Raw genomic sequence first — 56954 nt, 5'->3', positions numbered from 1 at the left:
GAGGGGTTCAAGGGGGTCAACGACCTGGTCTTCGCCCCCAACGGCGATCTGTACTTCACCGATCAGGGTCAGACGGGCCTGCAGGACGCCAGCGGGCGCATATACAAACTTGACCGCCAGGGCAATTTGAGCTGTTTGCTCAATACCGTTCCCAGCCCCAACGGCATCGTCTACGACCCGAACCTCAACCACCTGCTGGTGGCCGTGACACGCGCCCAGCAGATCTGGCGAATTCCCCTGGGCAACGGCTCCATCGTCGGCAAGGTGGGCGTGTTCGCCCAGTTGCACGGTGGGCTGGGCGGGCCTGACGGCCTGGCGCTGGATGAACAGAGCAACCTGTACATCGCCCATACCGGCTTCGGCTCGGTGTGGAAGCTGTCCAAGGTGGCCGAGCCTCTGGAGCGGATTGTCTCCTGCGCCGGCATCAGCAATACCAACCTGGCCTTCGGCGGCGCCGATGGCAAAACCCTGTTCATTACCGAGTCCGAAAGCGCAAGCATCCTGCAGGTGCGCACCGCCACGGCGGGACTGCCAATGTATTCACATCGCTGAGATCAGCTCGCTAGGCCACTCACAACAATCACAAAAGAGTGAACACATGACTTACCAAACCTCCCAAGCCCAGGCGCCGCTCACCGACGCCGAGGGCGAACGCTTGATGCGCCGGGTGCTGTGGCGCCTGGTGCCGTTCATTTTCGCCTGCTACGTAATCAGCTACCTCGATCGGACCAACGTGGGTTTCGCTGCGATCAGCATGAACCAGGACCTTGGACTGACAGCAACGATGTTCGGCTGGGCAGCGGGCCTATTCTTCTTCGGCTATTTCATGTTTGAGATTCCCAGCAACCTGCTGATGCAGCGCTTTGGTGCGCGCATCTGGATTGCACGAATCATGGTCACGTGGGGCTTGATCTCGATGGCAACCGCGTTCGCCACCGGGCCGATCAGTTTCAGCATCGCCCGCTTCCTCCTAGGACTGGCCGAGGCTGGATTCACGCCCGGGGTATACCTGTACTTCACTTACTGGTTCCCCGGCAAATGGCGGGCGAAGGCCACCGCTGCCTTCCTGCTGGGTATACCTGTGGCCAATATCATCGGCTCCCCGCTGTCGGGGTGGCTGCTCGAGCAGCACGGCGTCTGGGGACTGAAAAACTGGCAACTGCTGCTAGTGACCGAAGCCATGCCGGCCGTGTTACTCGGTATCGCCTGCCTGTTCGTCCTGGTGGACACGCCCGCCAAGGCCAAATGGCTCAACGCGCGAGAAAAAGCCTGGTTGACGCAGCGCCTGGCTCAGGAGCAACAGACCATCGGCGCCAGCCACGGCAACACGCTGCGCGCAGCCCTGACCAACTCTAAGGTGTTCACCCTGGCAGCCATCAACTTCTGCTGCATCGTCGGCTCGATCGGTATCGGCATGTGGCTGCCGCAGATCATCAAGGGGATGGGTCTAGCCAGTGGCGCGGTCGGTTTCGTCGTGGCGCTACCCTATCTGCTCGGCGCGCTCTCGATGACGTTGTGGGCGCGCATGGCCAATCGGAGTCGCCAACGTTTGCCTTACGTGGTGAGCGCTTTGGCCATGGCGGCATTGGCGTTGGTCAGCGCTGCATTGGTGAACGACAACCTGTTGAAAATCGTCAGCCTGTGCGTGGCAGTGGCGAGCATTCTGTCGTTCCAGGCGACGTTCTGGGCCATTCCATCGACCTTCCTGACCGGCCGCGCAGCGGCCGGCGGATTGGCCATGATCGTTTCGATTGGCAATCTCGGCGGTTTTACCGGGCCCTTCCTGATCGGGGTCATCAAGGATGCAACCCAGAGCTTTACCCTGCCCTTCTTCGCGGTGGCGTCGATTTTGCTGATCGGCACCTGCTTGATGCTCTGGTTGGGCGACCCAGCCAGTCCTCGCAATGCCCGCGCGCAGGGTCAGACCGCCTGATCAAGCAGGGGGCGACCGCCGCGCGCGACGGCGACGCATGAGGTGTACCACACCGAGCCCAGCCACCAATGCGCCCCCGGCCACGCCCAGCGTAGCCGGGGCACCGAATTGAGCGGCCAACACCCCGGCGATCATGCCGCCCAGCGCCTCGAAGCCAAAGCGCAAAGCGATATAGAACGCCACCACGCGCCCGCGCAAAGGCCCTGGCGCCTCGCTCTGCAATTGCATATTGGTACTGACGTTGCTCAGGGTGATGCCGAAACCGAGTATCGCCAAGGCGGCCAACGCCAGCGGTAGCACGTTGGCCAGGCACAGGCCGACCAGCGACACCGCGCACAGCAACGCGCCTGCGACCGTGAACCGACCCAGCCGATGCAACGCGCCGCCGACCGCCAACACCACGGTGGCGACGAATGCACCTGCCCCTGCAGCTCCCCACAGCCAGCCCAGGATGCGCGCATCGCCGGCGAACACCCCCTTGGCCAGAATGGGCAGCAGCGCTGCGTAGCAAGATGCCAGCAGGTTGACCAGCACCACATTGATCAGCAACTGGCGAACGCTGGCGGTGTGCCAGAGATAAGCCAGTCCTTCACGAAACACCTGCGCGGTCGAACCGCTGGCGCGCGGGCTATCACCGCCGCGCACCTTGAGCAGCCCTGCGAGCAAGGCGGTGAAACCGATCGCCGTCAGGGCGAAACAGGCCGCCTCGCCTGCCAGCGCGATCAAGCCACCGGCCAACGGCGGGCCGACGAAACGCGCGGCATTGATCAGCATGGCATTGAGCACCAGCGCATTGGGCAAGTCCGCAGGCTCATCGACGAAGCTGCCGATCAACGCTTGGCGCAGCGGGGTTTCCAGCGCGTTGAGCAGCCCAAGCAGCAGCGCCATGCCGGCGATGAAGGGGCCATCGACCCATTCACACCACGTGGCCAGGGCCAGCACGGCAGACTGCCCCACCAGGATCGACTGAACGATGATCAGCAGTCGCCGTTTGTCGTGACGATCGATCCAGGCACCGGCCAGTGGGCCGATGAGCAGTTGCGGTATGAGCGACAGAAATGTGATCAGACCGAGCAGCACCGCAGAACCGGTCAGGTGATAGGCCAGCCACGCCAGCGCCACCTGCTGCACCCACTTACCCAACGTGGAGATGCCCTGGCCGGCGAAATAGATCTGGAAGTTGCGATGTGCGAGCGCCCGAATGGCCGAAGGCCAGCGGGCGCGAGGGGATGACGACAGGTGGGGCAACGATGCGAATCCTCAGTGACGGACCCATCGCCAGCATCGCCCATCGCCTGCGACGCGCCCTGGACAAGGCGCGCCGTGGATAGGGTTCAGCCTGGCAGCAGGCAACCTTTCTTCTTCAAGGACTCCAGGACCCAGGAGCGGTCGTTGGTGCCTTGGGCAATGTGTTCCATTTGAGCCGTTTCCGCCTTGTGCTTGGCGGTAGCACGCGTGTAGACCTCAGCGACCTCATCATAAGGCACGCACAGCAGTCCATCGTCATCGCCGATCATCAGATCGCCGGGGTGGATCACCATACCGTCGAGGGCGATCGGCACGTTGATCTCGCCGGGCCCGTCCTTATAGGGACCGCGGTGCGAAACGCCGGCCGCAAACAGCGGGAATTGGCCCGCGCTAATGTTGGCCGCATCGCGAATGGCGCCATTGATGACGATACCGGCCACGCCACGCTTGACCGCATAGGCGACCATCATTTCGCCGATCAAGGCATTGGTCAGGTCGCCGCCGGCATCGACCACGATCACATCGCCCGGCTCGGCGATATCGATCGCGTAGTGCAGCATGAGGTTGTCACCTGGGCGGGCCTTGACGGTCAGCGCCGCGCCGCACAGCACGCCTTCGCGGTGCATGGGTCGCAGGCGGGCGCCGCCGGCTGTCATGCGATTCATCGAGTCGCTGACGTTCGCAACCGGTACCTCGCGGTAGCGAGCCACCCATTCGTCGCCCACTTTACGAGCGCGTTCAAGCACTTGGAAGCCAATGCTCATGTGACCTACCTCTATTGGAGTTATTCGATTTCATCGGCTCGGACCGACTAGGTTTTTAGAATGTCATTTCATTAGCGGATTATCAATGGATTTTTAGTGTCGATGCAAAGGCTTATTGGCAGTTAGCGCGCACATGGTTGCAACGCCATTTCATTATGATAGTGTTCACCCTTGCCGAACCTGTACGGCTATACCGTCCTCTACAAGAACAAGGTACCGATGATGTCCCGCACCATTCTGCTGACCGGCCCAGAGTTGGCCGAAGAGGCCATGCGCCTGGCCGCCGCCCAAGGCGTCCGAATCATCCCGACCACGCCCTATTTGCCGGCCGAGGAGCTGGAGGCGATCATTCGCGCCGAACAGCCCGACGCCATCGTCGTGCGCCAGGGCAGCCTGACCCGCGCCATGATCGATGCGTCAGCCAACCTCAAAGTGATCGCCAAGCACGGGGTGGGCTACAACTCCATCGACATCCAGGCTGCTGCCGAGCGCGGAATCCCGGTCTCCATCGCGGTGGGTGCCAATGCCCAATCGGTCGCCGAACACGCCTTCGCCCTGATGTTCAGCGTGGCCCGGCAGACCGCCCTGCTCGATGCGCGACTGCGCGACGGGCACTGGGACAAAGCCTCGGCCAATGGCATCGAGCTCAGCGGCAAGACGCTCGGCCTGATAGGCCTGGGTTCGATCGGCAGCATCCTCATGGACCTGGTGGCGCCGCTGCGCATGAAGGTCAAGGTTTACGACCCCTACCTCAAGCAGTTGCCGGCACGCGAGCATGTCGAGCGCGAAGAGGATTTCGATCGCCTGCTGGCCGACAGCGACGTAATCAGCCTGCATTGCCCGCTGACCGAGACCAACCACAACCTTATCGGCGCCGCGCAAATCGAGCGCATGCGTCCCGGCGCCATCCTGATCAACACGGCACGCGGTGAACTGGTCGACACGCCAGCGCTGGTCAGTGCCTTGAGCGAGCGACGCCTCGGCGGCGCAGGCCTGGATACCTTCAACCCTGAACCACCACCGGCCGACAGCCCGCTGTGGGGGCTGCCGACGTTGGTCGCCACGCCGCACGTGGGCGCCAATACCACCGAAGCCCGCGACCGTGTCGGTCTGGTGGCGCTCCAGCAGGTCCTCGACGTCTGGGAGGGCAAGGCACTGGAGCCACGTTGCGTCGTCAACCGGCACCTGTTCGACAGCTGATCATCCATCCCTGGCGCGCGACCGCCCGTGCGGGAGGCGCCAGGGCCAAGCCTCACTCCAGAAAAACAACAATTGGAGAGCACAATGATTTCAGTGACTTCACAGCCCAGTGAGCTCGAGCGCGAGACCATGCGCCGCGTTGCCTGGCGCTTGCTGCCGTTTCTCATCGTCTGCTACCTGATCGCGATCATCGACCGCGGCAACATCGGCATGGCTTCGCTGCAGATGAACCAGGACCTGGAACTGTCCGCCAAGGTCTTCGGTTTCGCCAGCAGCCTGTTCTTCTTCGCCTATTTCCTGGTCGAAGTACCCAGCAACCTGGCCATGCAGCGCTACGGCGCGCGGATCTGGATCGCCCGCATCATGATCACCTGGGGCCTGATCTCCGCCGGTACCGCCTTCGTCCAGGGCGCCAACTCGCTGTACGTGATGCGTTTCCTGCTCGGCGCCGCTGAAGCTGGCTTCTTCCCCGGCGTCCTGCTCTACCTCACCTACTGGTTGCCCTCGGCCTACCGTGCGCGAATGGTGGCGTTGTTCATGGTGGCCATTCCGGCCGCCAACTTCATCGGCTCGCCGCTCTCCGGCCTGCTGCTGAGCCTGGACGGCTGGATGGGCATGCGCGGCTGGCACTGGCTGTTCATTCTCGAAGGCATTCCCGCCGTGCTGCTGGGCATCGCTTGTCTGTTCGTGCTGACCGACCGCCCCGAGCAGGCCAAGTGGCTGAGCGACGAACAACGCGCCTGGCTGACCACACGCCTGGCCGAGGAAGCGGCGAAGAAAACCACCATTGGCCATATTTCGTTGTGGAAGCTGTTGCGCCACAAGGACATCTGGGTGCTGGCGCTGATCTACTCGGGCGCCTCTGCTGCGGGCAGCACCATGAGCGTCTGGGCCCCGCAACTGCTCAAGACCTTTGGCCTGACGTCGATGGAAATCGGCCTGGTCAACGCCATTCCCTACGGCATCGCCTCAGTGCTGATGATCGTCTGGGGTCGCAGCTCCGACCGCACGGGCGAACGTCGCTGGCACACGGCAATGACCATGTTGCTGATCGCGGCTGGCCTGCTGATGACCCTGTTCACCTCGTCGTTACCGGCCACCGTGGTGATGCTGACCATGGTGCTGGTGGGCGCCTACTCGATGAAAGGGCCGTTCTGGGCGCTGGTGTCCGGCTGGCTGTCCTCCTCCACCGCTGCCGCCGGCCTGGCGGCCGTGGGCGCGATGGCCAACCTCATCGGCGGTGGCCTGATGGTGAACGTCTACGGCGCCATCCATGACGCCACCAACAGCTACGCGCTGGCGCTGATGCCACTGGCGGCGCTGTGCACCCTGGCCGGCGTCATGGTGTTGGTGATCGGTCGCAAACGCCAGCTCGAGCAAGCCGAAGCGGCGGCGGCGCTCGGCGCCAAGTAATTCTGCACCGTACGCATCGACGCCCGCCTTCCGTCGAGGAACGTGGGCGTCGTCTTTTCACTACAACAATAAAACGAGGTTTGCGATGTCTCTTACTCGTCGCCATTTTCTGCAGGTGGCCGGCGCCCTTGGCGCTGCCGCTTCCACTGGGGTGTTGGCCAAGGTGCCGTTCAGCCAAGGCGAGGCGCCAGCTCGCCTGGTGCCACCTCAAGGCAGCATCGACTGCCATATGCATTTGTACGACAGCCGTATTCCCGCCGCCGCTGGCGCCACGTTGTTGCCGCCGGACGCTTCGCTGGAGGACTATCGCGAGCTTCAGCAGCGTCTCGGGCTACGTCGCATGGTGATCGTCACCCCTTCGACCTACGGCACGGACAACCGCGTCATGCTCGACGGACTGCTGCGCAGTCGCGGCGATGCGCGAGGGGTCGCGGTGGTGGCCAGCAGCATCACCGATGCCGAGCTTGAACACCTCCATCAGGCCGGCGTTCGCGGTATCCGCTTCAACCTCAGCGTCGGCACCCAGGCCCTGGATGGCATCGAAGCGCTGGCCGCCCGTGTGGACGAACTGGGCTGGAACGTCCAGGTCGCTACCGGGCCGCTGCTGCCGGAGGTGGCACCGCGCCTGGCTAAGCTGCCGAGCAAGCTGGTGATCGATCACCTGGGCCACGTACCGCAGCCAGAGGGCCTGAAATCCACGGCATTCGCCGCGCTCACAGGACTGCTCGACGCTGGGCGCACCTGGGTCAAGCTGTCGGCGCCCTACCTGCGCTCAGCCGTCGGTGCGCCGGGTTATCAGGATGTGGGCATAGTCGTCAGCACGCTGATCGCGCGCTATCCCCAGCACCTGGTGTGGGGCAGCGACTGGCCGCACCCGACGTTGGCGCCAGAGCAGAAGCCGGACGATGCAGCGCTGCTGGACCTGTTGCTGCAATGGGCACCGGATGACCGCGTGCGCACGATGATCCTGCGCGATACGCCCGTGAAGCTGTACGACTTCTAAGAAAGCGTGCCGGCCAACGAGGGCGGGCTGTCAGGGGCCTCTGTTCTTCGGCTCGACCTTGCACCTCACACATCGCCCTTCTGCTAACCCCCTCAGCTTCCGTTCGTTCAGCCTTCGTTCAGACTGCTTGAAGAAAACCTTGATGCGACCTCGCTAGGATCCCGGCGCTTCGAGGAACCAATGGGTTCCTTGCCTTCAAGTCGGCTACCGAGGTCTGCATGACCGAGCATTTTCTACCCTTTTCTCGTCCGAGCATTGGCGAGCAAGAGATTACCGCCGTTGCACAGGTGCTCCGATCAGGCTGGATCACCAGCGGGTCGAAAAATCTGGAGCTCGAACAGCGCTTTGCCGAGTACGTGGGCGGCAAACATGCAGTTGCACTGTCCAGTGCTACCGGCGCATTGCACGTCACGCTGCTGGCGTTGGGGATCGGCCCAGGAGATGAAGTCATCACGCCTTCGCTGACCTGGGTTTCGACAGCCAACATCATTTCACTGATCGGCGCCACGCCGGTGTTCGTGGACGTCGATCGGCACACCCTGATGTGCGATGCACAGCATGTACAGGCCGCCATCACCCCGCGAACGCGGGCAATCATACCCGTTCATTTCGCCGGAGCCGCACTGGACCTGCGACCTCTGCGAGCCCTTGCAGAACAGCACGGCATTGCGCTGATCGAAGACGCTGCCCATGCGGTGGGAACCGAGTATTGCGATGCTCGGATCGGCGCCAGCGGCACCGCCATCTTTTCATTCCACGCCATCAAGAACCTGACCTGCGCCGAAGGCGCCATGCTGGTCACCGACGACCACGCGTTGGCCGATCGCGTGCGGCGCCTGAAATTCCATGGACTGGAAGTTGACGCGTTTGACCGCTCGAGCCAAGGCCGGCGCCCCCAGGCGCAGGTCATCGAGCCAGGCTTCAAGTACAACCTGGCGGACATCAATGCGGCCATGGCGCTGGTTCAGTTGCGACGGTTGGAAGCACTCAATGCCAGGCGCCACGCGCTGGCCGAACAGTACACCGCTCGCCTGGCCGATCTGCCCGTCAAGCCGCTGGCTGTTCCGACCTACCCGATCCGCCACGTCTGGCACCTGTTCATCCTGCGCATCGATGAGCAGGCCTGTGGCCTGACTCGCGACGCGTTCATGGACGCCATGAAGCACCAGGGTATTGGCTGCGGCATCCACTTCATTCCTGCACACCTGCACCCCTACTACCGCCAGGCCTACCCGGATGTTCGACTGCCGGAGAGTGAATGGAATGCTTCGCGGCTGTGCTCGATTCCACTGTTCCCCGACATGCAGAGCCACGACGTTGAACGGGTTGTTTCAGCCATCGAACACTGCCTGGAGCGCCGAGGATGAAGCCGGCATCATTCAAACTCGTCTCGATCGTGATTCCGGTATTCAACGAAGAGGCAAGCCTTCCCCAGTTGTTGAGCAGGACGCTTGCCGCCTGCAGTCGTCTGTCGCAACCGTTCGAACTCATCCTGGTGGATGACGGCAGTCGCGATCGTTCCTCGACGATCATGCAGGAGGCAGCCTCGGTCGAGGGCAGCCCGGTGGTGGCCGTACTGCTGAACCGAAACTATGGCCAGCATGCGGCGATTTTTGCAGGCTTCGAGCAGTCCGCCGGGGATCTGATCATCACCCTGGATGCCGACCTGCAGAATCCACCTGAGGAAATTCCACGGCTGGTCGAGCAAGCCGCCTGTGGCTATGACGTGGTGGGCTCGGTCCGCGCGCGCCGCCAGGACTCAGCATGGCGACGCTGGCCCTCGCGGCTTGTCAATCGAGCGGTCAAGAGCGCCACCGGGGTGGCCATGCACGACTATGGCTGCATGCTGCGCGCCTACCGTCGCCCGATTGTCGACGCCATGCTCAAGTGCCAGGAACGCAGCACCTTCATTCCCGTGCTGGCCAACAGCTTCGCCCGCCACACCTGCGAAATCCGCGTCGCCCATGCCGAGCGTGAGCATGGCGAGTCAAAGTACAGCCCGATGGGCCTGCTCAACCTCATGTTCGATCTGCTCACCTGCATGACCAACATGCCCCTGCGCCTGTTGAGTCTGTGCGGTGCAGCCATGGCCAGTGCTGGCTTCGTGCTGGCCTGCGCGCTGGTGCTGCTGCGCCTGACATTTGGCGCGGCCTGGGCCGGTAACGGTCTGTTCGTGTTGTTCGCCGTGTTGTTCATGTTCAGCGGCGTCCAGTTGCTGGGCATGGGGCTGCTGGGCGAATACCTGGGCCGCCTGTACAGCGACGTCAGGGCGCGCCCGCGATTTCTGATCGAGCACGTTATCAGAGCCTGTCCTGCTTCGCGCCCGGTACCGCCGGAGCCTGCCAATCCGCTTCCTTCTGCCAGGGAATCCTGACGACATGAACGTCAAAACCGTTGTCTTTGCCTATCACGATATCGGTTGCACCGGCATCGAATCACTTCTCGAAGCCGGTTACGATATTTGCGCGGTCTTCACCCACATCGATCAGCCTCAGGAACGGATCTTCTTCGGCTCCGTAGCGCGTCTGTGCGCTGAGCGTGGCATCCCGGTTTACGCCCCCGAAGACGTCAATCATCCCCTGTGGGTGCAGCGCATTCGCGAGCTCGAGCCGGACTTCCTGTTTTCCTTCTATTACCGCCAGCTCTTGGGCGAGTGTATCCTCGCCTGCGCCAAGCGCGGCGCATTCAACCTGCACGGGTCCCTGCTGCCACGCTACCGAGGCAGAGCCCCAGCGAACTGGGCCATCATCAACGGCGAGACGCAGACCGGCGTCACCCTGCACCGAATGGTCGGACGCGCCGATGCCGGGCCGATCCTTGCTCAAGTTCCGGTAGCCATCGCCGAGACCGACACTGGTCTGAGGCTTCAACAGAAACTGCGCGCAGCAACCATTGGCTTGCTGCGCGAAAAGCTACCACTACTGGCGGCCGGTGGCCTTGCAGAGGTGCTGCAGGATGAAACCCAGGCCAGCTACTACGGCCGCCGTACGGCCGCCGATGGCCTGATCGACTGGCAGCACCCGGCCAAACGGCTGTACGACCTGATCCGTGCGCTGACCCATCCCTACCCTGGCGCCTATTGTCAGACCAGTGAGCACAAGTTGTTGATCTGGGACGCCGATGTCATCCCAGGCAACCTCGGTCAGCCGCCTGGCACGGTGCTGTGCGCCGATCCGTTGCGCATCGCCTGCGGGGAAGATTCGCTGGTGGTGCGCCATGCACAGCGCGGCGACCACGGTCTGTATCTCTGCGGTGCGGGCTTGGCCCGTGAGCTGGGCCTTGTGGAGGGAGCGTCGCTGAACGCGGCGCACCCGCCTGCAAAACGCCCGACGCGGGTGCTGATCCTCGGCGTCAATGGCTTCATCGGCAATCACCTGTCCGAGCGACTGTTGAGTGACGGCAACTACGAAATCCATGGCATGGACATTGGCTCGGATGCCATCGAACGGTTGAAGGACAATCCACAGTTCCACTTCGTCGAGGGCGACATCAGCATCCACAGCGAATGGATCGAATACCACGTCAAGAAATGCGACGTCGTACTGCCGCTGGTCGCCATCGCCACCCCCATCGAGTACACCCGCAACCCGTTGCGCGTCTTCGAACTGGACTTCGAAGAAAACCTCAAGATCATCCGCTACTGCGTGAAGTACGGAAAACGCGTGATATTCCCTTCCACTTCGGAAGTCTATGGCATGTGCCAGGATCCGGAGTTCGACGAGGACAGGTCGAACCTGGTCGTAGGCCCCATCAACAAACAGCGCTGGATCTACTCGGTTTCCAAGCAACTGCTGGACCGAGTCATCTGGGCCTACGGGAAGCAAGGTCTGCGTTTTACTTTGTTCCGTCCGTTCAACTGGGTAGGCCCGCGCCTGGATCGCCTGGACTCGGCGCGCATTGGCAGCTCGCGAGCGATCACCCAGCTGATCCTGCACCTGGTGGAAGGCACCCCCATACGCCTGGTCGACGGTGGCGAACAGAAGCGCTGCTTCACCGATGTCGCCGACGGCATCGAAGCGCTGGCGCGCATTATCGACAACGAAGGAAGTTGTTGCGACGGGCAGATCATCAATATAGGCAACCCCGAGAACGAGGCGAGCATCCGCGAGTTGGGCGAAGCCTTGCTGCGTCAGTTCGATGCGCACCCGCTACGCGGCGAGTTCCCGCCCTTTGCCGGGTTTCAGTTGGTGGAGAACCGCACGTTCTACGGCGACGGCTACCAGGATGTCAGCCACCGCAAACCACGCATCGCCAATGCACGACGTTTGCTGCACTGGCAGCCGACCGTCGATCTGGAACAGACCATCGCCAAGACCCTGGACTTTTTCCTCAACGAAGCGCTCCGCGAGCGCGGGAGAGGCCAATGAGTCGGGTGGGATTGCGGATCGATGTGGACACCTTTACCGGCACGCGTGAAGGCGTGCCCGCGCTGCTCGATCTGCTCGACGCCGCTGCGGTCAAGGCCACCTTCTTTTTCAGCGTGGGCCCCGACAACATGGGGCGTCACCTCTGGCGACTGGCCCGCCCGGCATTCCTGCACAAGATGCTGCGCTCGAAGGCCGCCAGCCTTTATGGATGGGACGTGCTCCTGGCCGGCACGGCATGGCCTGGAAAGTCGATAGGCAACAAGTTGGCACCGATCATGCGGCGCGCCCAGGAGGCAGGTCATGAGATCGGCTTGCACGCCTGGGATCACTACGCCTGGCAAGCCCACGCCGGCCGATGGCCGGATCACGTTCTGGTCGATCAGGTGCGTCAGGGCAAGGAATGCCTCGAAGACATCATTGGCCAATCGGTGACCTGTTCGGCAGCACCCGGCTGGCGGGCTGACACCCCTATCCTTTCGGCCAAGCAGGCGCTCGATTTTCGCTACAACAGCGACTGCCGAGGCTGCGGAATCTTCCTGCCGCTACTGTCCGACGAATGCCCAGGCACCCCGCAGATTCCTGTGAGCCTACCGACTTTCGACGAAATGACGAGGCCTGGATTGTCCTTGAACAGCTTCAACGAGCTCATCCTCGATCAACTGACCGCCAGCCGCGATGGCGTCTATACCGTCCATGCCGAAGTGGAAGGCCGGAGCATGGCCAGTGGATTCGAACAACTGCTCAAACGCGCCGCCTGGCGCGGCATCGACTTCAAGCCCCTCGGTACGCTGCTGCCGCAGGATATCCAGAGGCTGCCGATCGCCCCTGTAGTACGCGGGGCGGTGGCGGGCCGCGAAGGCTGGGTGGGGGTTCGTCATACATGAGTCGCGTCCAACAGTGGTCACTGATCGTCCTGATCTTCGTCCTGTTCTATGCCCTGCCGTTAAGCAACCATGGTCTATGGATCCCGGACGAAACGCGCTACGCGCAAATCGGCCAGGAAATACTGCTCAGCGGTGATTGGGTTTCCCCCCATTTCATGGGCCTGCGCTATTTCGAAAAGCCCATAGCCGGTTACTGGATGATCGCCGCAGGGCAAGCCCTGTTCGGCGAGAACCTTGTCGGGGTACGCATCGCATCGCTGCTCGCCACAGCCATGAGCACCCTGCTGATATTCCTGCTGGCCCAGCGCATCTGGCACAACCGGCGTACCAGTTGGCTGGCAGCGGCGTTCTACGCAAGCTTCGGGTTGATTGCCGGGCAGGCCGGTTACAGCAACCTGGACCCTCAGTTCACCTGGTGGGTCAATCTCAGCCTTGCGGCACTGTGGTGCGCGCTTAACGCCTCAACGATCCGACAGCGACTCGGGCTGTGGGTGGTGCTTGGACTGGCCTGCGGCATGGGATTCCTGACCAAAGGGTTCCTCGCTCTGCTGTTGCCGATGCTGATCGCCGTGCCTTACGCCGTTTGTCACAAGTGCTTCAAGCCACTGCTGAAGTTTGGGCCGCTCGCAGTGCTAGTGGCGCTGTTGGTGTGCGCACCCTGGGCGTTGAGCGTGCATGCCAGGGAGGCGGATTACTGGAGCTTCTTCTTCTGGCATGAGCACATTCGACGCTTCGCTGCCGAAGACGCCCAACACCTGCGGCCCTGGTGGTTCTACCTGCCCCTCATGCTCGCCGCCACACTGCCCTGGGCCGGCCTGCTCCCGGTCAGCCTCAAGCACGCGTGGCGCGAGCGCTCATCCGCCGACATGGTCTTCCTGGGGCTCTGGCTGGTGTTACCGTTCCTGTTCTTCAGCCTGAGCCGTGGCAAGCTGCCGACCTACATCATGCCGTGCCTGATGCCCCTGGCACTGATGATGGCCCATGCCATCGACCGGCGCCTGAGCGAGCACGAGGGTGCAGCCCTTCGCTTCAACGGCTGGATCAATCTCGGCATCGCCGTGATTGCCAGCGGCGGCCTGGTCTTCGTGCAGTGGAAACAGCCTGTCTATGTCGATGAACCTCTGGCGTTAAGCCTGATAGTCATCGTCATCGCCGTGTGGGGACTGTGTGGTCTGGTCCAGGCAATCATGCCCATCCGCTTGTGGTATGCCCCGCTGTTGGGTCTTTGGATGCTGATCGCGATCCTGCCAGCGGCGATGCCCGCACGTGTGGTGAACAACAAGACACCTGACACGTTCATTGCCACGCATCTGCCGGAACTGATGAACGTAACGCACCTGGTGAGCAATGACCTGGGCGCCGCCTCGGCGTTGGCGTGGCTTACAAAAAGACCCGATGTCACCCTCTACGGCACCAGAGGTGAACTGAAGTACGGCTTGTCATACCCCGAACACAGTCATCGCAGCGTCGCACCCGACGCCTTTCAGGCGTGGTTGCACGAGACACGAAAAACGGGATCGGTCGCCGTCGTACTGAGAAGCAAGGACGGCTCTGGCCGCCATCTGCCGCAGCTCCCTGGCGGCAGACGGTACGCATCGGGGCACTTGTCGCTCGTCATTCTCGAGCAGACCCCATGATCATCCTGCTGATACTCGCCACCTCGCTGCTGACCTGCTGCGGGCAGATCGCGCAGAAGTTCACGGCTCAATCCTGGGCGGCGCTGGCCAGCGGCACCTCGCGGTGGGCCATTCTGAACTGCCCCTGGCCATGGCTGGCATCGATCAGTCTGGTGCTGGGCCTGGGCTGCTGGTTGGGCGTGCTTCGGCACATGGATGTCGGTGTCGCCTATCCAATGCTGAGCCTGAACTTCGTGCTGGTGGCGCTAGCTGGGCGCTACCTGTTCGGCGAAGTGCTGCCAGGCCGAAATCTGGCAGGCATCGCCCTGATCGCAAGTGGCGTGCTGATGCTGGGGGGGCTGTCATGAGCCCCCGCACAGGTCTGGCCGCTGCCTGGACGAGCGTGCTGCTGGTCAGCGCTGCGCAGCTAGCCATGCACTGGGGCATGACTCGGCTGCCAGCGATTTGCGACTGGGCCTGGGCCACGTGGCCCAGGGGTGCAGTCGCCTGGGTAGCGGGCGGTGTCGTGGCCTACGCGGTTTCACTCGGCTTCTGGCTACGAGCCCTAAGCCAGCTGCCTCTGGGCAGGGCCTACGGCCTGCTTGGCCTGAGCTACGCGCTGGTCTACATCCTGTCGGCCAGCCTGCCCTTTTTCGACACCCATTTCTCGGCCATCAAGACAGTGGGCGTGGGCCTGATAGTGGCCGGCGTATGGCTAATGAATACCTGCGGTGCGAGCCGCGACTGCCCTGTGCAGTGTTGCAAGGAGAGTCAATGAAAATCACGGTCTATGGAAGCGGCTACGTCGGTTTGGTGCAGTCCAGTGTGCTGGCGGAAGTCGGTCATGATGTCGTGTGCATGGACATCGATCAGAACAAGGTGGACGCACTGTCGCGGGGCCTGGCAACGATCTTCGAGCCGGGGCTCGAGACACTGCTGCGCGAGGGTCTGGACAGCGGCCGATTGCAGTTCACCGGCGACTCTCGTCTGGCTGCGGAGCACGGGCATGTGCAATTCATCGCGGTCGGCACGCCCCCGGGGGCAGACGGTGCGGCAGATCTGGGGGCAGTCTTCGCGGTGGCGGATCAGATCAGCCTTCACCGCTCAGCACCGGTCATCATCGTGGAGAAATCCACGGTGCCGGTGGGTACCGGTGATCGCCTGCGCCAGCACATTCGCCGGCGACTCGACGATGCGGGGCGCTCACTGGAGTTCGAAATTGCCTCGAACCCGGAGTTTCTCAAGGAGGGTGCGGCACTGGCTGATTGTCGCCGACCCGACCGGATCGTCATCGGGACCGAGAGCGAAGCGGTGCGTCAGGTGATGCGCGAACTCTATGAGCCATTCAATCGCAACCATGACCGCATGCTGTTCATGACGCTGCGCAGCGCCGAACTGACCAAATACGCAGCTAATGGCATGCTGGCCACCAAGATCAGCTTCATCAACCAACTTGCCGAACTTGCCGAACACGTGGGCGCCGACATTGAGTCGGTGCGTTTGGGCATGGGGGCAGATCCCCGAATTGGCTACCACTTTATCTACCCAGGCTGCGGCTACGGCGGCTCATGCTTTCCCAAGGACATGCGCGCGCTCATCAACAGCGCGCAGCAGGTGCAATGCCCGAGCGACCTGCTGGAGGCTGTGGAAGCGATCAATGGGCGGCAAAAAAGCAAGTTGTTCGAACGCATCAAGAGCTACTTCGGCAGCGATCTCACCGGCAAGGTGTTCGCGCTCTGGGGACTGGCGTTCAAGCCCAACACCGATGACATTCGTGATGCGCCCAGCCGAGTACTCATGGAATCACTGTGGGCCCACGGGGCGCGGGTCAATGCCTACGATCCAGAGGCGATGCTGGAAACCCAACGCGCCTACGGCCACGATGCGCGCCTGTCGTTGATGGGCACGCCTGAGGCGGCGCTGACGGGGGCGGACGCCTTGGTTATCTGCACAGAGTGGCAACAGTTCAAGGCCCCGGATTTCGAGGCAATCAAAGATCGCCTGAACGCACCGGTCATCATCGACGGCAGAAATCTCTTCGATCCCGAGCGGATGCACAGGCACGGTATCACCTACTTCCCCATTGGCCGTGGACGGTCGTGTGCCCCCTCAGATGATGGACGTCTGTCGGACGGAGTGCCGGAGTCGCTTTTGGCCCAGTGATCTGGAGAAAAGTCAGCGGGCGTTGATCGGGCATCTTGCGTAAAACGGCTGATTTCCATGCAGCGCTCGCCCTGTTGTTCACGGTGGACTGAGCGCGGTTTGTCACCCGAGGTGCTTTTGAATCATCGACGAATCCTCATCATTGAAGACCGCTCCGAGGGGGCAGGCGTGCTGGCGACCTATCTGAAAAGGGAAGGTTTCGAAACCACGGTCGTACACGACGGCATTCCAGGCCAAGCCCTATTTCGCCATTTCGATCCAGCGCTGGTCCTGCTGGATATCACCTTGCCAGGAAGAGACATACATCGATTTCTCTTCGAACTGCGTCAAACCTGCCTAACGCCCGTCATCGTCCTCACCGCCGCGGCCGACGTCACGGAAAAAATCGGCGTACTGCGCCAAGGGGCAGACGATTACATTCTCAAACCCTATAACCCAAGAGAGGTTGCGGCGCGCATTCAGACTGTACTGCGCCGTGCTTGGCCAGCGCAGGCGTCGCGAAGCGTCCTCGAATGCGACGGTGTCTGGGTGGACCTCGACGCCCTGGTCGGTGGCGTGCGCACTGCCGACGGAGACTCGGTCCTGCTGAGTCTGACTCGGACCGAACTGGGTGTGCTGACTGCACTGCTTAAAACCCCCTACAAAGCTTTCACCCGCGAAGAGCTGCTGGCGTCGAGCATGCCCGACAGCGATGCCCAGAGCCGCGTGATCGACACGCATGTCCATAATTTGCGGCGCAAGCTCGAAGCCGCAGGGGTCATGCAAGTACCGAGCACGGTCAGGGCCGTGGGCTACCGATTCAGGTCGGTGGCCAAGCTGCGGCAAATGGGCGCGCGCTAAAGCTTTTACAGACTCACCCAGCTGCGGCTTAATAGCGCCGTCCCGCTCAAGGATGGCCAATGCCCACCACGCGTCAAACGCCCCTGCTGCTGCTTGCCTGCCTCGTCGTGCTGTTCAACCTCCTGGCGATGCCGCTCGACCGCGCGCTACGCCCTCCGGCAGTCGATTCATCGTTGCTGCTGGGCAGTTTCTGCAGCCTGCATGGTGTGCAGAACCTGCCCAAGTCGGTGCTGGCGCAACTCAAGCTCGACCAGGCCGAGTTGTCCGATCAGCTCGACAGCACGCCTGCGCCCGGCGATTGCTGCTGCGGCCACGCAGGCCAGGCCGCCTTGGCCTCGACCTATTTCAGACATCTGATCCCGCGCTTCTGGCCCGACGTCCTGCTCCTCAGCCCGGCGCCTGACCGGCCAGTCCCGCGCGAGCAACGACCCGCCCTCACACCGCGCGCCTCTCCCCTGGCTTGAAGACTCGTCCCTAGAGCACCGCGCTGCGCACTGCTGCGCGCGCGCACACGACTGTCCTGCCAGGAACCGCTTTCTATGACTGCGTCACGCCATGCCGCACGCGCCGCCCTGCCCGCGCTTGCCCTCACCTGCACCCTCGCTCCGGCCCCCCAGGCACAAGCCGAGACGATCCCTCCCGCGACTACCCCCCTGACCTTGGGCGCTGTCAGCGTCTCAGGCCGCGAAACCGGCCCACTGTCCAGCGCCGCGCTGATCGGTTCGGTCGATGTGCTGCGCGCCGCCACGCTCGACACCCTGCCCGTTGCCTACGCCTGGGAATTGTTCAGGCGCGCGCCGGGTGTGCTGCTGACCGAATTCAACCAGGGCACCACCTCCGGGAAGCTGTCGATGCGCGGCTTCAATGGCGAGGGGGAAGTCAACGCCGTGAAGTTGCTGATCGATGGCATCCCCAGCAACACCAATGACGGCAACATGCCCTTCATCGATGCGGTGTTCCCGCTCGACATCGACAACATCCAGGTGGTGCGCGGCACCCAGGACCCGCGTTATGGACTGAACAACATCGCCGGCAACGTTTCGATCAACACCCGCACCGGGGGCGACTACAACCAGGCGCGGCTGCGCTATGGCAGTTTCGACACCCGTGAAGTGCAACTGGCCAAAGGCATCGAAGGCACGAACTGGACTCAGAACTACTTCTTCGCCCGCCAACAGGTCGGCGGATACCGGGACCATGCCGACACCGAGCGCTATACGTTTTCTGGCAAATGGTTCTACACCCCGGAGGACGGCCGCTACCGCGCAGGGCTGATTGCACGTCACTACCAGAGCGCCGCCCAGGAGGCCGGTTACCTCAGTGCAGACGACGCCCGCCACGATCCACGCCACAGCAATGCCTTCAATGCGACCGACCAAGGCACGCGGCGCATCAACCAACTGAGCCTGCATCTGGACACCGACCTCACCGACGACCTCGCCTGGTCCACCAAGGTCTACCTCAACACCTTCGACGACCGGCGCTGGACGCAGTATTGGCGCACCAGCGCACAGCAGGAGCGCTACGCGAACGAAACCCAGTATGGCGCCCTCACCTCGCTCACCTGGCGACCCGAGGTTCAGGGCCTGCACGGCTTTGCCCTGGAAGGTGGCAGCGACGTAAACCGCCAGGACAATCGCAGCCAGCGCTATCGCACCCTCGACCGAACCCGCCAGGCCCGTACCCGCGACCAGCAGTTCGATTTCGACACGCTCGGCGCTTATGTGCAGGCCGAGATCGAGCCAGTCGCCTCGCTGAAGGTTGTCCCGGCCTATCGCGTCGACAGGCTCAGTGGCCACTTCGACAACCGCGCCAATGGACAGCAGGCGCCGATCAACGACTACGGCCTGATCCGCCAGCCGAAACTCAGCATCGCCTGGACGCCATGGGACGTGGCAGGCCTGTACGCGAACTGGGGTCGTACCTTCCAGGTCGGCACCGGCGCGGCGGCGTACAAGATCCCGCCAAGCCACCAGGACCTGGCGCCCTCCGTCAACGAAGGCTGGGAGACAGGCATCACCTTCAATCCCACGCGCTGGCTGGACGGTCGCCTGGCTTACTGGCGCCAGGAGGCCAGTGGCGAAGTCAGCCGGCGCCTGAACGATCCCAGTGGCGAGTCCGACAACGTCGGCGAAACCCGGCGCTGGGGCTATGACCTGCAGATGAACCTGCACCCGGACGAGCGCACCGCGTGGTGGCTGGCCTATACCTGGCAGTATTCGCGCATCCTGGAGCCCAGCGCCGCCTTGCCGGCAAGCCGAGGACAGGAGATAGATCATGTCCCCCATCACGTGTGGAATGCCGGAGTCCGCTACCAGGCCTCGCCAGCATTGCAACTGGGCGCCTGGATGAACGGCCAGTCTCGCTATTACCTGGAACGCGAAAACACCCAGGGCCGTTACGGCAGCTTCGTGCTGATGAACCTGAGCGCAAGCTACCGACTGAGCGAGTCGGTCAGGGTCGACCTGCAGTTGAAGAACCTTGCCAACCGCTACTACGCATACGTCTGGTACGACCCCGATGGCGCGCAGGCTTCGCTGCATTCGCCAGGCGACGGGCGCGCGCTGTACGCCGGGGTCACCTTCGACTTCTAAGTCCGCCAGCCGGTCCGGTCAACGCAGGTGCTGGGCGAGCTCGGCGATGTGTTGCGGACCGATGCCGCAGCAGCCGCCGATCATGCTCGCACCGCGCTCACGCCAGTCCTGGGCCCACTTCAGGTAACCCGGCGGGTCCAGGTCGTCGCGCAACTCATCCAGTCCGTCGTTGGCGGTGGCCTCTTTCGGCTGGGGCGGGAAGGCATTGGCATAGGCGCCGATAGCGATGTCGGCTTGACGCGCTTCGATTACCGCACGCGCGGCGTCGATCGCGGCACCGATGACCTCGGGCTGGCTGCAGTTGAACAGCACGGCCGCCACGCCCAGTTCAGCTGCCGCCGCCACCGCCTCGCTCACCGGCTCGCCGGAGCGCAGGCGTGGGATCGGGTCGATCTCTTCGTCCTGGAGGGTAAACGACACCCAGAACGGCTTGCCGTCCTTGGGCAGATGGGCATGGATGGCGCGCACTTCGGCAATGGCGCTTTGCGTCTCGGCCAGCCAAACGTCTACATGTGCAGCCAAGCCCCGAACCAGCGGCGTGAGGACCTCGGCGACGCGCTCAGGCTGGAATAGGTCCGGCCGGTACGAACCGAACAGCGGCGGCAACGACCCGGCCACCTGCACAGGATGCGCACTGGCCCTGGCGGCCTGGCGCGCCAGTTGCCCGGCGATGTCGGCCAGGTGCTGGCCTTCTTCGGCGAACCGCGCCTCACCGATGTGGAACGGCACCACCGCATAGCTGTTGCTCGTGATCACCCGCGCCCCCGCCTCGATGAACGCGGCATGCACGCCGACTACCGCTTCGGGAGCCTCGCTGAGGGCGAGCGCCGACCACTCCGGCTGGCGGAACGGTGCGCCGCTGCGTTGCAACTCCCGTCCCATGCCCCCGTCAAGAATCACCATGTCAAGCTGTTTCATATAACGCCTCTGCAGGTTCTTATGAAGAAAATTCATTATGAACGTCGGATTTATACCTATTAAATATCCGAATTAACTTTCCGCCAACCTTTCAGGTACTTACATGCGTTTTCCTGCCTTGCTCGGCGCGGGCCTCGTGCTGCTCGCCACCGCCACTCACGCGCTTGCCGGCGCCACGCTGGAGCGGGTCGAATCTCGCAAGGAACTGGTCAACGTGCTGATGGAGAGCTACCCGCCGTTTTCTTTCCTGAACGAGCAGAACCAGCTGGATGGTTTCGACGTCGACGTGGCCAAGGCCGTCGCTGAGCGGCTGGGCGTCAAGTTGCGCCTGGAAACGCCGTCGTGGGACGTGATTGCCGCCGGTCGCTGGAGCGGGCGCTACGACATCTGCATCTGCTCCATGACCCCCAGCAAGGCGCGCGCCGAGGTCTTCGACTTCCCCGTCGAGTATTACGCCTCCCCTGCGGTGATCGTGGTCAATGCCCAGGACGACCGTATCCACGGCGCCAAGGACCTGGACGGCCGCAAGGTCGGCCTGACCAGCGCGTCGAGCTATGAAAGCTATCTGAACAAGAACCTGGTGATCGAAGGCGACGAAGGCCGCAAGATCGACTATCCGTTCGACGTCGTCCAGATCGCCCCCTACGACACCGACAACGTCGCCTTCCAGGACCTGGGCCTGGGTGCCGGTGTGCGCCTGGATGCCATTCTCACCAATCTGGTGACTGCCCAGCCGCGATTGAACCAGGACAAGCGCTTCAAACTGGCCGGCGCGCCGCTGTATGAAGAACCGAACGCCGTGGCTATCGAAAAAGGTGATCCCGAATGGGATGCCAAGGTGCGTCAGGTGTTCGCCGAGCTCAAGGCCGACGGCACGCTGACCAAGCTGTCGCAGAAGTGGATCGGTGCCGATATCAGCAAATGAACGGCGAACGTTGCGCTTCAAGACCCTTGCTGGGCTTTCGCACCCGCCTGTACCTGACATGGCTGGCGCTGTTCGTCCTGTTCATCGGCTTTTTCCTGAGCTTCGACCTGAAGTTCTCGATCATTCTGGAGAAGTTTCCCAACCTCGCCGGTTTCAAGCTCGGACCCAATGGCTTTCTACAAGGCGCTGCCCTGACGCTGTTCCTGTGCCTGTGCTCGATGCTGGCCTCGGTACTGTTGGGCTTCGCCGCCGCACTGGCCCGGCTGTCGGGCAGTGCCGTGCTGGTGGGCATCGCCAGTTTCTACACGTCGTTCTTCCGCGGTACACCGCTGTTGATCCAGATCCTGCTGATCTATCTGGGCTTGCCGCAACTGGGGCTGGTGCCCGGCGCCATCAGTGCCGGAATCATCGCCCTGTCGCTGAACTACGGCGCTTATCTGAGCGAAATTTTCCGCGCCGGTATCCTGGGCGTCGCCCGTGGCCAGCGCGAAGCAGCCCTGGCGCTGGGCATGCGCAGCCGGCAGATCTTCAGCCATATCGTTCTGCCCCAGGCCATGCGGGTCATCATTCCGCCGACCGCGAACCAGTTCATTTCCATGCTCAAGGACTCGTCGCTGATCTCGGTGATGGGCGTCTGGGAGGTGATGTTCCTGGCCCAGTCCTATGGCCGCTCGAGTTATCGCTACCTGGAGATGCTCACCACCGCTGCCGTGATCTACTGGGTGCTGTCGATCCTGCTGGAGTTGATCCAGGCGCGACTCGAACGGCATTTCGCCAAGGCGTACCTGCGCTGATCCCTCAGCGCACCTGATCCCGTGCCGGCACCGCCCGAGCCAGCTCTGCCGCTGAAGGCTGCGCTCGGTGCAACGTGACCGGCACCGACTTGGCCGCCGGCACCTTGCTGCGCTCGGCATGATGCCAGAGCGGCACCAACGGGTTGCATTCGGGGTAGTAAGCGGCCGCGCAGCCTTCGGGAATGTCGTAGCCGATGATCTGCAGGGGCCCTGCCTCACGCACTACCTCGGGTTCCACGGCGGTGCGCAGCGTGACCCAATCCCCTGCCGCAAACCCCAGGCGAACCAGGTCGCTGCGGTTGAGGAACACCACGCTGCGGGTGCCATGCACACCGCGAAAACGGTCGTCGTAGCCGTAGACGGTGGTGTTGAATTGATCGTTGCTGCGCAGCGTCATCAATTGCAGCACATCACGCGGTATCGGCTCATGGAGCACGTCGTCGTCAGGATTGAGCCGCCCCGGCGCAACGAATTGTGCCTTGCCCGATTCGGTTGGCCATTGTCGCTGGTTGACCGCAACGGGACGGTGGAAGCCACCGGTCTGCCACATTCGCGATTCCATGTCGTGGAAGATCTCCGGGTACACCTGGCCGATCGCGCTGCGAATCAGCGCATAGTCCTGTCGCCAGGCAGACCAGGGAACACGGGAGTTATCGCCCAGCGTACCGCTGGCCAGGCCGGCGATGATCGCCACTTCCGAGCGCAACTGCTCGCCGGCCGGCTCGTTGGTGCCCAACCAGCCACGCACGCAGCCGGTGCTGTCCTCGGTGCTATAGGCCTGCACCACGCCGTCCTGGCGATCGATCTCGATGTGCCCCAGGCACGGCAGCAACCAGGTGCTGGCGCCGGGTACCAGATGGGTTCGGTTGAGTTTGGTCGCCACCTGGACATCGAGGGCTAGGTCGGACCAGGCCCGCTCCAGACGCGGAGAGTCGGGGATCGCCCTGAGGAAGTTGCCGCCCAGGCCGATGAACCCCTTGACCCTCCCGTCGAGAATGGCCTCGCAGGTGTCCACCGTCGCCAGGCCCTTGTTCGGCGGCACCTCGATGCCGAACAACGCGCGCAATGTGTCGGCCGGCACTTTGGCCGGGTCTTCGGTGATGCCCACCGTGCGCTGGCCCTGCACATTGGAGTGTCCGCGGACCGGGCAGATTCCAGCACCGGGTTTGCCGAAGTTGCCGCGCAATAGCAGGAGGTTGACCAGCATCTGCACGTTTTCCACCCCATGCCGGTGCTGGGTCATGCCCATGCCATAGACCACCATCACCTTTTCGCTGCGGGCATACACCGTGGCAGCTGCCTCCAATGCAGCGCGTCCCAGGCCGGAACGGCGCTCGAGGGTTTCCCAACTGTAGCCATCCACTTCTTGGCAAAGGCTATCGAAGCCCTGGGTATGTTCGCGGATGAAGGCATGGTCGAGTACCGACACGCGACCACTGGCCAGGGCTTCGCGCTCCATGGCCAGCAGCGCCTTGATGATGCCGGTCACGGCCGCCAGGTCGCCGCCGATCTTCACCTGGTGATACTGCGTGCTGATCACCGTGGACTCGGGACCGATCATCTCGCGTGGCGACTGCGGATTGACGAAACGTTCCAGGCCGCGCTCGCGCAGCGGGTTGAAGGTAATGATCGGGATCTGTCGCTTGCGCGCCGCCTGCAGTGGATGGAGCATGCGCGGCGCGTTGCTGCCCACGTTCTGGCCGAAGAAGAAGATGCAGTCGGTGTGCTCGAAGTCGGCCAGGGTCACGGTGCCGACAGGCACGCCGATGCTCTCCTGCAAGCCGACCGAGGTGCTCTCGTGGCACATGTTCGAGCTGTCCGGCAAGTTGTTGGTGCCATAGGCGCGGGCGAACAGTTGATACATGAACGAGGCTTCCAGGGACGCCCGTCCCGAGGCGTAGAAGACCACCTGCTGCGGATCGAGCAGACGCAACTGCGCGCCGATCTCGCGGTAGGCGTGCTCCCAGGTGGTGACCTGATAGCGGTCGCTGGCGGCATCGTAGCGCAGCGGGTGGGTCAAGCGGCCGTGCTGTTCGAGCGCGTGGTCACTCCAGGTGCGCAGTTCCGTCAGCGTATGGGCCTTGAAGAAGGCCGGGCCGGTGCGGTGACGAGTCAGTTCCCAGGCAGTGGCCTTGACGCCGTTCTCGCAGATTTCAAGGCCATGGGGATCGCCCGGCTTGGCCCACGCACAGCTCACGCAAGCGAAACCCTTGGGCTTGTTCTGCTTGAGCAGCGCGCGGGGCGCGGTGGCCAGGGCCTGCTCGCGCCAGAGGATGGCCATGACCGACCTGGCCGAGCCCCAGCCGCCAGCGGCCGAGCGATAAGGTGTGTAGTGCGCCTGGGGATGAATGAGCGACATGGGCCGCCTCGCTGGTCAGAGTTCAGAGGGTCTGAACGTTCGAGGAAGCCCTGCAAATTAAAGTTCAAGCGCAGTGGAGCGGCATAATCACGGCGTGCGGGTGTCTGCCTGCAACGCGGCATGGGTGTCCAGCTCTTCATTGATGAAGGCCGCGATCATGGCCCGATAAACCTGTTCGACCACCACCGGCGAAGCGCCGGTCTGCTCGGCCAATCCCCTCACTTTGCTGATCACCTGCTCCACCCGCGCCGGTGCGCGCACGTCATCGGTGGTCTTCTTGAAACGGGCGGCCTGGGTAACCAGGCCACCCCGTTTGGCGAGCAACGTCACCAGTTCGCGGTCGATCTGGTCGATACGTTGGCGAACCTAATCGAGTGAGGTGCAGGGTGCGTCCATCGGGGCGATTTCCTTTTCGTGAAGTCGAGACAAGCGCCCATTATTGCCTGACGTCAGTCTCCGCAGCCATATGCGTAGCGAAGCGCCCGACTGCCGTGACCACCTCTTGCGCACCGTCCTGGATCTCGGAAATCACCTTGCCGGCCTGGCTGGCCAAGGACAAGCCGATCTCGGCCTGCTTCCTGCTCTCGCCCATGCTCAACACCGCTTCTTCCACCAAGGCATTGTTCTTCTGCACCACCTCGACGATTTCCTCGGTGGCGACACTGGTGCGCCCTGCCAGCTTTCTCACCTCATCGGCCACCACGGCGAAACCGCGCCCCTGATCGCCAGCCCGCGCAGCCTCGATGGCCGCATTGAGCGCCAGCAAGTTGGTCTGTTGGGCGATTCCACCGATGGTCGAGACGATGGAGGTGATCAACTGCGACTGATGGCCCAGGGCTTCGACACCCGCCGAAGCGCTGCTGACCTGGGTAACGATCCGGTTCATGGTCTGCACCGTGTCGGTCACTGCTTCGGCGCCGCGCCGCGCCGAGTCATCGGTTTTGCGGGACACCTCGTAAGCCACTCCAGCCGCCGAACTGACCTCCATTTCGCGATGGACCTGCTCGGTGATATCGGTGGCGAACTTGACGATCTTGTACAACTGGCCACGCGTGTCGCGAACAGGGTTGTAGGAGGCTTCCAGCCACAGCTCGCGACCGGACTTGTCCAGACGCCTGAAGCGGTCCGCGACGAAATGCCCTTCGTTGAGCTGGCGCCACAGCTGCTGGTACTCCTGCGAGTTGGCATAGGCCGCGTCGCAAAAGAGGCGGTGATGCTTGCCGACGATTTCGGCCAGCGGGTATCTGACGGTGTCGAGAAAATTCTGGTTGGCGTTGAGGATGGTGCCATCCAGATCGAACTCGATCACCGCAGTAGAGCGCGACAGCGCGCTGATGAACTCGTTGTCTTCGCGCGCCTTGTTGATCGCCGAGGTGACATCGATGCCGTAGGCCGACATGTGGGTCACGGTGCCATCTGCCGCTTTGGTCGGACACCAGGCCGCGCGCATCCACACCATCTTGCCGTCAGCCGCGATGTAGCGGTAATCATCGCTGACCCCACGACCGTTACGCACCGCCAACATAAAGTTCTTGTAGCACTGCAGCTCTTTCACATAGCTGGGTGCAAGGGTGCCGAGGGACTTGCCGACCAGCCGCGACGCCTCCACCCCAACCAACCGCGCGAAATTGTCATTGACCGCCGTGATCTGCATGTCGCGATCCACGGTGATTTCCAGCATCTGATCGCTTCGGCTGCGTTCAGCGCTGCGCAGTTGCTCCACTTCCCTTTGGAGTCGGTCGATCTCTTTCTTGAGGTTGGCGTTGAACATGTCACTTCCCTTGAGTTGGCAGGGGGCTGAGTAGGGCCAAGGATCGTCAACCCTCAGCGCTGGAAGTCATCGGGTGTACACAACACGCTAGTTCAAGGTGGCTGGAAACACGCCGCCTTTTTGCAGCCAACCTGCAAGGTCCGCCGGCGACATCGGTTTGGCGTAGTAATAGCCCTGCCCCTGATCACAACCCCATCCGCGCAGCAGATGGTGATGCAGATCGGTTTCGATGCCTTCGGCCACCACCGTCAGGCGCAAGTCGCGCAGGAGGCTGACGAGGTTGCGGATGATGTGCCATTCGTTACTGCCCGGCTGCAGGTTGGCCAGCAGCGAACGGTCGAGCTTGACGCTGGTGGCCGGAATCTTGCGCAGGTACACCCAGTTGCTGTAGCCACTGCCGAAGTCGTCGATGCCGATGGCCACGCCCAGCGTGCGGAAACGCTGCAGTTGTTCCTGGACCATGTCGAAGTCGGTGACCAGCGCACTCTCGGTGAATTCCAGCTCCAGGTGCCGAGGGTCGACGTCATACTCGCGCAGGGCTCGTGTGAGGTCGTCGAACAAGTGGCCGTCGGCCAGATCGAGCGCGGAAATGTTCAGCGAGACCACCATGTCCAGGCCGTCGGCGCGCCAAGCAGCGAGCTGTTCGCACGCATGGCGAACCACCCAGCGGGTGATTCCGCGGATCGACGCGGTGGTTTCCGCCAGGGGGATGAACTCCGCAGGGCTGATCGAACCGAGCGCCGGATGGGTCCAGCGCAGCAGGGCCTCGACGGCCACGCAGCGATTGACCGACAGGTCGATGCGCGGTTGATAGACCAAGTGCAGTTGATCCGGTGCGATCAGCGCACCCTCCAGGGCATTGAGCAACACCGTGCTGCGGCGCAAGCTGGCATCGATCAGCGGGTCGTAGCCTAGCCAGCGTCGCTCACTGCGGCGCGCCGTGTCGGTCATGCTGGCCAGCAGCCGAAGGTTGTCGATGGAGGCGTCGGTTTCGATGCCCAACTGCAGGAAACTGATCCCGACGTCGGCGAAGACCGGCACCCTGCCACAATGCAGCGGGCGGGCCAGCGCGGCGACGATGCTGTCGAGCTGCTCTTGCAGGCTCGCGGGATCTGAGCGTTCCAATACGGTGAGAAAACTCAGGGTGCCGGTCCGATACAGGCGCGCGCCGCTCGGCAGCGCTTCGAACAGCGCCTCTTTGACCGCCAGCATGAACTGCACGAAGAACTCCACGCCCAGCGCCTTGACCAAGCCGTCCATCGCCGAGGCGGAAATCGGCTCGATGAACACGGCCGTCTGGCCCTCGAAGGCGTGCACCTCGTTCAGGTCGACTTCGAAACGCTTGCGGTTGGGCAAGCCGGTCATCGGATCGAAGAAATGCTGTTTGTGGATGGACTTCAGGCGAGCGACCACGATGTCAGCGGCATTGACCAGCAATGCGCGATCACGCGCACTCAACGTCGGTCGCGCCTGCTGGTCGATGATGCACAGGCGGCCAAGGCTGAGCCCTGGGCTCACCACCAGGGACGCGCCAGCGTAGTAACGGATGTGAGGATCGCCGGTCACCAGCGCGTTGTCGGCGAAGCGATCGTCCTGAGTGGTGTCGCAGACCTCCAGCACCGCGTCGAGCAGCAGCCCATGGGCGCAGAACGACAACTCCCGTGGTGTACGCTCGGCATCCATGCCCATGCGGGCCTTGAACACCTGGTAGTCGCGGTCGATGATGCTGACCAGTGCGGTGGGCACACCGAAGTAGCTGCAGAGCATGGACACCACGCTGTTGAGCACAGGGTCCGAGCCGTTTGGAATCGATGACGTCAGGCGGTCCACTTCGACCAACCGCAGGCGTTCATCCTGTGCAATTGCCGAAATTCCCATGGGACCTCCAGATATCAGGGTAAACAAGAAACGGTGTTGCATAGCGGCATATAGCCAGCTTAGACAAACAACAGCGGTGCAACATAACGGAGTTCATACGCAGTCACAGTGAAAAAAACTATTGGACGGAGGGCCACGAATAGCCTATTTGTCCGCCGGGCCAAGCTATTTTCGCCCTATACCGAGGTTGTCGGCCGCCGGGCCGATTGATTGAACATCTGTAAGCCGGAGTGTTATTTGACCCGATTCATCGGATGGACCGCCCGTGTCATCAAGCGCTGGAACGGCGCGCAGCTCAGTGTTCTGATGCGTTATCTGGGCGCACTGGCCGTCGTGGCCCTGTGCAGCTTCGCGCGCTCGCAGATGCCGGCGACGGCGCTGCCCTACCTGTTCTTCATCCCTGGCCTGATGCTGATCGGCTTCTGGTTCGGCCTCGGGCCGTCGGCGCTCGGCTGCACACTGGCGGTGTTGGCGGCGCAATACTTCTTCATCGGCCCGATCGGCTTCGAGGCAGACTGGGGCTCGTGGGCCAACAGCGCCAGTTTCGGCCTGGTCACCTTCGCCATGGCGGTGGTGTGTGCGCTGTTTCGTCGCAACCTGAGGGCATTGGGTCAGGCCAACCACCGGCTGGCGGCCGAAGCTCAGCGACGCAAGGACGAGCGCGATGGTGTCTGGAACGTGTCGCCCGACCTGATCTGCACCTTGTCCGAGAACGGCGCGGTGCTGGCGATGAATCCAGCCTGGGAGATCCACACCGGCTGGACCGACCAGCAATTGCGCGACGGCGCGTTCTACAGTCTGATCGCGCCCTCGCAGATCGCCGATGCCCTGCGCAGCTTGAGCGAACGCAGCATCGCCGAACTGGACACCCAGAGCGTGCGCAGCGATGGCCAGCCGCTGCTGCTGAACTGGCGTATTGCCGGACGCGCTGGCCGCTACTTCGCCATTGCCCGAGACGTCACCCAATACCGTGAGCGTCAGCAGGCGTTCGAGCAGGTCAGCTCGCAGTTGCAGCAGAGCCAGAAGATGCAGGCGCTGGGCCAGCTCACCGGCGGCCTGGCCCACGATTTCAACAACTTGCTCACGGTCATCACCAGCACCCAGGACATGATCGAAAAACGTCTGGCCCAGGGTCGCCACGCCGAGCTGCCGCGTTACGTTACCTTGTCCAGGACCGCCACACGGCGCGCCAGCTCGCTCACCCAGCGCCTGCTGGCCTATGCCAGACGCCAGCCGCCAGCCAGCGAAGCGGTCGATCCAGCGCTGCTGATCGACGACATGAAAGACCTGATCAGCAGAACCCTGACGCCACAGATCGACTTCCAAGTGCTGCCCGCCTGCGCGACCGTCCTTTGCTATTGCGATGTCCATCAGTTGGAAAGCGCGGTCATGAACCTGTGCCTGAACGCCCGCGATGCCATGCCCCAGGGCGGCCGTCTGCAGGTCGAGGTGGGCGTGAGCACAGTGAACAGCGAACAGGCCGATGCCGAGTTGCGCGCCGGTGAGTACGTGCTCATCCGCGTCAGCGACAGCGGCAGCGGCATGCCCCCCAGCGTGGCCGAACGGGCGTTCGAACCGTTCTTCACCACCAAGCCCCTGGGTTCGGGCACCGGCCTGGGTTTGTCGCTGGTCAGGGATTTCGTGCGCCAGGCCGGCGGTGCTGCGCGGATCGAGTCGGCGCTGGGCCAGGGCACGGTGGTCAGCCTATTCCTGCCGGTGTACCAAGGCGCAACGGCCACCGACGTCGCGCAGGACTCTCCTCAGGTAATGCACCCGGAGCATCGATCGCGGGGCATGGCCTTGGTACTGGATGATGAAGCCGCGATTCGCGAACTGGTCGGCGAAGTGCTGCGGGACATGGGCTTGCAGGTCACTGAGGCGGCTACAGCCGACCAGGCGCTGGCCTGCATCGACGAACTGACGGGGCTGGAACTGATCGTCACCGACCTGATCCTGCCCGGTGGCATCAAGGGTGATGCAGTGGCCGACCGTGCCCAAGCGATACACCCGCAGGCCCGAGTGCTGTTCATTTCCGGCTTCATCGACGCAACGACAGAGATCGAGTACCGCCAAGGCCAGGTGATGCGTCTGGCCAAGCCCTTCACCGTCCATCAGTTGCAGGCCAGCGTCGGGAGACTGTTGGATCAGCAAAACAGCACGCCTCAAAAGGACGACTCATGCTCTATATCGTGATGCTCGGTGGACGTCATCCCCGTGCCCGTATCGAAGTCCACGATGTGGTCTTCGCCCATGCGACGTCCCTCACCGACGCCTACCCGCAGCTACGCGAGGCCTGGTTCGGGAGTGCCAAGGGTCTGCATATCGACTCTTGGCTGGAAGTCGATGGGATCGATGACTATCGCATCGAGCTGAGTCATGCCGCGCCCGCTGCCGACGCCATGCGGCTGTTCTTCATCAACCTGGGCGGCTACGAACGGGGGGTATTCGGCGAAGCCCACCGGTATCTGCTGGTAGCAGCCTCGGACAAGGTCCAGGCCAAGGCCATCGGCAAGCAGCGCATGGGCAGCGGCTGGGCCAAGCCGCACACGGATGCGGTATTGGAAGTGGATGACTGCCTGCCGATCGACCTGGTCGGCGGCCGCTATCTCCACTTGGTCGAGGGCACACACCGTGGGGTCGTGCAACGCAGCGATTACATCGTGATTTGAGCAAGGCGGTGTCGTTGCAGGTGTGATGACGTTATTCTGCTGGTCTTCTCCCTGTCACGAGCCTGTCATGTCCGCCGCCGCCCCGCCGTCCACCCTGCGCGCCGACCGGGATTCGCGCAACGCTGCCCAGGTGCTGGGGCTATGCCTGCCCAGTGACGTACTGCTGTACCTGCTGTTGCCGATGTACGCCGAGGATTTCGGTGTCACCCTGGCCCAGGCCGGTGTGCTGCTGGCCGCCAATCGCCTGGTGCGTATCGTCGGCTACGGCTGGGTGGTGCGCTTCTATGCCCGCCACGGGGACCGCGCGGCGTGCAGCCTGGCCGCAGGGGCCGCAGCCGCTTGCGCGCTGGGCAACGCCACGCTGTCGGGGTTCGCCGCACTGTTGGTACTGCGGTTGGTTTGGGGCCTGTGCTTCGCCACCTTCAACCTCAGCACCCAGACCTTGGCCACTGCCCAGGCGCAGGGTGCAGCCCGCCGCGCCGGGCGCTCCAGGGCCACGCTGTCCATCGGGCCGATGCTGGCCCTGCCCCTGGGCGCGGTCATGGCCCAGGCCTGGGGACCGCGCAGCGTATTCTTCGTGCTCTGCATCAGCGCCCTCCTCGGCTTATGGCGCGCGCGGGCTCTGCCTGGCGAAGGGCACTCGATTCCAGCGCGCAGCGGCCGACGGCTGCGCCTGCCGGACAGCATCGCGACCTGGTCATTCATCGAGGGGGTGGCGCTGGACGGCCTGTTCATCTTCGGCCTGTCGCTCTATGCGCAGGTGCACGTCGGCGAGTCCGGCGTGCTGGTGGCTGGCGTGCTGATGGCGGTGCGTTACCTGAGCGAGATGCTGTTCAGCCCGCTGGGTGGGCGCTTGGCCGATCGATTCGGGCCGCTGCGCATGCTGGTGCTGCTGTCACTGGCCACGGCGCTGGCGCTGCTGGTGTTCGCCAGCCAATGGCTGTTCATCGGTGCGTTTTTCGTACTGCTGCTGCGCGCCCTGCAGCTACCGCTGGTGATGACCTTGGTAGCCTTGCGCAACCCCCATGAGCGCATCCAGGCCCTGGCGGGCAATGCGGTGTGGCGCGATATCGGTGCTGGCCTGGGGCCGATGCTTGCCGGTCTGCTGCTGCCGCAGGTGCCAGCGATCTGGGCGTATGGGGCTGCGGCGCTGGCGATCGCCTTGGCCGCGCTCAACTGCGCCCGATCAGCCAGAGGCTGACCGCGCGGCAGCGATCAATGGGTCAGGACAGCAGCGCCTGCGCGGGCACGCGGTGCCTGAGCGGCTGCTGCCAGGCCAACTGGGCCTGAACGGCAGCTGCAGCCGCCATGACCTTGTGGGTCCAGTCGCCGTCCTTGGGACAGACCACCACGACGCGAAAGCCATGGTCGTCGCCTTCGATACCAACGCCTTCAGAATCGTCCACATGCAGGTCGATGTCGAACGCCGAGGGCAGCTTCGAGGGGCCTTTTTCCACACCCTTGGCAGCCAACACCTGCTGGTGCCGGTCACTGTTGACCACGCCATCGACACGGATGCCGTACAACAGCAGCCAACGGCGGATGTAGGCCGGGCTGCGCCCGGACGAGGTGTAGATCCAGATGCTGTAGCCCTGACGGCGCAGATCGCGCATCAGCTCACGGGTGCCGCGTCGCAACGGCTCGCCGAGCCAGCGGTGCACGCAGTCGGGCAGCTTGCTGTGTTCGGCCGGGCTGTGGTCGGGCAGGCAGGAGAGCGTGTCGTCGATATCGAACGAGATGCGCACGCGCGGGCGCCTGAACAGCCGGGCCACGCCCTGGCACGCCTTGCGGCTGCCGCTGCGCCATTGATCGAACCTGGAATGACGGGCCATCAGCGCCCCTCCCCGGACAGTCGCGACGAGGCGCCGTGCACGAAGAAGACATCGGCGTCGGGGGCCTGCGCCTCGAGGAAGGCCGCGTACTTCTTCTTGATCTTGGGCAATTCGTACAAGGCTTTCACACCATGCTTGGCAGAGTTGCGGATGACCGAGGACGGGTTGAAATAGCCCTCGGCGTTGTCCAGCGTGAGCACGAACGGCGGCAACCCGGCCCGCATCAACAGGTAGCTGACGATCAGCGACCCGGTGCGGTTGTTGCCTTCGATGAACAATTGCGGCTTGCTCAGGATACGCACGTAGACACCTGCTGCCCGCTTCCACACCGAGTCGCTGCGGTAGGAGCAGTACCAGTTGTACAAGTCCTTGATGCCACCTTCGACATTGTTGAAGAAATGCGCTTCGGTGGCGGCCAGATGCTGGGCGAACTCGCGGCGATCGGCCGGATCGGTGCCACAGAGCACGGTAGCGTTGATCTCCAGCATCAGGTTCACCTGCTGCAAATCGAACAGGTCGACGCCCCGGGCGACATAATCGTCAATCAGCGCGTACCCTTCAAGCACATTGTTCAGCACCTCATCGGTGAACGGATCACGCGGCTCGGTGAAGTGGCGGCTCAGCTCGGCAAAACGGCCCTGCACCTCCCGCAGGGCGCGTTCCACGGCTGACAGGTCTAGACGACGTGTCGCAGGCATATTCAATCTCTGGTTACACAAAATGGAAATGCGGTCGAGGGACGCAGAGGCCATCCCTGGCCTGCGCCCCTCGACCGCCTCGGGCCAGTGACCGTCAGCTGAACTTGCCGCTGATGTAGTCACTGGTCAGTTGCTCGCGCGGGTTCTGGAAGATCTCGGTGGTCGGTCCCATCTCCACCAGATAGCCGGTGCGCGTGCCCTGGGAAATATCCACCGAGAAGAAGGCCGTGGTGTCAGCGACACGGATGGCCTGCTGCATGTTGTGGGTGACCAGGGCGATGGTGTAGTCCTTCTTCAGCTCGACCATCAGTTCCTCGACCCGCCGGGTGGCGATCGGGTCCAGTGCCGAGCACGGCTCGTCGAGCAGCAGCACTTCCGGCTCGGTGGCGATGGCGCGGGCGATGCACAGACGCTGCTGCTGGCCACCGGACAACGACAGGCCACTGACCTTGAGCTTGTCCTTGACCTCGTCCCACAGCGCGGCGCCCTGCAGGGCGTGCTTGACGCGGTCGCCGATATCGCCCTTGTAGCGGTTCAGGCGCAGGCCGAAAGCGACGTTGTCGAAGATGCTCATCGAAAAAGGGTTCGGCTGCTGGAACACCATGCCGATGTAGCGACGCACCACCACCGGATCGACACCCTTGCCGTAGACATCCTGACCGAGAAAGTGCACATGGCCTTCGAAGCGAAACCCCTTCACCAGGTCGTTCATGCGGTTCAGGCTTCGCAGCACGGTGCTCTTGCCGCAGCCGGAGGGACCGATGAAGCCGGTGATCTTGTTCTTCTCGATCGGCACATGGCTGTCACGCACGGCCATGAAGTTGCCGTAGAAGATCTTGTCCAGCTTGCAGTCCATCACCACTGGTGCCTGGTCGACCAACGGTGCGGCACGTTGCGCAGTCGATACGTTCAAGTTATAGGCTCCCGTACTCAATACTTAGGCTTGCCGAAAATACGGCTGAGAATATTCACGACCAGCACGATCATCACCAGCACCAGCGAGGCCGCCCAAGCGAGCTCCAGTTGGTTGTCGAAGGGCATGCCGGAGAAGTTGTAGATCAGTACCGCCAGCGACGCGGTGGGGTTCATCACCGCCAGGCTGCCGTCGTGGTAGATCCAGTAGTTGCTGAACAAGGCGGTGAACAGCAGCGGCGCGGTTTCACCGGCGGCGCGTGCCACAGCCAGCATGACCCCGGTCAAGATCGCCGGCATACCGGTGGGCAGGACGATCTTCCAGATCACCTGGGCGCGGGTACAGCCCATGCCGTAGGCGGCGTCTTTCATGATCTTGGGCACCATTTTCATGGCTTCCTCGGCGGTCAGCACCACGATCGGCAGCATCAGCACGGCCAGGGCGATGCCGCCTGCCGGGGCCGAGTAGGTGCCAGTGGTCATCACCACCAAGGCATAGGCGAACACGCCGGCGAGGATCGACGGCAGGCCGGTGAGCATCTTCGCGGCGAAGCGCGACGCGTTGGCCAGCTTGCTGTCAGGGCCAAGCTCGGCGAGGAAGATCGCCGCGAGGATGCCCACTGGCACGGCGATGGCTGCGGCGATACCGACCATGACGAAAGTACCGGCCATGGCGTTACCGAAGCCGCCGCCCATCTCGAAGCCGGTCGGCGGCAGCTCGGTGAACACCTCCAGGCTCAGCCGCGCACCGCCACGGGTGATCAGCATGTACAGCACGGAAATCAGCGGCACGCTGGCCAGCAAAGCCACGCACCACACCAGGGTGGTCAGGCTCAGGCTGCGCAGGGCGCGGCCTTCGAAACGGCGCTGCAGGCTAGGCATTGCGGCCACGGGGGTGGTGAGGTTGGTCATGATTTATGTCCCCGTTGGGCGTACAGCATGATCAGCGATCCGACGACGTTCACCAGCAAGGTGATGAACATCAGGACCAGGGCGGCGTACATCAACACCTCCACCTCGTTCGGGCCGGCCTCCGGGAAATTCAGCGCCAGCAGCGCCGCCAGGGTGTTGGCCGGGGCGAACAGCGACAGGGTGATGGTGTTGGCGTTGCCCACCAGCATGGCCAGCGCCATGGTCTCGCCCAGGGCACGGCCCAGGCCTAGCACCAGCGAGCCGAAGATACCGGTGGCAGCCGAAGGCACCATGACCTTGAGAATGGCTTCCCAGTGCGTGGTGCCCATGCCGTAGGCGGCCTGTTTGGTCTTCATCGGCACGCTGGTCAGGGCATCCTGGGACACCGCGGCCACGGTGGGCAGAATCATGATCGCCAGCACCAGCGCCGCCGGCAGCAGGCCGGGACCGCTGAGCGACGAGCCGAAGAATGGAATCCAGCCCAGTTCGCTGTTCAGCCAGGCGGTCAGCGGCCGGATGGCCGGAATCACCACGTAGATGCCCCACAGGCCATAGACCACGCTGGGGATGGCCGCGAGCAGCTCGACGATGGTGCGAAACACCGCCGCCAGCCGCGGGGGAAGAAAGTCCTGGGTCAGGAAGATTGCCATGCTGACGCCGAAGAAGCCGGCGATCAACAACGCGATCAAGGCGCTGTACAGCGTGCCCCAGATCGCTGGCAGAATGCCGTATTTGCCTTGGTTAACATCCCAGACGCTGCCGAAAAGCACGTCGAAGCCATGCTTCTCCATACCTGGCAGGGCCTTGCGTCCGACCTCGTAGATGAGCGCGAAGACCAGCGCCAGCACCAGCACCACGCCGATGCGGGCCAGGGCACGGAAGGTCCGGTCGACCAGGAAATCCTTCGCTGAAGGCGGCTGGCAGGCGGAATCGGGGTTATCCGGAATGGCAAAGGGTGTGTTCATGAATGGTTTCCGGGACAGGGGGAAGGCGCGCGACGAGCGCCTCACGCTACGCCGCGCGCAACCTGACGAGTCTTACTTGATGTTCTCGGCGGCCTTGCGAACCTTCTCGACCACCGACGCCGGCAGCGGGATGTAACCCATCGAGTCGGCGATCTTCTGGCCTTCGGTCAAGCTGTACTCGACCATTTCACGCATGGCCTTGGCCTTGGCCGGGTTGCCGTTGTCCTTGCGGAAGATCATCCAGGTGTAGGACGTGATCGGATAGGACTTGGCGCCATCCGGATCCGGCAGCCAGGCCACCAGGTTCTCCGGCATGTTCACCGCCGCCAGCGCCTCGGCACCGCTTTCGGCGTTCGGCACTACGTACTGGCCAGCCTTGTTCTGCAGGGCAGCGAAGTCGACCTTGGCCAGCTTGGCGAAGCCGTATTCGATGTAGCCGATGGCACCTGGGGTCTGGCGTACGGTGGCGGTCACGCCATCGTTCTTCGGCGACTTGATGAACTTGTCGGTCGCCGGCCAGTTGACGGTGTTGCCCTCACCCAGGGTCTGCTTGAAGTCTGGATTGATGGCCGACAGGTGCTTGGTGAACACCGCGGTGGTACCGCTGGAGTCAGCGCGCACGACGACGGTGATCGGCGTGGCCGGCAGTTTCAGCTCAGGGTTGGCGGCAGCGATCTTCGGATCGTTCCACTGGGTGATCTTGCCCAGGAAGATGTCCGAGTAGACCTCGCGCGGCAGCTTCAAGCCCTTGGGGTTGCCCGGCAGGTTGTAGGCCAGGACGATCTCGCCCGCGGTCATCGGCAGCAACTGCACGCCTTCTGCCACCTTGGCAATTTCTTCGTCTTTCATGGCCGAGTCGCTGGCGGCGAAATCGACGGTCTTGTTCAGGAAGTCCTGGACACCGGCACCGCTACCTTTTGACTGGTAGTCGACGGTGACGCCGTCGGTCTTCTTGCTGAAATCCTTGAACCAGGTCAGGTAGATCGGGGCCGGGAAGCTGGCGCCGGAACCTGTCAGGCGGACGTTCTCTGCAGCGAAGGTCGAAGTGGCGCTGAGCGAGACCGCAACGGCGAGTGCAGCAGATTTCATCAGGCGTATCATGGAAAAGCGCTCCGTGTGATGGCCGGGACACTGTGCAGCAGCTGTGTGACAACTTTGTGACTATTGAATGGCAGAGTTGCTGGTCATCGCCGTTGGTCGTGGCGAAATGCCTGCAATGCGAACCTGTGCAACCCCGCCGCAGTCCCCTCTTCAGGCACCGAAAAAGAGCGCCAAGGGCCCGTGATGCCCTCTGTCCTGACCTGGAGAATCTCGATGACCGACCAAGCCCCCGCTTCCTCCACACCGCTGCGCTTCGAGCCCGGCTTCGAGCAGATCCCCGACGACGAGGCGCAGACCAGCCAGGAGCTGGCCGACACCCTGAGGTCGATCATGCAGAAGACCTTCGAGGACCGCGGCCACGCCGACCGCAGCGTGCACGCCAAGGGCCACGGCCTGCTGCAAGGCACCCTGACCGTGCTCGACAACCTGCCGCCGCACCTGGCCCAGGGCGCCTTCGCCAAGCCCGGCACGCTGCCGGTGTACCTGCGCCTGTCCACCAATCCGGGCGATATTCTCGACGACAAGGTCTCTACCCCGCGCGGCCTGGCGATCAAGCTGGTCGGCGTGGAGGGTCCGCGCCTGCCGGGCAGCGAAGGCGACATCACGCAGGACTTCGTCATGCAGAACGCCAAGGCCTTCACCGCCGCCACGCCCAAGCAGTTCCTCAAGACCTTGAAACTGCTGGCCAAGACCACCGACAAGATGCCGCGCACCAAAGAAGTGATGTCGGCCGTGCTGCGCGGCACCGAGGCGGTGATCGAGGCGCTGGGCGGTGAGAGCGGCACGCTCAAGAGCCTGGGCGGCCATCCGCAGACTCATATCCTTGGCGAAACTTTCACCACTGTGGCGCCGCTGCTGTATGGCGACCACTACGCCAAGCTGGCACTGGTGCCAGTGTCCCCGGCGCTCACCGCACTGACCGATCAACATGTGGACTTCGACGGAGACCCCAACGGTCTGCGCTCGGCCGTGACCCGCTACTTCGAGCAACAAGGCGGGGAGTGGGAGCTGCGGGTGCAATTGGCCACCGACCTGGAAAAGATGCCGATCGAAGACGCCTCGGTACAGTGGCCGGAAGACCTCAGCCCCTACGTGACGGTCGCGCGCGTCGAGGTGAAACCGCAGTTCACCTGGTCCGACGACAAGGTCAGGACGATCGACGACGGTATGGCGTTCAGCCCCTGGCACGGCTTGGCCGCACACCGCCCACTGGGCGGCGTGATGCGCGTGCGCAAGCCCTCTTATGAAATGTCGTCGGCGTTCCGCGCTCGTCACAACGGTTGCCCGATCCACGAGCCCAAAGGCTAGCGTCCGACTGGATCGGCACACGCGGTCGGAACGAACGATTGGCGTCCTGGGCCGTCATAAAAACTGCCCATGGACGCCGCCGAGGAACCTTGCATGACCCGACCCGATGATGCCTACATCCAGTGGCTGGAAGAGCGCTCGATGCTGCAAGCCTCCCAGCAGCGCGCCCGCCTCTATGCCGGCCAGTCGCGGCTGTGGCAGAACCCCTACGCCGAAGCCCAGCCGCGCCGCGCCAGCGAAATCGCCTCGGTGTGGCTGACGGTCTACCCCGACGCCATCATTGCCCCGGAGGGTAGCAGCGTGCTGTCCGCCCTGGGCCACGAAGCCCTGTGGAAGCGCCTGTCCGAAATCGGCATCCAGGGCATTCACACCGGCCCGATCAAGCAGTCAGGCGGCATCAGCGGTCGGCAGACCACCCCCAGCATCGACGGCAACTTCGACCGCATCAGCTTCGATATCGACCCGTTGTACGGCACCGAGCAGGAACTGGTGCAGATGAGCCGACTGGCCGCCGCACACAATGCGGTGACCATCGACGACCTGATTCCCTCGCACACCGGCAAAGGCGCGGACTTCCGCCTGGCCGAGCTGGGGCATGGCAGCTATCCGGGGCTTTACCACATGGTCGAGATCCGCGAAGAAGACTGGCCGCTACTGCCCGACGTGCCGCCGGGCCGTGACGCGGTCAACCTGCTGCCGGCCGTTTGCGATGAACTCAAGCAGCGCCATTACATCGTCGGTCAGTTGCAGCGGGTGATCTTCTTCGAGCCCGGTGTCAAGGAGACCGACTGGAGCGCCACCCCGCCGATCGTCGGGGTGGATGGCAAGACCCGACGCTGGGTCTATCTGCACTACTTCAAGGAAGGCCAGCCGTCGTTGAACTGGCTGGATCCCACTTTCGCGGCCCAGCAGATGATCATCGGTGACGCCCTGCACGCGCTCGATTGCCTCGGCGCGCGCGGCCTGCGCCTGGATGCCAATGGCTTCCTCGGCGTGGAGATTCGCGCTGAAGGCACTGCCTGGTCCGAAAGCCATCCGCTGTCGCTGACCGGCAACCAACTGATCGGCGGCATGATCCGCAAGGCCGGCGGCTTCAGCTTCCAGGAGCTGAACCTGACCCTGGACGACATCGCGCAGATGTCCAAGGGCGGCGCCGACTTGTCTTATGACTTCGTCACTCGCCCGGCCTACCAGCACGCGCTGCTCACCGGCGACACCGAGTTCCTGCGCCTGATGCTCAAGGAGATGCACGCGTTCGGCATCGACCCGGCCTCCTTGATCCACGCCTTGCAGAACCACGACGAACTGACCGCCGAACTGGTGCATTTCTGGACCCTGCACGCCCATGACATGTACCTGTACAAGGGCCAGACCCTGCCTGGCAGCGTGTTGCGCGAGCACATTCGCGAAGAGATCTACGAACGCGCCTCCGGCGAGCATGCGCCCTACAACCTGCGCTTCGTCACCAACGGCATTTCCTGCACCACCGTCAGCCTGATTACCGCAGCACTGGGAATTCGCGACCTGGAGCAGATCGGCGCGGCCGATATCGAACGGATCCAGCGGGTGCACCTGCTGCTGGTGATGTACAACGCCATGCAGCCGGGGGTGGTGGCAGTGTCCGGCTGGGACATGGTCGGCGCCCTGCCCTTGCCCGCCGAAGCGGTGGCCGAGCGCATGGGTGATGGCGACACGCGCTGGATTCACCGGGGCGGCTACGACCTGGCGGGGCTGAATCCAGACGCGCAGGCCTCGGTGCGCGGCATGCCACGCGCCCGCAGTCTGTATGGCAGCCTGGATGAGCAGCTGCAGCGTCCGGATTCGTTCGCCAGTCAGGTCAAGAAGCTGTTGGCCGTGCGTCAGGCCTACGGCATCGCGGCCAGCCGCCAGGTATTGGTGCCCGAGGTCAGCAGCCCCGGCTTGCTGGTGATGGTCCATGAGTTGCCGGCGGGCCGTGGCACCCAGATCAGCGCGTTGAACTTCGGCGCCGAGCCCATCAGCGAAACCTTGCAACTGACCGGTTTCCAACCCGGCCCGGTGGTGGACATGATCAACGAAACCGTCGAAGGCGACCTGGATGAGGACGGCAAGCTGCTGATCAACCTCGATCCGTTCGAAGCCTTGTGCCTGCGTATCGTCAACAGCAGCGGCCACCACGCCTGAAGTCGCGCTGGCAGCCCCGCAGGCAACCATTGCCGGGGCTGCCCATCCCTACTGCATCATGGCTTCGCGCTGATGGCCTGGCGGATTTCACGCACCTCATCGACGCTGACCGCCGCCGCTTGGTTGGACCAGCCCTGACGCAGGAACGACGCCAACTCCGCTACCTCCTGGTCGTCGAGTCGCTTGGCGAAGCCTGGCATCGGCAGCACCGAAGGCGCTCGGGCGGTCGAAGGGGTGCTGGCGCCTTGAAGAATGACCTGGATCAGCGCCTGCGGACTTTGGGCATTCACCACGGTGGCGCCATCCAGACGCGGGAACACCTGCTCGGCCCCTCGGCCGGAGACGAAGTGGCAGGCGTTGCAGTTGTCCAGGTAAAGGCGCTCGCCCAGGGTCAGATCCTTGGCCGCCGTGAGCTTGGCCGCCGTCTGTGCACTGCGCGCCTCATTGTCCTGCCCAGATGCGGTGTCAGTCGGCGCCAGCGACTTGAGGTACGCCGCCATGGCCTGCAGGTCGGTGTCGCTCATGTGCGAAGTGCTGTGCAGGATGACGTCGGTCATTTCGCCGGCTACCGCGGCCTTGGCATTGCGCCCGGTGCCCAGGTAGTCGACCAGTTCCTGCGTGCTCCAGTGCGGCAGGCCGCGCAACGCTGGCACATTCCAGCCGTTGAGCTGGGTGCCGGAGAGGTACACAGGTGAGCGTTCGTCCAAGGCCTTTTCCTGAAGGGTCAGCGCACGCGGCGTGTGGCAGGAACCACAGTGGCCTAGTCCCTGCACCAGGTAAGCACCGCGGGCGATGTCGCGCGGTTCGCTAGCCGGCGTTTCAGGCGTCGGCGCGGGTGCGAACAGTGCCCGCCAATAGGCCAGAGGCCAACGGATCGACAGCGGCCAGGGCACAGCGTTGGCCTTGTTGGCCTGCTCCACCGCTGGCACGCCTTGCATGAAGTAGGCATAGAGCGCCTGCGTGTCGGCATCGGTGACCTTGGCATACGACGGATACGGCATGGCCGGGTACAGCGCACTGCCGTCGTGACCGACACCGCGACGCAACGCGCGCTCGAACTCACCGTAGGTCCAGTCACCGATCCCGGTACGCTTGTCTGGCGTGATGTTGGTCGAGTACAGCGTACCGATCGGCGACGCGATACCCAGCCCTCCAGCGAAGGCTTTGCCGCCCTCGCGGGCCGTGTGGCAGGCCACGCAGTCGCCGACCCTGGCCAGGTAGGCGCCCTGCTCGATCAGCTCAGGCGTGACGGCCACGTTCATCTGCGCCTGGGCATCGCCCACACGGTTCAGCCAGACGGCCAGCAGCCAGGCCAGGCATGCCGCCACCAGGACCAGCACCAGCAACTTGAGCAGCCACGAGCGCTTGCGGTGTTTCATCGCTACCCCCCTCATGCCTGCACCAACGGGCCGGGGTTCTTCAAGTACTGATCCTTGATGGCCTGGGCCGAAAACAGCGTCAACGCCCCGATCAGCGCCGTCGGATTGGCCTGGAAGTTCTGCGGGAAGGCATTGCCGCCGGGCACGAACACGTTGTGCACGTCCCAGCTCTGCAGATAGCGGTTCAGCGCGCTGGTGCGTGGCGAGTCGCCCATCACCGCACCGCCGACGTTGTGGGTGGAGACGTACTTGGTGATGTCCCAGTGGTCATCCATGCCGAGGAAGTTCTCGCTGTAGCTGTCCGGTCCCAATTCGCGGGTGATGTCGCGCACGATGCCGCGCAGGTACTGCTGCAACTTCAGCTCGTTGGGCTTCCAGTCGAAGGTGATACGCAGCAGCGGCTGACCCCAAGGGTCTTTGTAGGTCGGGTCGAGGTCGACGTAGTGGCCTCGGTAGGACATGCAGCCGGTGGAGATGCTGACCTTCATCGAGTGCCCGTACCAGTCCTGCATGCCTTCCTTCCAGGCCTGCCCCCACTGCGGCGTGCCGGCCGGCAGCGCGGTGCCGATCGGCGCACCGGTGGCTTGGGAACTGTGGATCTTGGCGCCGCCGATGATGCCCAGGCCCGGCCCGTCGAAGTTGCCCGGAGAGATGTCGTTGAACATCTGCCCGGTGGCCCCGGCGGTGGCGAAGGGGTTGAAGCGCCGGCCTTTGAAGAACAAGGTGGTGTCGCCGACGCTGAGGTACGCGTAGTTACGACCTATGACGCCTTCGCCGCTGATCGGATCATAGGGCTTGCCGATACCCGACAGCAGCATCAGCCGCACATTGACGAACTGGAACGCGGCCAACACCACGATCCGCGCAGGCTGGAACACTTCATTGCCTTGGCCGTCGATGTAAGTGATGCCACGGGCCGTCTTGCCATCAGGGTGCAGTTCGACCCGCAGCACATTGGCGTTGACCCGGTAATCGAAATTGTCCATGCGCTTGAGTGCATCGAGCACGGCGGTCTGCGGCGAGGCCTTGGAGTAGTTCAGGCACGGGTACTTGCTGCAGAACCCGCAGTAATTGCACGGCGCGATCTGATTGCCGTAGGGGTTCTTCCAGGCCCGCGAGACATTGGCCGACGGGTTGGGAAATGGGTGGTAACCCAACGTGCGCGCCGCTTGGGCGAACATCGTGTTGTTCAGCGTGTCCTCGAGCGCCGGCAGTGGAAAAGGACTGGAGCGCGGTCCCTCGAACGGGTCGCCGCCGACCATGATCTGCCCGCCGAGGTTGCCGGTGTTGCCCGACAGGCCACAGATCTTGTCGAAACGGTCGAGGAACGGCTCGATCTCTTCCCAGGTGAAGGGGTAATCCTGGATCTGCATGTCGGCGGGCAGCACACCTGGAGCGTAGGCTTGATCGGCGTAGGTCTTGAGCTTGAGGTCGGTCGGCGTGGGCCGGATCAGCACGCCCGTCCAGTGCAGACCAGAGCCGCCGACCCCAGTGCCCGGCACGAAAGCGCCCCACTGGCGGGTGGGCAACGCGGTGCCTTGCAGGTTGTGGCGCACCGTCAGCGCGCCATCCTTGGGTGCGAGCATGATCTTGTTGCGTACCCCATAGGCATACTGATCGGCCGGCTTGGGGTAGCTGAAATCGGCATTGCGGCGGTCCTCGCCACGCTCGAAGGCGCGTACCTTGAGGCCGGCCTGGGCCAGTTCGATGCTCATCAGCGAGCCGGTCCAGCCCAGGCCGACCACAGCCACGTCGACTTCGTCATTGGTTAGCGTTGCCATGCACACCCCTTGCTTGCGAAAACGTCGGAAACCTGGCTCATGCCCGCTCTCCCGTCAGGCTCACCGGCCCGAGCGGGTAGACCACTTCGTGCTGCGCCACCCACTCCAGATAGCTGGCCCGCGCGCCTGGGAAGCCGATGGCGACCCAGGCCTTCATGCCCTTGTTGCCGCCATAGATCGGGTCGGCCAGCCAGCCCTGGCGAGTCAGGTTGAGCAGCTCGTTGAAAAACAACGTGCTGCTCATCAACGGCTCGCCGTGCTCGGCGAAGTCGATCTCGCCCGCCTGCAGGCGATGCAACGTCTGCTCCTGCGCGCCCAGCGACAACAGCGCAAAGGGATGGCCATAATTCATCAGCGAAGCGTGCTCCACGGCAGAAATGCCTTTGTGGAAAATCTCCTGCAGGGTGTAGGGCAACTGATAGCCCAACGTCGCCGGCGCCTGGGGCTCGAAGGGGCCTTGCAGGTAGACCTCGCTGCCCAGGCCCGCTGCCAGTTGCTGGTCGATGAAGATCGGTACATTGGTTTCCAATGCGCCGGGACCACGGCCGTCGGCGGGGATCAGGCGGTCGCAGGCGGCCAGCAGAAAGGTCCACTCACTGCGGCTGAAAAAGGTCGGGGAATAACGCTCAAGGCTCGGCGCGATCATCTCGGCGGCCAGCGCCGCGCTCAGGCCCTTGACGGTGACGCCCAGCGCCGGCAAGGCGATCAAGGACGACAGCAGGAACTTGCGGCGTGAAGATTGTTTGGCTGACAACATCGGTTTCCACCTGTGACCAAGCACTCAGCATCGCCGTGGCGGCCTGCTCCAAGCAGGGGCACGAAAACGAATTGCAGCGTGCAGGCGTTGGATAACGCGCGGCAGGGATACAGGCCCTGGCGCGTCGAGTTACAAAATGTTACCCAAAGTGGACCCGCTTACGTGCGACATCGTTCCGCCAAGCTGTCAGCCATTTGCCATCACCACGGACGATCCATCGACAGCGGCACCCGCAGCGGCGCCAGCGGGCCGTCGCGCAAGCCGCACATTTCGTCGTGAACCACGTGTTGCACCAGCCAGCACGGCAGCGTCGGGGTATCGGCCAGCACCTGGCGTACCTCGGTGGTAGAGCGCAGGCGCATCACCTCGCCGTGTTCGTCATGCAGCGACAGCGGGCCGTCGCCGGTGAACGCACGCAGCACGTAGAAGCCGCCTTCCAGGGACAGCACTTCCAGTTCGTTGATGCGGCCGGCCGCGGCCATCTCGTTCAGTTGCTGAATGTTCATGGGACCTCGCACGCCTATCGGTTTAGGATGATCAGCGTGCAAAGTTGTACACGCTTGATTATTTGTACAAGCTCAGCCCGATTAATTCCCAAAATCTCATGAGATCGACAGGAGTCGAAGATGGCATTGATTGCAGAGCTGCCAGGTCCAGGTCAGGTGCTGGTCTGCGGCGCCAGTCGCGGCATCGGTCTCGCGCTGTGCCAACGCCTGCTGGCACGCAGCGATGTCGAACGGGTATTCGCGGTGTCGCGTCGAGCCACCGCCAGCCAGGCGCTTCAGACGCTGGCGCAACAACACCCTGGACGCCTGGTGCTGCTGGACTGCGATGCCCGTGACGAGTCGGCACTGGCCGACCTGGCCAGCGCCCTGCGCCAGCAGTGCAGCCATCTGCACCTGGTGCTGTGCACCCTGGGCGTCCTGCATGAGGCGCCGGCCCGGCCCGAAAAGTCACTGGCGCAGTTGGACCTGGCCAGCCTGCAGGCGGCGTTTCTCAGCAACAGCTTCGCGCCGATCCTGTTGCTGAAGCACCTCGCGCCACTACTGCGCCAGCATCCGGCCACCTTTGCCGCACTCTCGGCGCGGGTCGGCTCCATCGGCGACAATCACCTCGGCGGTTGGTACAGCTACCGGGCCAGCAAGGCGGCGCTGAATCAACTGCTGCGCACCGCGAGCATCGAGTTGCGGCGACTGAATCCGCTGTCGACGGTGCTGATGCTGCACCCCGGCACCACCGACACCGACCTGTCCCAGCCCTTCCAAGCCAATGTGCCGGCAGAGCGACTATTCGAACCGGCCTTCACGGCCGAGCGCCTGCTGGACCTGGTCGCCCGTCACGGCCCTGCGCACAACGGTGCGTTCCTGGCCTGGGACGGGCAGCCGATCGAGTGGTGAGCGGGCCTGGAACCTATCGCCTGACGCCACAGTCATTGTGCTCAGAGACTGCCTGATCAGGAGCCGACGGCCACCCCAATCATCGACCACCTGGGTTCACTTCGTTTGCACCGACTCACGGCGCCGCCGCTCGCGCGGCCCGTGTCCTGCTCTTGGGCCTCATCGAGATGCCATCTTGGACAACCACACCCCTCTCGCTTCGCACCAACGCGGCCTGGACTGGCTGAACTTCTTCCTCGCCGATGTCCGTGACGGCCTGGGCCCCTACCTGGCGATTTACCTGCTGGCCGTGCACCAATGGCAGCCGGCGAGCATCGGCCTGGTGATGAGCCTGGCCGGGATCGCCGCGCTGGTGGCGCAGACCCCAGCCGGAGCGCTGATCGACCGCACCCCGGCCAAACGGGCGGTGGTGGTGATCGCGGCCCTGCTGGTGACCGGCAGTTGCCTGCTGCTGCCGCTGATGGCCTCGTTCAGCCTGGTGGCCCTGACCCAGACCATCAGCGCCCTGGCCGGCTCGGTGTTCGCACCGGCCATCGCCGCCATTTCTCTGGGCATCACCGGGCCCAAGGCATTCACCCGGCGCATGGGTCGCAACGAATCGTTCAACCATGCCGGCAACGCCTTCTCGGCGCTGCTGGCGGGGGGGCTGGCCTATCTGTACGGGCCGGTGGTGGTGTTCTACCTGATGGCAGTGATGACGGTGGCCAGTGTCATCGCCGTGAGCCGCATTCCGGCAGCGGCGATCGATCACCAGGTGGCGCGGGGGCTGGGTCACGGGCCAGCCGGGGACGCCGCGCCCGCCGGCTTCAAGCTGCTCTTGCACAACCGTACCCTGCTGCTGTTCGCCGTGTGCTGCGCGTTGTTCCACCTGGCCAACGCAGCCATGCTGCCGCTAGTGAGCCAGAAGCTGTCGCAGGTGGACCTGCGCCTGGCCACGCCCTTGACCTCGGCCTGCATCGTCGCCGCACAACTGGTGATGGTGCCGATGGCGCTGCTGGTGGGCGCCAAGGCCGAGCACTGGGGACGCAAGCCGTTTCTGCTGGTGGGCTTCCTGATTCTGCCGCTGCGCGGTGCGCTGTACGTGGTCTCGGACAATCCGTTCTGGCTGGTCGGGGTGCAATTGCTCGACGGCATTGGCGCCGGGATTTTCGGCGCGCTGTTCCCGATCATCGTCAAGGACCTGACCGAGGGCACCGGCCGCTTCAACGTCAGCCTCGGCGCCTTGACCGCGATCTTTGGCCTGGGCGCAGCGTTGAGCCCCGGCATCGCTGGCCTGGTGGTGCAGTCCTCAGGCTATGATGCGGCCTTTCTGACCCTGGCCGGAATCGCCGCCGTGGCCTTCGTGCTGGTGCTGGTGGCCCTGCCGGAAACCCACCCCCGTTCGAGCGATACGCCGACGGTCATGCCGACCCCCGCTGGAAACTGAACCACCCATGAGTTTTTCTACGAGCACCTTGATTATCTGGACGGTGGCCGCGTTGGCCACCGGCGGCGTCATCCTGCGCCCATGGCGCATCCCCGAATACGTCTGGGCACTGGGCGGGGCGCTGCTGCTGACCGTGCTGGGGCTGATTCCACTACCCGCCGCGCTGCACGCCGTAGCCGAAGGTGGCGACGTCTATCTGTTCCTCATCGGCATGATGGTGTTGGCCGAACTGGCGCGCCAGGAAGGGCTGTTCGACTGGTTGGCGCGCTATGCCGTGGTGCACGCGCGCGGCTCCGGCCAGCGCCTGTTCGACCTGGTGTTCCTGGTCGGCACCCTGGTCACCGTGTTCCTGTCCAACGACGCCACCGCCGTGGTGCTCACCCCTGCCGTGTATGCAGCGTGCAAGGCAGCGAAAGCCAATCCCCTGCCCTACCTGTTCATCTGCGCGTTCATCGCCAACGCCGCCAGTTTCGTGCTGCCGATCTCCAACCCGGCCAACCTGGTGGTGTTCGGCAGCCAGATGCCGCCGCTGCTGGACTGGTTGCGTCAGTTCAGCCTGCCGTCATTGGCGGCCATCGTGCTGACCTACCTGGCCCTGCGCCTGACCCAGCGCCAGCAGATCAGCCAGCCACTGGCGCTGAGCATCGACCCGCAACCGCTGTCGCGGGGCGCGCGCCTGTGCGCGCTCGGCATCGTGCTGACGGGCGCGCTGCTGTTGTTGGCTTCGGCCCTGGATACACCGCTGGGCCTGCCGACGTTCTGTGCCGGGGTGGCGACCACCGCGCTGATCCACCTGAGCCAGCGGCGCAGCCCGATGCCAGTGCTGCGGCAGGTGGCCTGGGGCGTCCTGCCTCTGGTGGCGGGCTTGTTCGTGCTGGTCGAAGCCGTGGCCCAGACCGGCGTGATCCGTCAGTTGGCCCAGTCCTTGGCGGCGCTGGCCCACGACGCACCGACCCAGGCAAGCTGGGCCGCCGGCATTGGCGTGGCAATCGCCAGCAACCTGATGAACAACCTGCCCACCGGGCTGATCGCCGGCTCCATGGGGCACCTGGCCGAATTGCCGGTGCAGACCACCGCTGCACTGCTGATTGGCGTGGACCTGGGGCCGAACCTGTCGATCACCGGCTCGCTGGCAACCCTGCTGTGGCTGGTCGCCATTCGCCGTGAAGGCGAACAGGTCGGCGCCTGGCAGTTCCTGCGCCTGGGCATGGTAGTCATGCCGCCCGCACTGCTGGCGGCACTGCTGGCACTGACGCTGTAACGAGGACCAATTACTGAATTCAGTTCATTAGTTTCGGGAATTAATGCCAGAAAAGGGAAATGGATTAACGAATAGACTGATCGGCCTTCACATCGAGCCCGATCATGTCCGTCTACCAAACGCCCCCTCTGGCAGCACCTTCCACGCAGAAGACCGGGATCAGCATCGCGATCCTGGCCTTCTCGGCTTTTCTGATTGTCACCACTGAATTCCTCATCGTCGGCTTGCTGCCGCAGATCGCGCGCGATCTGGATCTGTCGGTTTCAGCCGCCGGGCAACTGGTCACCCTGTTCGCCTTCACCGTCATGCTGCTCGGTCCGCCCCTGACCGCCGCGCTCTCCCACCTCGACCGCAAGCGCCTGTTCATCGCGATCCTGTGCCTGTTCGCGGCGACCAACGCCTTGGCCGCCGTGGCGCAGAACTTCACCGTGCTGGCCATTGCCCGCATCGTGCCGGCCATGGCGCTGCCGGTGTTCTGGGGCACGGCGAGCGAAACCGCCGGGCATCTGGCCGGAAAACAGCACGCCGGGCGCGCGGTTGCCAGGGTCTACCTGGGCATCTCGGCGGCCATGTTGCTGGGCATTCCGCTGGGCACGGTCGCCTCCACGCTGATCGGCTGGCGCGGGGCGTTCTGGGTGCTGGCCGGGCTGTCGTTGCTGATGGCCGTGGCGCTGTGGTGGCTGATGCCCCAGGTCGCCCGCACGGCGAAACTGGACCTGCGCCAGCAGGCGACGATCTTCAAGGACGCCTATTTCGTGGGCAATGTGCTGCTGTCGGTGGTGGTCTTCACGGCGATGTTCATCGGCTACACCTACCTGGCCGATCTACTGGAGCGCGTGGCTGGCGTGCCGCCCGCGCAGGTCGGCTGGTGGCTGATGGGCTTCGGTGCGGTCGGCCTGATCGGCAACTGGATCGGCGGCAAGCTCGTCGATCGCTCGCCGCTCAATGCCACCCGGCTGTTCCTGATCCTGCTGGCGCTGGGTATGGCAGCGTTGGTTCCCGTCGCCCACTCCACCGTGCTGCTGTGCGCCGTGCTGGGGCTGTGGGGCATCGCCAACACCGCGCTGTACCCCATCTGTCAGGTGCGGGTGATGGCCTGCGTGTCGCAGGCCAAGGCCCTGGCGGGCACCAGCAACGTGTCGGCGGCCAATGCCGGCATCGGCCTGGGCGCAATCATCGGCGGGCTGACCCTGACGCACCTGGGCACCGACTGCCTGGGCTACGTGGCCGCCTGCGTCGCGCTGCTGGCCTTGGTGCTGTTGGCGGTGGTTCGGCGGCTCGCGCCCTGACCGGCAGCGCTCATTGTGCCGTGTCAGGCGGCGCAGGCCGTCTGCCGTGGGCGCACAGGCGCGGCGCCAGGTAGTCGAGCAGGGCGCGGACCTTGGGCAGGTTTTCCCGGCTCTTCAACCAGACCAGGTTGATCGGCAAGCCATCGGTGGACAGTTCAGGCAACACCTCCACCACGCTGCCTTGCTCCATGTGCGGTTGGGTCAGCCAGGTGGGCAACTGGGCGATACCGAGCCCCGCCAACACGGCCGCCACCTCGCCTTCGCCATCGCCGACGGCGATGCGCGAAGGCATGCTGCGTCGCTCGATGTCCCCGGCCTCGCGGCCCTTGAGGTACCACGGCCCGACACCGCCATCACGCTGGCCATAGACCACGCAGGCATGGCCGTGCAATTGGGCCTGATCACGGGGCTCGCCATGGCGTTGCAGATACCGGGGTGCTGCGCAGAACACCAGGCGCTGCGCACCGAGGAACTGGTGCCCTAGACTGGCTGGCCAGGCATCGGGACCACCGATACGCACCACGATGTCGATGCCTTCGGCCACCGGATCGACGAAACGGTCGGTGAAGGACACATGCGGATCGACCTTGGGAAACAGGTGCAGAAAATCCAGGATCAGCGGCAGCACGTGCAGGCGTCCGAAAGACGCCGGCAAGTCGATGCGTACCCTGCCCTGCGGCGTTTCGCTGTCGTTGAGCAACGCCGACTCCACGTCCTCCAGCTCGCCCAACACGCGGGTGCAGGTGCGCTGGAAGGTCACCCCGGCCTCAGTCAGTGCCAGGGTGCGGGTGGTCCGCTCGAACAACCGCACGCCCAACCGTGCCTCCAAGCGCGCCACGCTCTTGCTGACCGCCGAGGCGGTGAGGTTCAAGCGCTCTGCCGCGGCAGTGAAGCTGGCGCACTCGGCCACCGCGACGAACACGTCGAGGCCTTTGAGCCGCTCAGAAGTGTGCATGGGCGTGCCCCTGCCTAGACGACCGGCTCGGGCTCATTCGGCGGCCTCCAGCACACCCTGGTCTTCGCCGAGGAAGCCTCCGCTCTGGTGCTGCCAAAGCCGGGCGTAGGTGCCGTCGCGCGCCAGCAGCTCGGCATGGGTGCCCTGCTCGATGATGCGCCCTTCGTCCATCACGATCAGCCGGTCCATGGCGGCGATGGTCGACAAGCGGTGGGCGATGGCGATCACCGTCTTGCCCTGCATCATCTCGTCGAGGCTTTCCTGGATGGCCACTTCCACCTCCGAGTCCAGCGCGCTGGTGGCTTCGTCGAGCAGCAGGATCGGCGCGTTCTTGAGCATGACCCGCGCGATCGCCACGCGCTGGCGCTGGCCGCCGGAGAGCTTGATGCCGCGCTCGCCGACCAAGGTGTCGTAGCCGGTATGGCCCTGGCGGTCGCTGAGCTGGCGGATGAAGTCGTCGGCCTGGGCGTCGACGGCGGCCTGGCGGATCTGCGCTTCGGTGGCGTCAGGCCGGCCGTAGGCGATGTTGTCGCGAATCGAGCGGTGCAACAGCGAGGTGTCCTGGGTGACCATGCCGATGGCACTGCGCAAGCTGTCCTGGGTGACCTGGGCGATATCCTGGCCGTCGATGCGGATCTGTCCTTGGTCGACGTCGTGGAACCGCAGCAGCAGGTTGATCAAGGTCGACTTGCCGGCCCCGGAGCGGCCTACCAGGCCGATCTTCTCGCCGGCACGGATCTCCAGACTCAGGCCATCGAGCACCTGACGTTCGCCGTTGTAGTTGAAGTGCACGTTGTCGAAGCTCACGGCCCCGCCCTGGGTCTGCAGCACACCGGCACCGGGCGCGTCCTGCACCTTGGGACCGGTGGCCAGGGTGGCCATGCCGTCCTGCACGGTGCCGATGCTCTCGAACAGCGAGGTCATCTGCCACATGATCCAGTGCGACATGCCATTGATGCGCAGCGCCATGGCGGTAATCGCCGCCACCGCACCGGCGCCGACCTGACCCTGATGCCAGAGCCACAGGGCATAGCCGCCGGCACTCATGATCAAACCGACCACCAGCGCCTGATTGGCGATCTCGAACTGGCTGACCAGGCGCATCTGTCGGAAACCGGTGTGCTTGAAGTCTTCCATCGCCGCCCGGGCGAAATGCGCCTCGCGCTTGGAATGGGAGAACAGCTTGACCGTGGTGATGTTGGTGTAGGCGTCCGACACCCGTCCGGTCATGGACGAGCGGGCGTTGGCCTGCTCCTGCCCCACTTTGCCCAGGCGCGGCACGAAGTACAGCATGGTCAGTCCGAACAGCAGCAACCAGGCCACGAACGGCAGCATCAACTTCGGCGCGAAGCCACCCGCCAGGGCGATGATGGCCACGAAGTACACCCCGATACCCGGCAGGATCTCGATCAAGGTGAACAGCACCTCGCGCACCGCCAGGGCGGTCTGCATCACCTTGGTGGTCACCCGCCCGGAGAACTCATCGGAAAAGAACGACAGGCTCTGGCGAAGCATCAGACGGTGGAAATCCCACCGCAGGCGCAGAGGCAAATTGATCGCCAGGACCTGGTGCTGGACCATGGTGCGTGCAGCCACCAGCGCAATGCTGATCACCAGTACGGCGCCGACGCCCCACAGCACGCGAGTCTCCTCGGCGGTTACGGCTTCGCCGACCTGCCATTTGGCCAGCAGGTCCACCACTTGTCCGAGAAAGGCGAACAGCCAGGCTTCATACACCGACACCGCGGCGCTCAGCAGTGCCAGGGCGACGATGTAGCCGCGCGCGCCGCGGGTGCAGGCCCACATGAAGCGCGCCAGCCCCATGGGCGGTGGCGGGGCCTCGTCGGGCGGGAAAGGGTCAAGCCAGCGTTCGAGTACACGCAGCATGAAGGTCTCCAGACACAGGAAAAGGAAGGGATTCTGCCAGATGGGCGGCCGTGCTGACTGTAAGTGAAATGTGAAGGCGGTCCGTCAACCCAGCTGAATGAACAGCGCGTAACCGCCCAAAATCACCCAGAACGCCAGGAAGATCCACGGCGTGCGCAGGGAAAACAGCAGCGACTTGCGATGCGACGCCCGTGAGGTCTCGGCCTCGGCGAACAGCGGCGACTCGTCGTAAGCCAGGCCCATCAGCGGTTCGCTGCGCAGTAGATTGCTCTGCTTGAGCTGCCAGTGGTCGATGATCTTGTAGGCGGCATGGATCCCCGGCCAGGCGTTGAGCGAACTGAGCACGCCCAGCAGCGCCAGGAAGGGCGGCACCAGCAACGTGAACATCTGCCCCCAGCTCTCATTGAGGTTGCTCATGGCGGAGACGAAGGCGATGACCAGGAAGGATTGCGCGGTGAGGTAGGCGTCGGTGCGGTTGGCCAGGATGGTGGTCTCGTACTGGATTTCCCGGCGATAGAAATCCAGGCGCTCTTTCGGCGAGCCGAACATCCGTGCTTCGCGCTCGCTGGAGATTTCATGCTCGGGGGTAGCGGGGGTGATGATGCGTGGCACGCGATCGCTCCTGATCGTTGTGTGACTCGATAGGGGATAGAGACAGGCGCGCGAGAAAGATTCAGATCAATCGCCCGCTGACCGTTTGTCGTGGCAGGCGGATATCCGTTCCAACCCTGAGCACTGGCTCGCTTCATAGGCAAAGAGACCTTTTTCTTCAGCAGGAGTGACCGCCATGCGCAACTACCCCACCCCACCGTTCGCCTCGCAGCCGCAGACCGTGCCCGGCAGCCAGAAGCACATGGACCCGGTACCCGATTGCGGCGAACAGTCTTACACCGGCAGCGGTCGGCTGACGGGCAAGAAGGCGCTGATAACCGGGGGTGACAGCGGCATCGGCCGCGCGGTGGCCATCGCCTATGCCCGCGAGGGCGCCGATGTGGCCATTGCCTACCTCGACGAGCACGAAGACGCCAAGGACACCGCCAAATGGGTGGAGGCCGAAGGTCGTGAGTGCCTGTTGCTGCCGGGCGATCTGGCGCAGAAACAGCACTGCCACGACATCGTCAGCAAAACCGTCGGGCAGTTCGGGCACATCGACATTCTGGTCAACAACGCGGCGTTCCAGATGTCGCATGAAACCCTCGACGAAATCGACGACGAGGAATGGGTGAAGACGTTCGACATCAACATCACCGCCATCTTCCGCATCTGCAAGGCGGCGCTGCCGTCCATGCCGCGCGGCAGTTCGATCATCAACACCAGTTCGGTGAACTCCGACGACCCGTCGCCAAGCCTGCTGGCCTATGCCACCACCAAAGGCGCCATCGCCAACTTCAGCGCGGGGCTGGCGCAGATGCTCGGCCCGCAGGGCATCCGGGTCAACAGCGTGGCGCCAGGCCCGATCTGGACACCCTTGATCCCCGCGACCATGCCGGATGAGGCGGTGCGCAACTTCGGTTCGAAAACGCCGCTGGGACGGCCAGGACAGCCGGTGGAGGTGGCGCCGATCTATGTGCTGCTGGGCTCGGACGAGAGCAGCTACATTTCCGGGTCGCGCTATGCGGTGACCGGCGGCAAGCCGATCCTGTGAGGGGCTTGCACTGAATGCGATTGGGGCCGCACACTGCGGCCCCAATGCGTCACGCCTTCCACTGGACTCAGTAGTAGGCGTTCTCTTTCTGACTGTGGTCAGTCACATCGCGCACGCCTTTCAGCTCCGGCACCCGCTCGAGCAGGGTGCGCTCGATACCGTCCTTGAGCGTCACGTCGGCCTGGCCGCAGCCCTGGCAACCGCCGCCGAATTGCAACACGGCGATACCGTCCTCGACCACGTCGATCAGGCTCACCTGCCCACCGTGGCTGGCCAGACCCGGATTGATCTCGGTCTGCAGGTAGTAGTTGATGCGCTCGTTGAGCGGGCTGTCTTCGTTGACCATCGGCACCTTGGCGTTCGGCGCCTTGATGGTCAGTTGCCCGCCCATGCGATCGGTGGCGTAGTCCACCAGCGCGTCTTCGAGAAACGGCTCGCTGACGGCATCGATGTAAGCGGTGAAGCTCTTCAGACCCACGGCGGTGTCGTCAGGCTTCTCTTCGCCCGGCTTGCAATACGCGATGCAGGTCTCGGCGTACTGGGTGCCCGGCTGGGTGATGAAGACGCGGATGCCGATCCCGGGCGTGTTCTGCTTGGAAAGCAGATCGGCCAGATAATCATGGGCGGCGTCGGTAATGGTTATAGCGCTCATGGAAGTTCCTCACAGACTTGCCGTGCAGTGTACGCCAAAGCCCGGCATCGGACAAAGTCCTAGTATTTGACTCGGGATAGCGCCGGTGCAGCCTGGTTCGTGGCGAACTGCGCCTTCAATCGCCGGTACAGGCCGCACTCCAGCCACTGGTAACTGAACCACGACAGCAAGCCGATGGCCGGCACGCAGACGGCGAACACCAGGTACGGGTTCAGCGCCAGGCGCTGGCTGACGAACCAGCCGGCCCAGAGCACCAGCACGTGGATCAGGTACACCGAGTAGGAACAATCGCCCAGCGCCTTGAGCACCCGGTTGCCGCGAAAGTACGGCTCCAGGGCGATGAACGCCAGCACCACCATGGCACTGGGCAAGCCCCAGTGCAGCAGGCGTTGCGAGGCGTCGAGCCGATACAACGCAAAGCCGGCCGCGACCAGCACCGCCAAAGGCAGCCAGAGTCCCTCGCGGATCAAACCACGGCGGTACAGCACGCCCAGCCCGATCCCCAGCACGAACTCGTAGATGATGTCGTTGTTGTAGAAGCGGCTGAGCACACCAAGACGGCCGAGCACTTCACTGACCAGCAGCAACGCAGCGGTGACCAGAATCAGGTGGTGGCGCTGGCGCACCAGAAAGGCCAGGCCGAACAGCAGGTAGAAGAACATCTCGAAGTTCAGCGTCCAGCCGACGTTGAGCGTTGGATAGAGGCCGTAGCCACCGGGGTTTTCGGACGGCACGAACAACAGCGACAGCAGCAGATGCTGCCAGTCGAACACCTGATGCGGCATCCAGCGACTGGCCGCCAGCAGCATCACGGCCATGAGCAAGGTGTAGAACCAGTAGGCCGGGACGATGCGCAGCACGCGGTTGAGGAGGAATTCGCGGGGCGCGATGTCTTTGTCGCGGGTCGAGAGGTAGATCACCAGACCACTGATGACGAAGAAGATGTCCACGCCCACCGCACCGCGTTCGGCGAGCAGGCGGCCCACGGGGCCGTCGGCATGGAAGTCGAAGAAGATCTGCATGAAGTGGTGGCAGACCACCACCCAGGCGGCGAACGCGCGGAGCGCCTGAAGCGAATACAGCATGGGTTGTCCTGCGATTGTCGGTGCATTCAGGCCGGGGGGGGGGGGGGGGGGGGGGGGGGGGGGGGGGGGGGGGGGGGGGGGGGGGGGGGGGGGGGGGGGGCGGGGGGGGGGGGGGGGGGGGGGGGGGGGGGGGGGGGGCGGGTGTGGGGGCGGTCGTTTGTGCTGGGCTCTCCTGGTGCTCGTCCTCGTATGTAAGTCAACAACACAGTG

General features: G+C 63.8%; 49 protein-coding genes and 2 pseudogenes (1 of these 51 running past the window's edge). 28 read left to right on the top strand and 23 right to left on the bottom strand.

The window, feature by feature from the left end; all coding sequences use genetic code 11:
- A protein-coding gene (locus tag Q6A47_RS09320; protein WP_304484105.1) for an SMP-30/gluconolactonase/LRE family protein crosses the window boundary here: on the top strand, nt 1-552 show its 3' portion. Its footprint begins 369 nt before the window's first position; 552 of the gene's 921 nt are visible here — the last part of the coding sequence; the start codon falls outside the window, past its left edge; it ends in the stop codon at nt 550-552.
- A gap of 46 nt (nt 553-598) precedes the next feature.
- Complete coding sequence (locus Q6A47_RS09315; protein ID WP_304484104.1) at nt 599-1933, top strand: MFS transporter; 1335 nt, start codon at nt 599-601, stop codon at nt 1931-1933.
- On the opposite strand, the gene Q6A47_RS09310 is transcribed toward Q6A47_RS09315, so the two are convergent.
- Nucleotides 1934-3136, bottom strand: a complete 1203-nt coding sequence (locus Q6A47_RS09310) for an MFS transporter (RefSeq protein ID WP_304484246.1) — start codon at nt 3134-3136, stop codon at nt 1934-1936.
- Nucleotides 3137-3267: 131 nt separating this feature from the next.
- Nucleotides 3268-3945 carry an RraA family protein gene (locus Q6A47_RS09305; RefSeq protein WP_304484103.1) on the bottom strand — a complete coding sequence of 226 codons (678 nt, stop codon included), beginning with the start codon at nt 3943-3945 and terminating at the stop codon, nt 3268-3270.
- Between the two features lie 222 nt (nt 3946-4167).
- Here Q6A47_RS09305 and Q6A47_RS09300 point away from each other — a divergent pair, with 222 nt between their 5' ends.
- The 14 genes from Q6A47_RS09300 (at nt 4168) to Q6A47_RS09235 (ending at nt 20025) form a co-directional block, all read left to right on the top strand.
- A complete protein-coding gene (locus tag Q6A47_RS09300) occupies nt 4168-5145 on the top strand; it encodes a hydroxyacid dehydrogenase (protein WP_304484102.1) in 978 nt (325 codons plus the stop codon).
- Nucleotides 5146-5229: 84 nt separating this feature from the next.
- Nucleotides 5230-6558 carry an MFS transporter gene (locus Q6A47_RS09295; protein ID WP_304484101.1) on the top strand — a complete coding sequence of 443 codons (1329 nt, stop codon included), beginning with the start codon at nt 5230-5232 and terminating at the stop codon, nt 6556-6558.
- A gap of 85 nt (nt 6559-6643) precedes the next feature.
- Nucleotides 6644-7561 carry an amidohydrolase family protein gene (locus tag Q6A47_RS09290; RefSeq protein ID WP_304484100.1) on the top strand — a complete coding sequence of 306 codons (918 nt, stop codon included), beginning with the start codon at nt 6644-6646 and terminating at the stop codon, nt 7559-7561.
- Nucleotides 7562-7779: 218 nt separating this feature from the next.
- On the top strand, nt 7780-8928 hold the full coding sequence (gene arnB, locus Q6A47_RS09285; protein ID WP_304484099.1) for a UDP-4-amino-4-deoxy-L-arabinose aminotransferase: 1149 nt from the start codon (nt 7780-7782) through the stop codon (nt 8926-8928).
- Complete coding sequence (locus Q6A47_RS09280) at nt 8925-9935, top strand: glycosyltransferase (protein ID WP_295481853.1); 1011 nt, start codon at nt 8925-8927, stop codon at nt 9933-9935. The genes arnB and Q6A47_RS09280 overlap by 4 nt, the downstream gene beginning before the upstream one ends.
- A gap of 4 nt (nt 9936-9939) precedes the next feature.
- Nucleotides 9940-11928, top strand: a complete 1989-nt coding sequence (gene arnA, locus Q6A47_RS09275) for a bifunctional UDP-4-amino-4-deoxy-L-arabinose formyltransferase/UDP-glucuronic acid oxidase ArnA (RefSeq protein ID WP_304484098.1) — start codon at nt 9940-9942, stop codon at nt 11926-11928.
- Nucleotides 11925-12812, top strand: a complete 888-nt coding sequence (gene arnD, locus Q6A47_RS09270; protein ID WP_039578135.1) for a 4-deoxy-4-formamido-L-arabinose-phosphoundecaprenol deformylase — start codon at nt 11925-11927, stop codon at nt 12810-12812. Before arnA ends, arnD begins: the two co-directional genes overlap by 4 nt.
- Nucleotides 12809-14449, top strand: a complete 1641-nt coding sequence (arnT, locus tag Q6A47_RS09265; protein WP_304484097.1) for a lipid IV(A) 4-amino-4-deoxy-L-arabinosyltransferase — start codon at nt 12809-12811, stop codon at nt 14447-14449. The genes arnD and arnT overlap by 4 nt, the downstream gene beginning before the upstream one ends.
- Nucleotides 14446-14796 carry a DMT family transporter gene (locus Q6A47_RS09260; RefSeq protein ID WP_295481846.1) on the top strand — a complete coding sequence of 117 codons (351 nt, stop codon included), beginning with the start codon at nt 14446-14448 and terminating at the stop codon, nt 14794-14796. The genes arnT and Q6A47_RS09260 overlap by 4 nt, the downstream gene beginning before the upstream one ends.
- Nucleotides 14793-15206, top strand: coding sequence for a 4-amino-4-deoxy-L-arabinose-phosphoundecaprenol flippase subunit ArnF (gene arnF / locus Q6A47_RS09255; protein ID WP_116888405.1), 414 nt, complete (start codon nt 14793-14795; stop codon nt 15204-15206). The genes Q6A47_RS09260 and arnF overlap by 4 nt, the downstream gene beginning before the upstream one ends.
- Entirely contained in the window at nt 15203-16591 is a 1389-nt protein-coding gene (locus Q6A47_RS09250) for a UDP-glucose dehydrogenase family protein (protein ID WP_029613409.1), read from the top strand. Before arnF ends, Q6A47_RS09250 begins: the two co-directional genes overlap by 4 nt.
- Before the next feature lie 99 nt (nt 16592-16690).
- Nucleotides 16691-17431 (top strand): response regulator transcription factor, encoded by a 741-nt coding sequence (locus tag Q6A47_RS09245; protein ID WP_240326847.1) that lies wholly within the window; start codon nt 16691-16693, stop codon nt 17429-17431.
- 59 nt (nt 17432-17490) lie between these two features.
- Nucleotides 17491-17895 carry a DUF2946 family protein gene (locus tag Q6A47_RS09240; RefSeq protein ID WP_039578146.1) on the top strand — a complete coding sequence of 135 codons (405 nt, stop codon included), beginning with the start codon at nt 17491-17493 and terminating at the stop codon, nt 17893-17895.
- Nucleotides 17896-17970: 75 nt separating this feature from the next.
- Nucleotides 17971-20025 carry a TonB-dependent receptor gene (locus tag Q6A47_RS09235; RefSeq protein ID WP_304484096.1) on the top strand — a complete coding sequence of 685 codons (2055 nt, stop codon included), beginning with the start codon at nt 17971-17973 and terminating at the stop codon, nt 20023-20025.
- An 18-nt stretch (nt 20026-20043) separates the two neighbouring features.
- Here the strand turns inward: Q6A47_RS09235 and Q6A47_RS09230 are convergent, their stop codons facing one another.
- Nucleotides 20044-20928: a homocysteine S-methyltransferase family protein gene (locus Q6A47_RS09230; protein WP_304484245.1), complete on the bottom strand. Its 885-nt coding sequence runs from the start codon at nt 20926-20928 to the stop codon at nt 20044-20046.
- A gap of 118 nt (nt 20929-21046) precedes the next feature.
- Between Q6A47_RS09230 and Q6A47_RS09225 the strand changes: the two genes are divergently transcribed.
- Both Q6A47_RS09225 and Q6A47_RS09220 read left to right on the top strand, forming a co-directional pair.
- Nucleotides 21047-21868, top strand: coding sequence for an ABC transporter substrate-binding protein (locus Q6A47_RS09225; protein WP_029613413.1), 822 nt, complete (start codon nt 21047-21049; stop codon nt 21866-21868).
- Entirely contained in the window at nt 21865-22662 is a 798-nt protein-coding gene (locus tag Q6A47_RS09220) for an amino acid ABC transporter permease (protein WP_039578153.1), read from the top strand. Before Q6A47_RS09225 ends, Q6A47_RS09220 begins: the two co-directional genes overlap by 4 nt.
- Before the next feature lie 4 nt (nt 22663-22666).
- Here the strand turns inward: Q6A47_RS09220 and Q6A47_RS09215 are convergent, their stop codons facing one another.
- The 5 genes and pseudogenes from Q6A47_RS09215 to Q6A47_RS09200 all read right to left on the bottom strand — a co-directional run bounded on the left by Q6A47_RS09215 (nt 22667) and on the right by Q6A47_RS09200 (nt 28670).
- Nucleotides 22667-25021, bottom strand: a complete 2355-nt coding sequence (locus Q6A47_RS09215) for an FdhF/YdeP family oxidoreductase (RefSeq protein WP_304484095.1) — start codon at nt 25019-25021, stop codon at nt 22667-22669.
- Between the two features lie 87 nt (nt 25022-25108).
- Nucleotides 25109-25375 carry a chorismate mutase gene (locus Q6A47_RS09210; RefSeq protein ID WP_304484244.1) on the bottom strand — a complete coding sequence of 89 codons (267 nt, stop codon included), beginning with the start codon at nt 25373-25375 and terminating at the stop codon, nt 25109-25111.
- Nucleotides 25376-25457: 82 nt separating this feature from the next.
- Nucleotides 25458-25916: pseudogene (locus Q6A47_RS22965) on the bottom strand (methyl-accepting chemotaxis protein); the annotation flags it as partial.
- Nucleotides 25917-26021: 105 nt separating this feature from the next.
- Nucleotides 26022-26702, bottom strand: a pseudogene (locus tag Q6A47_RS22960) (PAS domain-containing protein); the annotation flags it as partial.
- Between the two features lie 177 nt (nt 26703-26879).
- Nucleotides 26880-28670: a putative bifunctional diguanylate cyclase/phosphodiesterase gene (locus tag Q6A47_RS09200; RefSeq protein ID WP_304484093.1), complete on the bottom strand. Its 1791-nt coding sequence runs from the start codon at nt 28668-28670 to the stop codon at nt 26880-26882.
- A 237-nt stretch (nt 28671-28907) separates the two neighbouring features.
- On the opposite strand from Q6A47_RS09200, the gene Q6A47_RS09195 reads away from it, so the two are divergent.
- The 3 genes from Q6A47_RS09195 (at nt 28908) to Q6A47_RS09185 (ending at nt 32540) form a co-directional block, all read left to right on the top strand.
- A complete protein-coding gene (locus Q6A47_RS09195; RefSeq protein WP_304484092.1) occupies nt 28908-30863 on the top strand; it encodes an ATP-binding protein in 1956 nt (651 codons plus the stop codon).
- On the top strand, nt 30848-31339 hold the full coding sequence (locus Q6A47_RS09190; protein ID WP_304484091.1) for a DUF1543 domain-containing protein: 492 nt from the start codon (nt 30848-30850) through the stop codon (nt 31337-31339). The genes Q6A47_RS09195 and Q6A47_RS09190 overlap by 16 nt, the downstream gene beginning before the upstream one ends.
- Nucleotides 31340-31406: 67 nt before the next feature.
- Nucleotides 31407-32540 carry an MFS transporter gene (locus Q6A47_RS09185; RefSeq protein ID WP_116888414.1) on the top strand — a complete coding sequence of 378 codons (1134 nt, stop codon included), beginning with the start codon at nt 31407-31409 and terminating at the stop codon, nt 32538-32540.
- A 22-nt stretch (nt 32541-32562) separates the two neighbouring features.
- Here Q6A47_RS09185 and Q6A47_RS09180 read toward each other — a convergent pair whose 3' ends face one another.
- The 6 genes from Q6A47_RS09180 to pstS all read right to left on the bottom strand — a co-directional run bounded on the left by Q6A47_RS09180 (nt 32563) and on the right by pstS (nt 37759).
- Nucleotides 32563-33171, bottom strand: a complete 609-nt coding sequence (locus Q6A47_RS09180; protein ID WP_304484090.1) for a hypothetical protein — start codon at nt 33169-33171, stop codon at nt 32563-32565.
- Nucleotides 33171-33869, bottom strand: a complete 699-nt coding sequence (locus Q6A47_RS09175; RefSeq protein WP_304484089.1) for a Fic family protein — start codon at nt 33867-33869, stop codon at nt 33171-33173. The genes Q6A47_RS09180 and Q6A47_RS09175 overlap by 1 nt, the downstream gene beginning before the upstream one ends.
- 94 nt (nt 33870-33963) lie before the next feature.
- Entirely contained in the window at nt 33964-34725 is a 762-nt protein-coding gene (gene pstB / locus Q6A47_RS09170; RefSeq protein WP_233630991.1) for a phosphate ABC transporter ATP-binding protein PstB, read from the bottom strand.
- Between the two features lie 74 nt (nt 34726-34799).
- A complete protein-coding gene (pstA, locus tag Q6A47_RS09165) occupies nt 34800-35693 on the bottom strand; it encodes a phosphate ABC transporter permease PstA (RefSeq protein ID WP_039578166.1) in 894 nt (297 codons plus the stop codon).
- Nucleotides 35690-36658, bottom strand: a complete 969-nt coding sequence (gene pstC, locus Q6A47_RS09160; RefSeq protein WP_295481818.1) for a phosphate ABC transporter permease subunit PstC — start codon at nt 36656-36658, stop codon at nt 35690-35692. Before pstC ends, pstA begins: the two co-directional genes overlap by 4 nt.
- 72 nt (nt 36659-36730) lie before the next feature.
- Nucleotides 36731-37759 carry a phosphate ABC transporter substrate-binding protein PstS gene (gene pstS / locus Q6A47_RS09155; protein ID WP_039578172.1) on the bottom strand — a complete coding sequence of 343 codons (1029 nt, stop codon included), beginning with the start codon at nt 37757-37759 and terminating at the stop codon, nt 36731-36733.
- A 213-nt stretch (nt 37760-37972) separates the two neighbouring features.
- Here pstS and Q6A47_RS09150 point away from each other — a divergent pair, with 213 nt between their 5' ends.
- Both Q6A47_RS09150 and treS read left to right on the top strand, forming a co-directional pair.
- On the top strand, nt 37973-39067 hold the full coding sequence (locus Q6A47_RS09150; RefSeq protein WP_295481815.1) for a catalase family protein: 1095 nt from the start codon (nt 37973-37975) through the stop codon (nt 39065-39067).
- 93 nt (nt 39068-39160) lie between these two features.
- Nucleotides 39161-41230 carry a maltose alpha-D-glucosyltransferase gene (treS, locus tag Q6A47_RS09145; protein WP_304484088.1) on the top strand — a complete coding sequence of 690 codons (2070 nt, stop codon included), beginning with the start codon at nt 39161-39163 and terminating at the stop codon, nt 41228-41230.
- Nucleotides 41231-41286: 56 nt separating this feature from the next.
- Here the strand turns inward: treS and Q6A47_RS09140 are convergent, their stop codons facing one another.
- The 4 genes from Q6A47_RS09140 to Q6A47_RS09125 all read right to left on the bottom strand — a co-directional run bounded on the left by Q6A47_RS09140 (nt 41287) and on the right by Q6A47_RS09125 (nt 45653).
- Nucleotides 41287-42609 (bottom strand): c-type cytochrome, encoded by a 1323-nt coding sequence (locus Q6A47_RS09140; protein WP_304484087.1) that lies wholly within the window; start codon nt 42607-42609, stop codon nt 41287-41289.
- Between the two features lie 11 nt (nt 42610-42620).
- The gene (locus tag Q6A47_RS09135) at nt 42621-44390 is read right to left on the bottom strand and encodes a GMC family oxidoreductase (RefSeq protein ID WP_295481810.1); all 1770 of its coding nucleotides are present in this window, start codon (nt 44388-44390) and stop codon (nt 42621-42623) included.
- Between the two features lie 37 nt (nt 44391-44427).
- Nucleotides 44428-45147, bottom strand: a complete 720-nt coding sequence (locus tag Q6A47_RS09130; protein ID WP_039578181.1) for a gluconate 2-dehydrogenase subunit 3 family protein — start codon at nt 45145-45147, stop codon at nt 44428-44430.
- 200 nt (nt 45148-45347) lie between these two features.
- Complete coding sequence (locus tag Q6A47_RS09125) at nt 45348-45653, bottom strand: DUF6482 family protein (RefSeq protein WP_029613572.1); 306 nt, start codon at nt 45651-45653, stop codon at nt 45348-45350.
- A 120-nt stretch (nt 45654-45773) separates the two neighbouring features.
- Between Q6A47_RS09125 and Q6A47_RS09120 the strand changes: the two genes are divergently transcribed.
- The 4 genes from Q6A47_RS09120 (at nt 45774) to Q6A47_RS09105 (ending at nt 50520) form a co-directional block, all read left to right on the top strand.
- A complete protein-coding gene (locus Q6A47_RS09120; RefSeq protein WP_116888420.1) occupies nt 45774-46544 on the top strand; it encodes an SDR family NAD(P)-dependent oxidoreductase in 771 nt (256 codons plus the stop codon).
- 175 nt (nt 46545-46719) lie between these two features.
- A complete protein-coding gene (locus tag Q6A47_RS09115; protein ID WP_295481805.1) occupies nt 46720-47970 on the top strand; it encodes an MFS transporter in 1251 nt (416 codons plus the stop codon).
- Nucleotides 47971-47977: 7 nt separating this feature from the next.
- Entirely contained in the window at nt 47978-49231 is a 1254-nt protein-coding gene (locus Q6A47_RS09110; RefSeq protein ID WP_304484083.1) for an arsenic transporter, read from the top strand.
- A gap of 104 nt (nt 49232-49335) precedes the next feature.
- Nucleotides 49336-50520, top strand: coding sequence for an MFS transporter (locus Q6A47_RS09105; RefSeq protein WP_039578190.1), 1185 nt, complete (start codon nt 49336-49338; stop codon nt 50518-50520).
- A 10-nt stretch (nt 50521-50530) separates the two neighbouring features.
- On the opposite strand, the gene Q6A47_RS09100 is transcribed toward Q6A47_RS09105, so the two are convergent.
- The 3 genes from Q6A47_RS09100 to Q6A47_RS09090 form a co-directional block, all read right to left on the bottom strand.
- The gene (locus Q6A47_RS09100) at nt 50531-51475 is read right to left on the bottom strand and encodes a LysR family transcriptional regulator (RefSeq protein WP_039578192.1); all 945 of its coding nucleotides are present in this window, start codon (nt 51473-51475) and stop codon (nt 50531-50533) included.
- 33 nt (nt 51476-51508) lie between these two features.
- Complete coding sequence (locus Q6A47_RS09095) at nt 51509-53362, bottom strand: ABC transporter ATP-binding protein (protein ID WP_304484079.1); 1854 nt, start codon at nt 53360-53362, stop codon at nt 51509-51511.
- Between the two features lie 84 nt (nt 53363-53446).
- Nucleotides 53447-53974 carry a hypothetical protein gene (locus Q6A47_RS09090; protein WP_029613568.1) on the bottom strand — a complete coding sequence of 176 codons (528 nt, stop codon included), beginning with the start codon at nt 53972-53974 and terminating at the stop codon, nt 53447-53449.
- A 175-nt stretch (nt 53975-54149) separates the two neighbouring features.
- Here Q6A47_RS09090 and Q6A47_RS09085 point away from each other — a divergent pair, with 175 nt between their 5' ends.
- A complete protein-coding gene (locus Q6A47_RS09085; protein ID WP_304484077.1) occupies nt 54150-55007 on the top strand; it encodes an SDR family oxidoreductase in 858 nt (285 codons plus the stop codon).
- A 67-nt stretch (nt 55008-55074) separates the two neighbouring features.
- On the opposite strand, the gene nfuA is transcribed toward Q6A47_RS09085, so the two are convergent.
- Entirely contained in the window at nt 55075-55659 is a 585-nt protein-coding gene (gene nfuA, locus Q6A47_RS09080; RefSeq protein ID WP_029613566.1) for a Fe-S biogenesis protein NfuA, read from the bottom strand.
- Nucleotides 55660-55718: 59 nt separating this feature from the next.
- Nucleotides 55719-56744, bottom strand: coding sequence for an acyltransferase family protein (locus Q6A47_RS09075; RefSeq protein ID WP_029613565.1), 1026 nt, complete (start codon nt 56742-56744; stop codon nt 55719-55721).
- Nucleotides 56745-56954 lie beyond the last annotated feature (210 nt).

It is taken from the genome of Pseudomonas boreofloridensis (assembly GCF_030580795.1).
GTDB classification, from domain to species: domain Bacteria; phylum Pseudomonadota; class Gammaproteobacteria; order Pseudomonadales; family Pseudomonadaceae; genus Aquipseudomonas; species Aquipseudomonas boreofloridensis.
This window is presented reverse-complemented; position numbering and strand designations above follow the sequence as displayed.

What these genes read in the sequence shown, in the direction of transcription:
- Q6A47_RS09135 (WP_295481810.1), bottom strand. Translation starts at nt 44,390, where the DNA reads ATGGCAACGCTAACCAATGACGAAGTCGACGTGGCTGTGGTCGGCCTG.
- arnD (WP_039578135.1), top strand. Translation starts at nt 11,925, where the DNA reads ATGAGTCGGGTGGGATTGCGGATCGATGTGGACACCTTTACCGGCACG.
- Q6A47_RS09100 (WP_039578192.1), bottom strand. Translation starts at nt 51,475, where the DNA reads ATGCACACTTCTGAGCGGCTCAAAGGCCTCGACGTGTTCGTCGCGGTG.
- Q6A47_RS09110 (WP_304484083.1), top strand. Translation starts at nt 47,978, where the DNA reads ATGAGTTTTTCTACGAGCACCTTGATTATCTGGACGGTGGCCGCGTTG.
- arnB (WP_304484099.1), top strand. Translation starts at nt 7,780, where the DNA reads ATGACCGAGCATTTTCTACCCTTTTCTCGTCCGAGCATTGGCGAGCAA.
- Q6A47_RS09225 (WP_029613413.1), top strand. Translation starts at nt 21,047, where the DNA reads ATGCGTTTTCCTGCCTTGCTCGGCGCGGGCCTCGTGCTGCTCGCCACC.
- Q6A47_RS09095 (WP_304484079.1), bottom strand. Translation starts at nt 53,362, where the DNA reads ATGCTGCGTGTACTCGAACGCTGGCTTGACCCTTTCCCGCCCGACGAG.
- Q6A47_RS09190 (WP_304484091.1), top strand. Translation starts at nt 30,848, where the DNA reads ATGCTCTATATCGTGATGCTCGGTGGACGTCATCCCCGTGCCCGTATC.
- Q6A47_RS09125 (WP_029613572.1), bottom strand. Translation starts at nt 45,653, where the DNA reads ATGAACATTCAGCAACTGAACGAGATGGCCGCGGCCGGCCGCATCAAC.
- Q6A47_RS09280 (WP_295481853.1), top strand. Translation starts at nt 8,925, where the DNA reads ATGAAGCCGGCATCATTCAAACTCGTCTCGATCGTGATTCCGGTATTC.
- Q6A47_RS09235 (WP_304484096.1), top strand. Translation starts at nt 17,971, where the DNA reads ATGACTGCGTCACGCCATGCCGCACGCGCCGCCCTGCCCGCGCTTGCC.
- Q6A47_RS09150 (WP_295481815.1), top strand. Translation starts at nt 37,973, where the DNA reads ATGACCGACCAAGCCCCCGCTTCCTCCACACCGCTGCGCTTCGAGCCC.
- pstC (WP_295481818.1), bottom strand. Translation starts at nt 36,658, where the DNA reads ATGAACACACCCTTTGCCATTCCGGATAACCCCGATTCCGCCTGCCAG.
- Q6A47_RS09215 (WP_304484095.1), bottom strand. Translation starts at nt 25,021, where the DNA reads ATGTCGCTCATTCATCCCCAGGCGCACTACACACCTTATCGCTCGGCC.
- pstB (WP_233630991.1), bottom strand. Translation starts at nt 34,725, where the DNA reads ATGGACTGCAAGCTGGACAAGATCTTCTACGGCAACTTCATGGCCGTG.
- Q6A47_RS09295 (WP_304484101.1), top strand. Translation starts at nt 5,230, where the DNA reads ATGATTTCAGTGACTTCACAGCCCAGTGAGCTCGAGCGCGAGACCATG.
- Q6A47_RS09250 (WP_029613409.1), top strand. Translation starts at nt 15,203, where the DNA reads ATGAAAATCACGGTCTATGGAAGCGGCTACGTCGGTTTGGTGCAGTCC.
- arnF (WP_116888405.1), top strand. Translation starts at nt 14,793, where the DNA reads ATGAGCCCCCGCACAGGTCTGGCCGCTGCCTGGACGAGCGTGCTGCTG.
- Q6A47_RS09180 (WP_304484090.1), bottom strand. Translation starts at nt 33,171, where the DNA reads ATGGCCCGTCATTCCAGGTTCGATCAATGGCGCAGCGGCAGCCGCAAG.
- Q6A47_RS09075 (WP_029613565.1), bottom strand. Translation starts at nt 56,744, where the DNA reads ATGCTGTATTCGCTTCAGGCGCTCCGCGCGTTCGCCGCCTGGGTGGTG.
- arnA (WP_304484098.1), top strand. Translation starts at nt 9,940, where the DNA reads ATGAACGTCAAAACCGTTGTCTTTGCCTATCACGATATCGGTTGCACC.
- arnT (WP_304484097.1), top strand. Translation starts at nt 12,809, where the DNA reads ATGAGTCGCGTCCAACAGTGGTCACTGATCGTCCTGATCTTCGTCCTG.
- Q6A47_RS09200 (WP_304484093.1), bottom strand. Translation starts at nt 28,670, where the DNA reads ATGGGAATTTCGGCAATTGCACAGGATGAACGCCTGCGGTTGGTCGAA.
- Q6A47_RS09085 (WP_304484077.1), top strand. Translation starts at nt 54,150, where the DNA reads ATGCGCAACTACCCCACCCCACCGTTCGCCTCGCAGCCGCAGACCGTG.
- Q6A47_RS09140 (WP_304484087.1), bottom strand. Translation starts at nt 42,609, where the DNA reads ATGAAACACCGCAAGCGCTCGTGGCTGCTCAAGTTGCTGGTGCTGGTC.
- Q6A47_RS09105 (WP_039578190.1), top strand. Translation starts at nt 49,336, where the DNA reads ATGTCCGTCTACCAAACGCCCCCTCTGGCAGCACCTTCCACGCAGAAG.
- Q6A47_RS09175 (WP_304484089.1), bottom strand. Translation starts at nt 33,869, where the DNA reads ATGCCTGCGACACGTCGTCTAGACCTGTCAGCCGTGGAACGCGCCCTG.
- nfuA (WP_029613566.1), bottom strand. Translation starts at nt 55,659, where the DNA reads ATGAGCGCTATAACCATTACCGACGCCGCCCATGATTATCTGGCCGAT.
- Q6A47_RS09130 (WP_039578181.1), bottom strand. Translation starts at nt 45,147, where the DNA reads ATGTTGTCAGCCAAACAATCTTCACGCCGCAAGTTCCTGCTGTCGTCC.
- Q6A47_RS09300 (WP_304484102.1), top strand. Translation starts at nt 4,168, where the DNA reads ATGTCCCGCACCATTCTGCTGACCGGCCCAGAGTTGGCCGAAGAGGCC.
- Q6A47_RS09120 (WP_116888420.1), top strand. Translation starts at nt 45,774, where the DNA reads ATGGCATTGATTGCAGAGCTGCCAGGTCCAGGTCAGGTGCTGGTCTGC.
- Q6A47_RS09185 (WP_116888414.1), top strand. Translation starts at nt 31,407, where the DNA reads ATGTCCGCCGCCGCCCCGCCGTCCACCCTGCGCGCCGACCGGGATTCG.
- Q6A47_RS09230 (WP_304484245.1), bottom strand. Translation starts at nt 20,928, where the DNA reads ATGGTGATTCTTGACGGGGGCATGGGACGGGAGTTGCAACGCAGCGGC.
- Q6A47_RS09290 (WP_304484100.1), top strand. Translation starts at nt 6,644, where the DNA reads ATGTCTCTTACTCGTCGCCATTTTCTGCAGGTGGCCGGCGCCCTTGGC.
- Q6A47_RS09220 (WP_039578153.1), top strand. Translation starts at nt 21,865, where the DNA reads ATGAACGGCGAACGTTGCGCTTCAAGACCCTTGCTGGGCTTTCGCACC.
- pstS (WP_039578172.1), bottom strand. Translation starts at nt 37,759, where the DNA reads ATGATACGCCTGATGAAATCTGCTGCACTCGCCGTTGCGGTCTCGCTC.
- pstA (WP_039578166.1), bottom strand. Translation starts at nt 35,693, where the DNA reads ATGACCAACCTCACCACCCCCGTGGCCGCAATGCCTAGCCTGCAGCGC.
- treS (WP_304484088.1), top strand. Translation starts at nt 39,161, where the DNA reads ATGACCCGACCCGATGATGCCTACATCCAGTGGCTGGAAGAGCGCTCG.
- Q6A47_RS09305 (WP_304484103.1), bottom strand. Translation starts at nt 3,945, where the DNA reads ATGAGCATTGGCTTCCAAGTGCTTGAACGCGCTCGTAAAGTGGGCGAC.
- Q6A47_RS09260 (WP_295481846.1), top strand. Translation starts at nt 14,446, where the DNA reads ATGATCATCCTGCTGATACTCGCCACCTCGCTGCTGACCTGCTGCGGG.
- Q6A47_RS09315 (WP_304484104.1), top strand. Translation starts at nt 599, where the DNA reads ATGACTTACCAAACCTCCCAAGCCCAGGCGCCGCTCACCGACGCCGAG.
- Q6A47_RS09240 (WP_039578146.1), top strand. Translation starts at nt 17,491, where the DNA reads ATGCCCACCACGCGTCAAACGCCCCTGCTGCTGCTTGCCTGCCTCGTC.